The following is a 55297-nucleotide window of genomic DNA, read 5'->3' on the forward strand; positions in this document are numbered from 1 at the left end:
CGCACCACGGTCTCGCCATCCATCTCCAGCACCAGGCGCAGCACGCCGTGCGCGGCCGGATGCTGCGGGCCGAAGTTCATCGTGTAGTTGCGGATTTCCTGCATGTCAGTTGTTCCGCCAGTCGTCGGCGGCCTCGGCTTTGGCCTGGACAAGATCGGCATCGTCGCGGATCACTCGCGGCACCAGCACGCGCGGCTCGATGGTCACCGGCTGGTAGACCACGCGCTGCTGCTCGGCGTCGTAGCGCACCTCGACGTTGCCGATCAGCGGGAAGTCCTTGCGGAACGGGTGGCCGACGAAGCCGTAATCGGTGAGGATGCGACGCAGGTCCGGATGGCCATCAAAGATGATGCCGAACAGGTCGAACGCCTCGCGCTCGAACCAGTTGGCGACCGGCCAGATGCCGGTCAGCGAGGGCACCATCGGCAGCGCGTCGTCCTCGCAGAACACGCGCAGGCGCAAGCGGCGGTTGTGGGTGAGCGAAAGCAGGTGCACCACGGCTGCGAAACGGCGAGGCATGTTGGCGTCGCGCGGACGCTCGGCCCAGTTGAAGCGGCCCATCGCCTGGCCTTCGACGCCGCGCGAGAAGCCGGTGGCGGTGACCGTCTCGGTGGCCCACTCGTCCAGGCCGTAACCGAGGTAGTCGACGCCGCAGACGTCGATCAGCTGCTCGAAGTGGAACTCCGGCTCGTCGCGCAGCGCGGTGGCGACGCTCAGCAGGTCGGCAGCCGCCAGTTCGGCAGTGGTTTCGCCGCCGCGGGCGGGCAGCAGCGCGAGGGTGTCGCCGAACCGTGCCGCGAGGCGTGCGGCCAGCGAAGTGTTCTGGATATCGGTCATGGCTTGTGCCTTAGCCGCGGGCGATCGTGCTGGTGCGGCGGATCTTCTTCTGCAGCTGCAGGATGCCGTGGATGAGCGCCTCGGCCGTCGGCGGGCAGCCGGGCACGTAGATGTCCACCGGCACGATGCGATCGCAGCCGCGCACCACCGAATACGAGTAGTGGTAGTAGCCGCCGCCGTTGGCACAGCTGCCCATCGAGATCACCCACTTCGGATCGGGCATCTGGTCGTACACGCGGCGCAGCGCGGGTGCCATCTTGTTGACCAGGGTGCCGGCCACGATCATGACGTCGGACTGGCGCGGGCTCGGACGGAAGATCACGCCGTAACGGTCCAGGTCCAGGCGCGCGGCGCCGGCGTGCATCATCTCGACCGCGCAGCACGCCAGACCGAAGGTCATCGGCCACATCGAGCCGGTGCGCGCCCAGTTCATCAGCGCGTCGACCGAGGTGGTGGCGAAGCCGCGCTGCACGACGGGGTTGTCCTCGGCCGGACGCAGGATGTCGTCGACCAGGTTCAGCGGTTCCGGGTTGTGCATCACCCGGTCGATGGAAGACATCACTCCCATTCCAGTGCTCCCTTCTTCCACACGTAGGCGAACCCGACCACCAGCAGCAGCAGGAACAGCGCCATTTCGATCAACGCGACGATGCCGATGTGCTGGAACACCACCGCCCACGGGAACAGGAAGGCGATTTCCAGGTCGAAAATGATGAACAGGATCGCCAGCAGGTAATAGCGGACGTCGAAGCGCATGCGCGCGTCTTCGAAAGCCTCGAAGCCGCACTCGTAGGGCGCGAGCTTGATCGCTGCGGGACGGCGCGGGCCGGCAAGCATGCCGATGATCAGCAGCACCACGCCGAGGCCGGCGGCAACGCCGATGAACAGCAGGATGGGCCAGTATTGAGCAAGCACGATGCAACGTACCTCCGCACCCTTCGGGCGCATCAGTGACCGCCACGATGGCGATCCGGCTGGTTCGATTCGGCAGGCCGCGCACGGCAGGGGCTGTCCGGCCACGATCGCACGCGTGGGGGCCGCGAGCGCCCGATTTCCACGAAATCCCTTCGTGTAACCGCCGCATTGTATCAGCGCGTGCGGGGACTACGCCAAGTATTGCGGACGCGACAGTTATTGGTTAATGCGAGCCCGTTCTCGCAGATCGCGGGTGAGCGCGCGGCGAATGCACGGCCGGAGCGCGCGTCCCGGCGAAAGGGGCGTCACATGGTGTGGGTCGGACGCTCGGAGGCGAGCACGCCGGCGAGGATGTTCTCGATGCGCTGACGCGCCGACTCGGCATCGCCGGATTCGTTGAAGTGCACGCCGATGCCGGCGGTGCGGTTACCCTGCGCGCCGAGCGGGCTGATCCAGGCGACCTTGCCCACGACCGAAAGGCGCTCGGTTTCATCCATCAGCGTGATCAGCAGCACCACCTCGTCGCCCAGCGCATAACGTTGCGCTGTCGGCGCGAACAGACCGCCGTTCTTCAGGAACGGCATGTACGCGCTGTACAGCGACGCGGCGTCCTTGATCTTCAGCGAGATGATGCCCTGGCGGGCGGCGGTGGGGGTCATGCTGGGCTCCGGAGCGAACAGGCCGGTTTCGGCCGGCGCCCGAGCATCGTAGCGAGCGTGATGGGCCGGCGCAAAGCGGCCCATCACGTAGCGTGGGCTGCGGCCCACCAGGCCACATGGTCGCGAAAGAGCCGGTGGGCTGAAGCCCACCCTACGCACGCCGTAGCCACTACAGCTCGCACCATCCCCAGCGGTCGAAAATCCACGGCGATGGCACGTCCATGTCCAGCCGCGCGAAGCACGGCGCCGTCGGCACTTCGGCCAGGCGCCAGCGGCCCTGCCCGTCGTGCCGCAGCGGTGCGTCCGGCCAGGACCAGTGGCGTACGCCGTCGGGACTGGCGATGGTCAGACGCAGCCGCGAGCGCCAGGCCCCGGGGTGCCAGGGTAGCGCACCGGCCTCGCGGTCGGCCGGAGGCCGGGCGACACGGTCGTAGCGCTCGGGGCGATCGGTGAGCCGACGCATGCGGCCTGCGCTCAAGGCCATCTGGCTGCCATGGGCCGTCAACGCGGCGAGTTTGGCTGCGTGGCGCTCGGCGGCGGTGGGCAACGCGATGTCGGGCGCCGCCTCCTCGCGACCGTGCACCAGGTAACTGAGCAGCAGCGGCGGCTCGGCATCCCAGTCCGCCAGCGCAAGCCGCATCAGGACGTGCGCACTGCCGTGGTCCGGGTGACGATCGGACAGCGCCGGCAGGGCGACGACGTTCGGGCGGAAGCCGACCAGTTCCTCGACCAGGCGTGCGCGTGCCATTGAGGCGTCCTCGCGCACCAGCGTGGTGAGTCCCATGTCCGGCCAGCCCATCGCGTGCAGCGCCTCGAACGGCACGTCGAGCCGGCGCAGCGCCTCGGCGACCTCGCCGCGGCGACGCCTGCCCCAGCGCGCACGCTCGGCATCGCCGATGCGCAGGCGGCGTTCCAGCCAGCGTTGCGGCCAGGGATTGTCGTCGCCGTCGGTGAGCAGCAGCACGCGTACTTCGCCGCCCGCCGCACGCACGAGTTGCAGCAGTTCGCCGGTGCCGATGGTTTCGTCGTCGGGATGCGGCGCCACCACCAGCAGGCGGGTCCGCGCGTCGGGGCTGTACAGCTCCGGGCTCAACGGCATGTCGTGGCGCCTCCCGCGCCAGGGTGTGGGGAACGCCGGGCCCGGAAGCCGCTGGCGATCGTTGCGCGCAGCTTGCGGCAGCGCGCGTTCGCACTACGTGTAGCGTGAGGCAGGCGACCGGAACGACCCTCGGGCCTTCGGGTCAGTGCCAGCCGGCGAGCAACTCTAGCAGCAGCAGGTCGCCGCGCAGCGGGCCTCGCAAGGCGTCGCGCGTGCGGTTGGCAACGGCGAACCAGTCGGCCAGCGCCTCGGCATCGAGCTGGCTGCCCAGCGGCGCCGCGCCGCCGGTCGCGCGGGCACGCGCTTCGTCGACCGCGGCCTGCGCGGCGAACCACAGGCACTGCTCCGGCTCGGCATCCAGCCAGCGGCGGGCCACCTCCATCGGCTCGGCGCGGCCGGCCGCCAGCGCGGCCAGGTCCTTGCGCACCGCCTGCCTGCGCGCCAACGCGCCCTGGTCCGCCCAGGCCTGCGCCAGCCCAGGATTGCCGCCGGCCGCCTCCAGCGCTGCGGCTGAATCGGCAACACCCTCTGCGGTGAGCCAGTCCATTGCCTCGGCCGGCTGGGGCAACTGGAACTCGATCCGCTGACAGCGGCTGCGGATGGTCTGTGGCAACCGCCAGGGGGCATCGGCGACCAGCAGCAACAAGGTCTGCGGCGAGGGCTCCTCCAGCGTCTTGAGCAGGGCGTTGGCGGCGGCCGTGTTCATGGCATCGGCCGGATCGATCACCACCACCTGCCAGCCACCAAACTGGCTGGACATCGCCAGCCGTGCGGAGAGCTCGCGGATCTGCTCGACCACGATTTCCTTGCGCTGCACACCGTCCTTGCGCAGGCCGAAGCTGATGGTGACGAAATCCGGATGGGTGCCGGCGCCCAGCAACAGGCAGGCACGGCACTGGCCGCAGGCTTCGCCCTCGCGCGGGCGCTCGCACAGCAGGCCACGCACGAACCGCTGCAGGAAGGCACGCTTGCCCAGCCCCGCCGGACCGCACAGCAGCAGCGCGTGCGGCAGTGCTTCACGCGCCAGGCGCGATTGCAGTCGTTGCCAGTGCGCCTCGTGCCAGGGCGGTGCCGTCATGCCGCGTCCTCCGCGAACAGCGGCGCGAGCGCCGCGATAGCCGCCCGCAACACGGCATCGGCCGGTTGGCCGGCATCGATCACGCGGAAACGGTCCGGTTCCGCCGCGGCCCGCGCGCGATAGCTGGCACGCACGCGCTCGAAGAACGCGTCGGCCTCGGTCTCGATGCGGTCTGCCTCGCCCCGCCCTGCGGCGCGCGCACGGCCGGTCGCCACCGGCAGGTCGAGCAGCAGCGTCAGGTCCGGTGCCATGCCGGCGCAGGCCCAGCGTTCCAGTTCGGCAATGCGCTCCTGCGGCTGGCCACGCCCGCCGCCCTGGTAGGCATAGCTGGCGTCGACGTAGCGGTCGCACAACACCCACTGCCCGGCGTCCAGGGCCGGTGCAATCGTCTCGCGCACCAGTTGGGCACGCGAGGCGAACATCAGCAGCAGCTCGGTCTCGGCGGCCATGCCGCTTGCCTGGGGATCGAGCACGAGCGCGCGGACCGCCTCACCCACCGCAGTGCCGCCCGGTTCGCGGGTCTGCACCAGGTCGATGCCCTGCCCCGCGATGTAGTCGCGCAATCCGGCCAGCAAGGTGCTCTTGCCGGCGCCTTCGCCGCCTTCGAGCGAAATGAAACGTCCGCGCCGTGACTCAATCATGGCAACGCTTCAGCTGGTAGCAGGCGACGTTGCGGTTGTGCTCGGCCAGCGAGCTGGCGAACACGTGGCTGCCATCGCCCCTGGCGACGAAGTACAACGCCTTGCCCGGCGCCGGATGCAGCGCCGCCTGGATCGCCGGTCGTCCGGGCAAGGCGATCGGTGTGGGCGGCAGGCCCGCATGCAGATAGGTGTTGTAGGGCGTATCGGCCAGCAGGTCGCTGCGGCGGATGTTGCCGGCGTACGCCTCGCCCATGCCGTAGATCACCGCCGGGTCGGTCTGCAGCAGCATGTGGTTTTCCAGCCGGCGCACGAACACGCCGGCGATCTTCGAGCGCTCATCCGCGCGCCCGGTTTCCTTCTCCACGATGGACGCCAGGATCAGCGCCTCGTAAGGCGTGGCCAGCGGCAGACCCTTGTCGCGTCCGGGCCAGAGTTCGGCCAGCGTCCTGGCCATGGCCTGGTGCGCGCGCTTGAGGATGTCCAGGTCGCCGTCACCCTTCACGTAGGCGTAGGTCTCGGGCAGGAAGCGTCCTTCCGGCTTCTCGCCAGGCGCACCGATGCGGCGCATGAGTTCCGCATCGTCCAGAACCGCATCGTCGTGGCGCAAGGTGGGCACCTTCGCCAGCGCATCGCGCAACTGGCGGAAAGTCCAGCCGTCGACGATGGTGAAGTCGCGCTGCAGGACGCGCCCGGCGGCCATGGCATCGAGCAGCTGGCCGGGCGTGGTGCCCGGGTCGAGCGCGTACTCGCCCGCATGCAACCGGTCGGCGACCCGCATGCGTTCGGCCAGCACGCGCCAGTACAGCGACGGTGCATGGGTGAGGTTGCGCCCACGCAGCTGCGCCACGATGCCGCGCAGGCTGCTGCCGCGCTCCACATCGAGCGTCTGACGCTGCGGCCCGACCGTGAGCGGCGTGCGGCTGAACCGCTCGAAGTCGTACCAGCCGGCCACCAGCGCGGTCAGGATGACGAGCAGAACCAGCCATCCCAAGATCCGCCAGGCCGCCCGCCCCTTTCTTTTCTTGCGCCCCATGGCGACTCCTTCAGAAACCCAATTCGCGCCAATGCGACTGCAGCGCGCGCGTCACCGTTCCGACCGCAAAGGCGTGGCCGTCCAGTTCGCGAACAGGCAGGATGCCGCGCACGCTCGAGGATAGGAAGAGCTCGTCCGCCCGGCGGAGTTCCTCAAGCGTGATCGGGCGCACCTGCGCGCGTGGCCAGGCCGCCAGCACTTCGGCCCGTGCCACGCCTGCGATGCCGCAACGATCGACCGCCGGTGTGGCAAGCACGCCCGCGAAAACCGCAAAGAGGTTCGCCGCCGTGGCGGAGATCGCCAGCCCGTCGGCGTCGCACAGCAGGCCCTCGGTGATGGCCGGGTCGTCCCACTCGGCCCGCGCCAGCACCTGTTCGAGGCGATTGAGGTGCTTGAGGCCGGCAAGCTGCGGCTGCGCCGCCAGGCGCGTGGCGCACAGGCGCACGCGGATGCCGTCGGCGTAGGCCGCCTCATCGCGCGGCGGACCATCAAAGGCCGCGACGATACGGGTGGCCTGTGCGGGCACGGGTGGCTTGTAGCCGCGGGCGCCCGTGCCCCGCGTCAGCGTGATGCGCACGACCGGCTGGGTCAGGTCCCGCGCCACGGCCTGCACCTCGGCCAGCAGCATGGCAGGGTCCGGCATCGGCAGAGCCAGCCGGCGGCAGCCGTCCTGCAGGCGCTGGATGTGGCGCGGCCAAAGCGGCGCCTCGGCACCAGGGAAACGGATCGTCTCGAACAGGCCATCGCCGTAGGCGAGCCCGCGGTCCAGCACGGAAACCCGGTCCCCGGCCTGGCCATCCACCAGCACGCGCGCGATCAACCGGACGCTCCCAGTGCGCGCAGCAGGCCGCGGGCCTTGGCACGGGTTTCATCCAGTTCACGCTCCGCCACCGAGTCGGCCACGATGCCCGCGCCGGCACGCAACGTAACCTCGGGGCCGATCTGGGTGAGCGTGCGGATGAGAATGTTGAGGTCGAGCTCGCCGCTCAGGTCGAGATAGCCCAGCGCCCCGGTGTAGGCGCCGCGCGGCGTGTCCTCGATCGCCGCGATGATTTCCATACAGCGCACCTTCGGGCAGCCGGTGATGGTGCCGCCCGGAAACGTCGCGGCGATCACCTGCCCCGGCGTCACGTCCTTGCGCAGGCGTCCGCGCACGTTGGAAACGATGTGGTGCACGTGGGCGTAGCTCTCCACCACCATCAGCTCGTCGACCTCGACCGTGCCGGGCACGCAGACGCGGCCCAGGTCGTTGCGCTCCAGGTCGATCAGCATGACGTGTTCGGCCCGCTCCTTCGGATGCGCGGCGAGTTCACGGACGCGCGCCGCGTCGTCATCGCCCGCCACGCGCGGACGCGTGCCGGCGATGGGGCGGGTCTGCGCGATGCCGTTGCGTACCTCGACCAGCCGCTCCGGCGAGGAACTGGCGACCGCCCAGCCGGGCTGCTGCAACAGGCCCGCGAATGGCGCCGGATTGGCCGTTCGCAACGCCCCGTACAAGGCGGCCGGTACAGGTGGCTGCGCGTACTGCCCACACCAGGCGCGCGAGAGATTGACCTGGAAGATGTCGCCCGCGTGCAGGTGCTCGTGGACACGGGCAACACCGTCGAGGAACCGCGCAGGCGCATCCTCCTCGATGGCGATCGGAGGAGCGAGCGGCGGCAAGGCCAGGGACACGGCCAGATCGGCCTCCATGGCATCGAGCAGGCCGGCATGCCCTGCCTCGGCCACCAGCATCGTCCGATCGCGGGCGTGGTCGACGACCACCGCAGCCGGGCAGCGCAGCGCCAGTGCTGTCGGCAGGCCGTTGCCGGAAGGCAGGCGCAGGCGAGGCTCGATCTGGCCAGCCAGTTCATACGCCAGCAGCAGCACCCAGCCGCCGTGGAACGGCAGCCCGTCATCGCAGACAGGCTGGCGTTCGGCGTGCCAGGCAGCATCGAGCGCGTCGAGGAAACGTCCCTCGAGCTCGCGACCCTCCCTGTCCAGCAATCGCCCGTCGCCGTGCAGGGTCAGGCGATCGCCCGGAAACGCGAACAGGATGTCGTAGCGTGCCTGCGCGCTGCCGCGCACCACGCTTTCGAGCAGGCAGGGATAGCGGTCCGCAAAAGCGGCGGCCGGCGCGAGCAGGTCGCGCCGGCCGTCCAGGACCCTCAGGTGGCAGCCCACGCTTCCGCTTTAGTGGCGGCGGAAGACGAGCGTGCCGTTGGTGCCGCCGAATCCGAACGAGTTGGAGATCGCCACGTCGAGGTCGGCCTTGCGCGCCGTGTGCGGCACGAAGTCGAGGTCGCAACCTTCGCTCGGCTCGTCCAGGTTGATGGTGGGCGGCAGCACCTGGTCGCGCAGCGCCAGGATGGTGAAGATCGCCTCGACGCCGCCAGCGGCACCCAGCAGGTGGCCGGTGGTCGACTTGGTCGAGCTCATCGCCAGCTTGTAGGCGTGCTCGCCGAACACCTTCTTCGCCGCCATCACCTCGCCGAGGTCACCCAGCGGCGTCGAGGTGCCGTGCGCATTGATGTACTGGACCTCGGCCGGCTTGACGCCGGCGTCGTCCAGCGCCGCCTGCATGCAGCGCGCTGCACCTTCGCCGCCCTCGCTCGGGGCGGTAATGTGGTAGGCGTCGCCGCTCATGCCGAAGCCGACCAGCTCGGCGTAGATCTTGGCGCCGCGGGCCTTGGCATGCTCGTACTCCTCCAGCATCAGCACACCGGCGCCGTCGGACAGCACGAAGCCGTCGCGGTCCTTGTCCCACGGGCGGCTGGCCTTGGTCGGCTCGTCGTTGCGGGTGGACATGGCCTTGGCCGAGCAGAAACCCGCCATCGCCGTACCGGTGGTGGCGAACTCGGCGCCACCGGCGATCATCACATCCGCATCCCCGTACTGGATCATGCGCATGGCCAGGCCGATGTTGTGCGTGGCCGTGGTGCAGGCGGTGACGCACGCGATGTTCGGGCCCTTCAGGCCGAACATGATCGACAGGTGGCCCGACACCATGTTGATGATCGAGCTGGGCACGAAGAACGGCGACACGCGGCGCGGGCCCTTCTCGTGCAGCTCGATCGACGTGTCTTCGATGGTGTTCAGGCCACCGATGCCGGCGCCGACCGCCACGCCGATACGCGGCGCATTGGCTTCGGTGATCTCCAGCCCGGAATCGCGCAGCGCCTGGGTGCCGGCCGCGATGCCGTAGTGGATGAACGGGTCCATCTTCTTGACGTCCTTCGGCGGCATCCACTGTGCCGGGTCGAAGTCGCGCACCTGCCCGGCAATGCGCGTGGCATAGCCGGTGGCGTCGAAATGCGTCACCTGCCCGATGCCGCTGTTGCCCTTGAGGATGTTGTCCCAGGCGGTGGCGAGGTCATTGCCGACCGGCGAGATGATGCCCATGCCGGTCACTACAACACGCCGTCTACTCACGGGTCGTTCGCTCATGGATTTCAATCCTTACGTGTTCTCTTAGGCTCGCTGCCGCGCAACGGCCTCAAGTCCAGCCACCATACGGTATCGGACGTTTCAAAAGGCAGAAACGAAAACTGCGCCAAGGTGGCGCAGCTTTCAGTATCGCTACGTGAACGGGATCCGCGCCGTCATGGGCGCGAAAACCGCACACGAAACCGATCAGTCCTTGGTGTGGGCCTTGATGTAGTCCACGGCCTGCTGAACGGTGGTGATCTTCTCGGCCTCTTCGTCCGGGATCTCGGTCTCGAACTCTTCCTCGAGGGCCATCACCAGTTCCACCGTGTCCAGCGAATCGGCGCCCAGGTCGTCCACGAACGAAGCGTTCGCCGTGACTTCGTCTTCCTTCACGCCCAGCTGCTCGATGACGATCTTCTTGACGCGCTCTTCGATGGTGCTCATGTTGCCAAACCTCCCAAGGGGTGTGCTTTTTTGTCGGGCCGGCACGGGTCCGGCAAAGGACGGCGAATTGTAGTGGCTAAGCGGCCAGGCCGCCATTATTCCGCCGACAGGTTCAAACGCGCCGTCCTGCGGACCGGCGCGAAAGGTCGATTGTCGCCTAAAAACGCGTCCTTGGCGACAACCGCGCCATACGTCAGGGCATGTACATGCCCCCGTTGACGTGTAGGGTTTCGCCCGTGATGTAGGCGGCGGCGGGCGAGGCGAGGAAGCCGACGGCCTTGGCGATGTCGCTCGCTTCGCCCAGTCGGCCCAGCGCAATCTGTCCCAGCAGGGCCTGCTTCGACTCCTCCGGCAGCGCGCGCGTCATGTCGGTATCGATGAAACCGGGCGCAACCACGTTGACCGTGATGCCGCGCGAACCGATCTCGCGCGCCAGCGATTTGGAGAACGCGATGATGCCGGCCTTCGCCGCGGCGTAGTTCGCCTGCCCCGGATTGCCGGTGAGACCAATCACCGAGGCGATAGAGATGATGCGGCCCTTCTTCGCTTTCATCATGCCGCGCATGACCGCCTTGGAGGTGCGGTAGACGGATGTGAGGTTGGTATCGAGGATCGCCTGCCAGTCCTCGTCCTTCATGCGCATCAGCAGCTGGTCGCGCGTGATGCCGGCATTGTTCACCAAAATGGAGATCGCACCGAATTCTTTGGCGACCCCATCGATGAGAGCTTCGACCGCCGCGCCGTCGGTCACGTCCAGCACGCGCCCGTGGCCACCGCTCGGAGCCAGGCGCTCACCAATGGCCTTGGCGCCGTTCTCGCTGGTAGCGGTACCGATCACGGTGGCGCCCATGACCGCCAGTTCGTCGGCGATCGCCGCGCCGATGCCGCGGCTGGCGCCGGTGACCAGCGCGATTTCTCCTTCCAGGATCTTGCTCATCGTCTTGCCCTTTTGCGGGGATGTGGAGGAACGGACGCGGGGCCCGTCCCGTCAATGGTGACTTACGCCAGCGCGGTTTCGAGTTCGGCCGGCGTACCGATGGCGCGCGCATCCAGGCCCTTGTCGATGCGCTTGATGAGGCCCGAGAGCACCTTGCCCGGACCGCATTCGAGCACGCGGGTGGCGCCGTTGCCGGCGAGCGCCTGCACGCATTCGGTCCAGCGCACGGGGAGATAGAGCTGACGCTGCAGCGCGCCGCGGATGTCCTCCACGCTGCCGTAGCTGCGCGCCTCGGCGTTCTGCACCACGGGAATGCCGGGCAGCGACCACTCGATCATGGCCATGCGTTCGCCCAGGCGATCAGCAGCCTCGCGCATCAGCGCGCAGTGCGAGGGCACCGACACGGCCAGCTTGACCGCCTTCTTCACACCCAGCTCGGCGAGCTTCGCCAGCGCGCGGTCGACCGCCTCGGCATGGCCGGCGATCACCAGCTGGCCCGGCGAGTTGTAGTTGGCAGGCGAAACGACCTGGCCCTGCGCGACCTCTTCGCACACCTGCGCGATCTGCGCGTCGTCACCGCCGAGGATCGCCGCCATCGCGCCGACGCCCGCCGGTACCGCGGCCTGCATCAGACGGCCGCGCTCGGCCACCAGCGCGGCGGCATCGTGCAGCGTCAGGGCGCCGGCACAGACCAGCGCGCTGTACTCGCCGAGGCTATGGCCGGAAAGCTGTGCCGGCCGCGCGCCACCGAGCTTGTTCCACACGCGCCACACGGCCACGCTCGCGGCCAGCAGAGCCGGCTGGGTGTTTTCGGTGCGATTGAGCTGGTCCTCCGGGCCCTGCTGGCTGAGCTGCCAGAGGTCGACGCCGGCGCCCTGCGAGGCTTCCTCGAAGGTCGCCTGCACCTCCGCGTTCGCGGCGGCGAGGTCGGCCAGCATGCCGACCGATTGCGAGCCCTGGCCGGGGAAGACGAAGGCGAGCGAGGCGGCGGTGTCGGTCATCGGTGTCGATCCATCAAAGGCAAAGAGGCGATGATGCCAGCAGCGGCGCGCGTACGCAGCCGTATCGGGATTCGCGCGCATGGCCTGGCGTTTTCGCAAGGCCTCCCTTGCCCCAAAACCAACCACTAAAAACGACGATGCCGCCCGAAGGCGGCATCGAATGACGTGCGAACCGGCTCAGTAGCGCAGCAGCGCCGAAGCCCAAGTGAAACCGCCACCGAAGGCCTCCAGCAGCAGGTTCTGCCCGCGCTGCACCTTGCCCGAACGCACCGCGTAGTCCAGCGCCAGCGGCACCGAACCGGAGGAGGTGTTGGCGTGCTTGTCGACGGTCACGATGACCTGGTCCATCGACATGCTCAGGCGCTTGGCCGTCGCCTCGATGATGCGAAGGTTGGCCTGATGCGGGATCAGCCAATCCAGCTGCGAGGCCTCCATGCCGGCGGCCTTCAAGGTCTGCTCGACCAGCGAGTCGAGCGTCTTGACCGCGACCTTGAACACCTCGCGGCCAGCCATCTTGATGCGCACGCCATGATTGGGCTCGTCGCGGAAACCGACGGACACGCCGACCGGATTCCACAGCAGTTCCTTGTAGCCACCATCGGCATGCAGGCAGGTGGCATAGATGCCCGGCTCGTCGCTGGCCTCGAGCACGACGGCGCCGGCGCCGTCGCCGAACAGCACGCAGGTTTCGCGCTCCTTCCAGTCGACCATGCGGGTCAGCGTCTCGGCGCCGATCACCAGCGCTTTCTTGGTCTGGCCGCTTCGGATGAACTTGTCCGCCACGCCAAGCGCATAGACGAAACCCGAGCAGGCGGCGTTGACGTCGAACGCGGCGCAGCCGTTGGCGCCCAGGCGGTTTTGCACTAGGCACGCGGTGGAGGGAAAGATCAGGTCGGGCGTCGTGGTACCCAGGATGATCAGGTCGAGCTCGGACGCCTTGACGCCGGCCGCAGCCAGCGCGCGCTCGGCGGCGAGGAAGGCCAGGTCGCCAGTGGTCTCGCCCTCGGCGACCACATGGCGCTGGCGGATGCCGGTGCGGCTCTGGATCCACTCGTCGCTGGTCTCGACGAATTTCTCCAGATCGAAGTTGCTCAGAACGCGTTCGGGAAGCGCGCTGCCGGTGCCGATGATGCGGGCGTAGGTCGAAGCCATGGACTTTCCATCTGCATGCGGGGGCGATGGCCAGGCCACGCCGGAGCCGCAACGTTACGTTCGTGGACGCCGAAACGCAAAGCGGCGCGTCGCCGCGCCGCCCAGGTTGCGTCCGATGGAAGCCCTTACTCGGCGTCGACGGCCGCGGCGGTGTCGATCACCTTCTTGCCGCGGTAGTAGCCATCCTTGGTGACGTGGTGGCGCAGGTGCACCTCGCCGCTGGTCGGGTCGGTCGCCAGCTGCACGGTCTTGAGCTTGTCGTGCGAACGACGCATGCCGCGGGTGGACGGGGTCTTGCGGCTCTTGGCAACGGCCATGGGTGTATCTCCGGCTTCAATCGGTTTTCTTGAGTTCGCGCAAAACCGCGAACGGGTTGTCGTTGGGCTCCGACACGGATTCCTCCGGGCCGGGGCCAGTCACCTCGGGTGGCAGGCTGCTGTCCGGATTGACCGGCACCAGCGGCACTGCCAAAAGCAATTCGTCCTCGATCACGGCGGCCAGGTCCAGCTTGCCGTCGTCCTCGACCAGCAACGGTTCGCAGCCCGGCGGCAGGGCCGCCTCCTCGCGCTCGTTGCGGATCAGGCCGAGCCGGCTGTCTACCGTCAGGGGCAGCACGAACGGCTCCAGCGTGCGCTGACAGGTCAGCGTCAGCGGCGCCTCGACGTGCACCTGAAGGTAGGCCGTGCCGAAATCGTCCCGACCGAAGTCCAGTGTGTACTGCGCCGCCCCTTCGTTGCCGGCCAGCATCCCGCACAGGCGGGACATGGCGGCCACGGGAAGCGCTCCGGCGAACGAACGCCGCGCCGAGACCATGCGCCAAGCGTCCACGGACTCTGGCAGTGTCACGGACATAATCGCGAAATCTTAGGGTCGACGGGGGTTCAAGTCAACCGCGCCACTCCGGGGCTTTGCCTCCCGAAGGGACTGCGGCAGACTGCCCTTCCGATCGTAACCGGTTGTGCTCGTGCCCGCTTCCCTCGCCTTTGGCCTCGCCGCGATGTGCCTGCTGCTGGTGGGTGCTGGCGCACTCGTGCTGGCCGGACGGCGGCGTCGGTTGGAGCGGCGCCGCCACAGCATGCACCGGCTGCTGGAACTGGCCGACCAGCTGGAAGCGGATCTGAAGACCTGTCGCAAGGGCCTCAAGCAGGCCCATGCGGTGATGTCATTCAACCCCGACCAGCCGGCCGCCGGCGAGCAGGAGGCCAAACAGGCGATCGACGCCGGCCTGCGCTCGCTGCTGCAGCAGCGACTATGGATCCGCGACTGCGCTCCCGATGCGAGCCAGCAGGGCCTGGATGAGGCGGCCGCCGACATGAGCCAGACCCGCGCGCGCCTGCGCCCGCTGGTAAAGGCGCTGGAGCGGGCGCACCACGAACTGGACGACGCCATGCGCGAACACATCCGGCGCGAATCGGACGTATGACGCGACTGGTGCTCGGTTCCACCTCGCGCTACCGCGCCGAACTGCTGCGCCGGCTGGTACCGCAGTTCGAGCAGCGTCCACCGGGTACCGATGAAACCCTGGCGCCCTGCGAAACCCCGGCCGACGGAGCCCTGCGGCTGGCGATCGCCAAGGCCGAGGGGGCCGCGCGCGGACTCGGTCAGGCGCTGGTGATCGGTTCCGACCAGATCGCCGAGCTCGACGGCTGTGCGCTGGGCAAGCCCGGCAGCATCGAGGGTGCGCGAGCCCAACTGGGCGATTGCGCGGGCCGCGAAGTGCGTTTCCATACCGGACTCTGCCTCCTCGATACCCGCGGCGGACGCCGCCACACGCACTTGGATACCACCCGCGTGCGGTTCCGGCCGCTCACGTCGGAAGAGATCGCGCGTTACGTGGAACGCGAGATGCCGCTGGATTGCGCCGGCAGCTTCAAGTGCGAAGGCCTGGGGATTTCGCTGTTCGAGCGCATCGACAACAGCGACCCGACCGCGCTGGTGGGTTTGCCGCTGATCGCCCTGGCGCGGCTGCTGCGCGAGGCGGGCTTCGCCATTCCGTAAACCGTAGGGCGGGCTTCAGCCCACCATGCGCATCGGCGGGACGGGTGGCGGGCTGAAGCCCACCCTACGGTCACGGCAAGGCTTGCGCGTTGCGCCAGAACAGGCATTGCGTGGGATCGGCCAATGGCGTGGAGGCTTCCGCCGGCACGCGTCCGCGGTAGTACGCAAAGCTTTTGCGCCCGTCGAACAGCACCCGCCGCGTGACCAGCCGTGGCGCCGCGATGCTTCCGCAGATGGCGCCGAGCCGCTCCAGCCTCTCGCGCTCGCGCATCACCTCGCTCACCACCAGCAGCATCGGCGCACCCGCATGCGCGGCATGCAACCCGGCTTCGTCGCGCCTCCAGATCGCCAACTGCGGCGCACGGCCGTGCTTGACGTTGAGCGTGCTGTCCAGCGAGTACACCGGGCGGTTGCCGAGCTGGAACTCGAGCTCCGCGGCGAGCATGAAATTGTCGGCGACCAGCACGGCATCCTTTCGCTCCAGCAGCGTGCGCGCCTGCGCCGCGCTTTCGCGCCAGCCGACGAAGTTGGTCGGAAAGGCCTTGCTCGAAGCCAGCACGTCGACGCCCTGCGGGCTCGCCGCCAGCGCCAGGTATCCGAGCCCCAGCAGCGCCCCGAGCCCGCCCAGCACACCACCGGCCACTGCGGTCGTGCGCCAGCCCCTGCTCGCCCCGCGGCATAGCGCAGGCAACGCGGCCAACAGCGGCAGGTAACCCGGCAGCGGCCAATGCGCGCGAAAACGCAGGTCATCGGCGAACAGGCCAAACACGAAATACGGGACGAGAAAACCGAGTGACGTCCAGGCGAGCAGGTCCCACGGCGCACCCTGGCCGCGCCGTCGCCAGCACTGCCACAGCGCCCATAGCAGCGCGACATAGAGCACCGGCGTGCAGGCGATCGCCTGTTCCAGCGGTTGCACCAGCGCATCGGCATGGAAGCTCCACGGGTTCCGCTCGACCAGCTGGAACGCCAGCCCGGCGCCGTGCTGGCGCCAGTTCGACACGATCAACGGCACCAGTCCCAGCGCCGCCACGGCAAGCGCCAGCCACAGGCCCGGCCTGCGCCACTGCGCGCGACCGCGAGGCGTGAAGACCAGCAGCAACAGCCCGGCGAGCATCGCCATCGCGGCGCGATAGTGGGTCAGCCACGCCACCGCCAGCGCGATGCCCAGCAGCAGCCAGTCGCGCAGGCGGTCCTCGTCCATCGCGCGCAACAGCGCATACAGCGCGACCGTGATCGCCAGGGTCAGCGGCACGTCGGGCATGGCCATTACCCCAAAAGTGCCTGCCAGCGGCAGCGCAAGACACAGCAGGCCTGCCTGCCAGCCGATACGCGCATCGAAGGCACGCCGCCCGAACGCCACGATCATCCATGGCAGCGCGCTGCCCAGCAGCAGGAACGGCCAACGCATGCCGATCAGTCCGTGCCCGGCGACGCGTTCGCCCAGCCAGATCAGCCACGCGGTCAGCGGCGGCAGGTCGCTATAGCCCCAGGCCGGGTGCCGGCTCTCCAGCCAGTAGAACGCCTCGTCGCCAAACGGCGACATCGTGGCCGCCACGATGCACTTGAGAACCAGCAAGCCGACGAACGCGATGAGGAATGCGCCTCGCCAGCGCGCGAGACCGGCCGCTACACTCGACCGACCCTCCCCGCGTTCCGCCCGTGCTGACTGCCAGGAACCCATGTCCGCCACCACTCCCCTGTCCGAAGAAACGCTCCATCCGCGCCTGGAAGCGGCGATGGCCCAGGTCAACCGGGTGCTGCTCGGCAAGCCTCGCCAGGTGAAGCTCGCCTTTACCTGCCTGGTCGCCGGCGGCCACCTGCTGCTGGAAGACGTGCCCGGCGTGGGCAAGACCACGCTGGCGCATGCACTGGCCGCGAGCTTCACGCTGGACTTCCAGCGCGTGCAGTTCACCAGCGACCTGCTGCCCTCGGACATTATCGGGGTCAGCGTGTTCGAGCGCGAGACGGGCCAGTTCCGCTTCCACCCGGGCCCGATCTTCACCGGCTTGATGCTCGCCGACGAGATCAACCGCGCCACGCCCAAGACGCAGAGCGCGCTGCTCGAAGCGATGGCCGAGGGCCAGGTCACGGTGGACGGCCAGACGCACACGCTGGCGCAACCGTTCTTCGTGGTGGCCACGCAGAACCCGCTCGATCTGCACGGCACCTTCCCGCTGCCCGATTCGCAGCTGGATCGCTTCATGCTGCGCATCTCGCTCGACTATCCCGATGCCGCGGCCGAGCGCGCGCTGCTTGCCGGCAGCGACCGCCGCGACCTGCTCGCCCAGCTCACCCCGCAGCTGGACGCGCCGAGCCTGGCCGCCCTGCACCGCCAGGCGCAGGGCGTCACCGCCAGCAGTGCCTTACTCGATTACCTGCAGGCGTTGCTCGCGGCCAGCCGGCGGCACGCCGACATCCGCGTCGGCCTGTCGCCACGCGCCGGCATCGCCCTGCTCGCCGCGGCGCGCGCCTGGGCCCTGCTGAGCGGCCGCGGCCACGTACTGCCGGAAGACATCCAGGCGCTGTTCGTGCCGCTGGCCGCACACCGGCTGGTGCCTTCGCGCGGCGCCAGCGGGGATGCGCTGGCCCGCGCATTGCTGGCCGATACCGCGGTCGACTGACCATGCGCGACGCGCTGCGCCGCTTGCAGCAGCTGGCCGAGCGGCGGCTGCCCGCACTGACCCGCTTCCGCCGCCCGGAGCCGATGCCGATCGAGCTGAACCGGCGGCGCATCTACATCGTGCCGACCGGCTTCGGCATCGGTTTCACGGTGTTGCTGCTGGTCATGCTGGTCGGCTCGCTGAACTATTCCAACAACGCCGCCCTGCTGCTCACCTGCCTGCTGGGTGCGGCCGGCGCGGCGAGCATGCTGATCGCGTTCCGTGCGCTCGACGGTCTGGCCCTGGCCAGCGTTCGCGCGGGCCAGGCGGTCGCCGGCCAGCCGCTGGCACTGACGCTCGAATTCGAATCGACGCGGCCACGCAGCGCGATCCGCCTCGATCTCGGCGACGCCTGCCAGGCGTTCGCCATCGACGCTTCCGGTAAAGCCGATGTCACCCTGCCGCTGGCCACCCGCCAACGCGGCTGGCATCCCCTACCGCGCGTGCGGGTGTGGACGACGTGGCCACTGGGACTGTTCCGCGCCTGGAGCTGGATGCACCCGGAGCAGTCCGTGCTGGTCTGGCCGCGCCCGGAAAGCGGCGGCCCGCCGCCGCGGCTGCCCGCCGACGAAGGCCTGCGTCCTCGCCTGCACCACGGCGAGGACCTGGCCGCCCTGCGCGACTACCGCAGTGGCGATCCGCGCAAGCACATCGCCTGGAAGGCCAGCGCACGGCTGGGCCAGTTGCTCAGCAAGGACTTCGAGCAACCCGAGTCGCGTCCCGAATGGCGCCTGGACTGGCGCGAGCTGGAAGGCATGGACAACGAGGCACGCATCGCCCGCCTTGCCCGCTGGCTGGGCGAGGCCCATGCCCAGGGGCGGCGCCACAGCCTTTGGCTGCCGGGCCAGCCGATCGAGGCGGGAAGCGGCCCCGGCCACTACGCGCGCTGCATGAGCGCACTGGCGTCGTTGCCATGAGCGGCGCGAAGTCTCGCCCGAACGAAGCCACGCTGGACGGCCGCGCGTTCGACCTGCTCTGCCTGACCATGGCCTGCGTGCTCGGCGTGCACGCCTCACACCTGCCCTGGTGGCTGGTGGCCGGATTGGCGCTGGTGCTCGCACTGCGCTGGTGGCAGCGACGTCGGCACGGTGCGCGCCCGCCGCTGCTGCTCAAGCTGCCGCTGCTGGCCCTGCTGGCGGTGGCGGTCGTCTTCACCTACGGCACCATCTTCGGGCAGCAACCCGGTTCAGCGCTGGCCGTCGGCCTGCTGGTGCTCAAACTGCTGGAGAGCGAGGCGCCCCGCGACGCCAAGGTCGGCGTGAGCTTCGCCTGCTTCGGCTTGATGGCCGCGCTGCTGTTCGACCAGGGCCTCGTGGCCACCGTCGTGGTCGCGTTGGGCCTGTTGCCCGCCCTGGCCGCCCTGCGCGCGCTGGAACCGGCACAGGCAACGACAAACCTGCCACGCGCGCTGCTGCCAGGACTGGCCCTGCTTGCGGCCGCCGTGCCGTTGGCGCTGCTCGCCTTCGCGCTGGTGCCGCGGCTGAGTTCGCCGCTGTGGGGGGCGGCCAACAGCCCCGAGGCGCGGACCGGCCTCAGCGACCGCATGTCGCCGGGCAACTTCACCGAGCTGCTGACCGACGACCGCCCTGCCATGCGGGTCAGCTTCGACGGTCCCGCACCGGCACCCGAGCTGCGCTACTTCCGCGCGTATGTCATGTGGCTGTACGACGGGCGTACCTGGAAGCATGCCGATTTGCGCCGTGCCAACGGCCAGGCCCGGCCAGTGGAAACGCTGGAAGCGAGGACCACCAGCCGCTACGAGATCGACCTGGAGCCGACCCACCGCACCATCCTGCCCGCGCTGGACGTGCCGCTGGAGGCACCAGCGGACGCACAACTCAGCCCGGACCGCGAGGTTTTCAGCGACAAAACCGTGCGCGAGTCGCTCCATTACGCGATGCGCTCGGCGCTGTACTACCGCCTCCAGGCCAATCTGCCTGCGGGAGCCAGGCAACTCGCCTTGCGCTTGCCGCAGGGCTTCAACCCCCGCACGCACGCCCTGGCTGGGCAGTGGCGCGCACGCTACGGCAGTGACGACCAGGCCATCGTTCGGGCCGCACTGGCGTTGTTCCACGACGGCGGCTTCCGCTACACGCTGGCGCCGGCGCCGCTGGGCCGCAACGCCGTGGACGACTTCCTGTTCGGCACGCGCGAGGGCTTCTGCGAACACTACGCCTCGTCCTTCACCGTGCTGATGCGGGCTGCGGGGATTCCCGCGCGCGTGGTCACCGGTTACCAGGGCGGCTACTGGAATCCCCTGGGCAACTACCTGCTGGTGCGCCAGTCCGATGCACACGCATGGAGCGAGGTGTGGCTGGAGGGTAGCGGCTGGGTGCGCATCGATCCCACCGCCGCCGTACGCCCCGAACGCGTCAGCCTGGGCGCAGCGGCCGCCGCCGGCGACCAGCTCGGCTGGGCGGACACCAGCTGGCTGGCCTCGCTGCGCAACCGATGGGACGTGGTCAACCACTGGTGGGCCCAGGGCGTTATCGGTTTCGATGCGCTGCGCCAGCGCGGCCTGCTGACCCCGTTCGGCATCCGCGATACCGGCACGGCGATGCTGGGCATGCTGCTGGCGATCGGCACCGCGCTGTTCGTGGCGATCGGCACCGGCTGGGCGTTGTGGCGACGCGAACGGCCCGAACCGTTGCGCCAGGCGCTGCGCCGGCTGGAGGCCAGGCTCGCGCGCGCCGGCATCACGCGCCGTCGCAGCGAGGGGCCGCAGCATTACCTGCGCCGCGCCGCGCGGGCGCTGCCGGCGCAGCGCGGCGAGTTGGAGCAACTGATGAACCGCTACCTTGAACTGCGCTATGCGCACGACGAACCGCTGCCTGAACTGCTGCGGGAGTTCCAGCGGGCGGTACGGGAATTCCGGCCCCGCCGCGTGGTCAAATGACTATCCATGCGGCCGCCCGGGCGGCCGCTGTCCCAGGGAGAACCGCCATGTCCTTTCCTTACCGCCCTCTGGCCCTGGCCACCGCCTTCGGCCTGCTGACCGCCTGTGCAACGGTGCCCCAGCCGCTGCAGGGCACCTACTCCGACGTGAGCACGGCAGGCGCCCAGCAGGGCGGTGCCGGCGGCGCGAAGGTGCGCTGGGGCGGGGAAATCATCAAGACCGAGCCGGGCCCGCAGGAGACCTGCTTCTACCTGCTGTCGCGCCCGCTGGACAAGCAGGCGCGGCCGGAAACCGATACCAGCGGGGCGACCGAGGGCCGTTTCGTTGCCTGCCATGAAGGCTTCTACGACCCCGAAGTGTTCACCCGCGGCCGCGAACTAACCGTCACGGGCACGCTGCAGGGCACCGTGACCAAGAAGGTGGGCGAGTACGACTACGCCTATCCGCGCGTAGCGGCGGACGTGGTCTACCTGTGGCCCAAGCGCCCGGTGACGGTGCGCTACCCGCCGGGTTACTACGACCCGTTCTGGGGCCCGGGTTGGGGCCCCTCGTACTGGGGTCCGTGGGGCGATCCGTTCTGGAACCGCCCGCGCGTGATCATCGTGCGCCCGCCGCCGGCGCCGGCACCGAAACCGGCGCACAAATAAGCGCGCTTCGATCGCGAAAACGCCGGCCCTGGACCGGCGTTTTTGTTGCCATCAATACAGTGCTGCGCTCCTGCAAAAAAATCCGCTCAGCCCGGCGGCCAGCTCAGGCGGCGGCCGGCGAGCAGGTGCACATGCAGGTGAAACACCGTCTGCCCACCATGCTCGTTGCAGTTGATCACCGTGCGGTAGCCCTGTTCGGCAAGGCCTTCCTGCCTTGCGTACTCGGCCGCGGCGAGCTGCAGCTTGCCCAACAACTCGGCATCGCCGGGCGCGGCGTCATTGAGCGTGGGCAGCGCCTTCTTCGGGATGAACAGCACGTGCACCGGCGCCTGCGGGTTCAGGTCGCGGAAGCCGAGCACGTCGTCGTTCTCGAAGACGATGTCCGCCGGGATCTCGCGCCGGATGATCTTGCCGAAGATGGTGTCGCCCATGCCTGACTCCTCGCGTGGATTCACAGGCGAAGCAGCATACCCTGCGAGTGCGGGGCGCTCAGCCGGAAACCGAACTGCTCGTACAGCTTGGTCGCCTCGCCGTCGGCCAGCAGCGTGACGATCACGCCTCCGGGCGCGCGCCGACGGGCGTCATCCATCAACGCAGCCATGATCCGACGGCCAAGGCCGCGTCGCTGCCAGTCCGGCCGCACCGCGACGTCGACCACCTGCAGGAACAGCGCCCCGTCGCCGACCATGCGGCCCATGCCTACCAGCTCCTCGCCGTCGCGCAGGCTGACCGCGCACCAGCTGGCTGGCAAGCCGGCGACCGCCGCGACCTGGTCCATCGCGCTCAGGCCGGCGGCAAGGCGCAACGCGCAGTACTCGGCCGGCGTGGGCGCCGCGTAGGCCAGGCTTGGCCCGGTCATTCCAGCGCCTGTCGGCTGCCGAAGGCATGCGCCAGCGTGCCGCGGTCGACGTACTCCAGTTCGCCACCCAGCGGCACGCCATGGGCCAGGCGTGTCGGCTTCACGCCGCCGGCGTGCGCCAACTGCGCCAGGTAGTGCGCGGTAGCCTCGCCTTCGACGGTCGGATTGGTGGCGATGATTATCTCCTCGATTTCGCCCTCGCCCAGGCGCGCGCTCAGCTGCGCCAGGCCGAGCTCCTCCGGGCCCAGCCCGTCCAGCGGCGACAGGCGCCCGAGCAGCACGAAGTACTGCCCGCGATAGCCGGTGGCCTGTTCGATGGCGGCCAGGTCGGTGGGCGACTCGACCACGCACAGCACGTGACGGTCACGGCTGGCGCTGGCGCAAAGCGCGCACACCGGCTCTTCGCTGAAGTTGCGGCAGCGCGTGCAGTTGCCGATCCGTTCCATCGCCTCGCGCAGCACGCCGGCGAGCTTGAGACCCCGCGTGCGCTCGCGCTCGAGCAGATGGAAGGCCATCCGTTGCGCGCTCTTGCCACCCACGCCGGGCAGGCAGCGCAGCGCTTCGATGAGGTCGGCGAGAAGGGGGGAGCCTGTCATGGTCGGATGCCTGTACTGGAAGGAGCCCGCTTGCGGGCGATGCTCTTTCCCTCGAATGGGAAGCGCATCGCCCGCAAGCGGACTCCTACGACGATCGGTCGGTCAGAACGGCATCTTGAAGCCGGGCGGCAGGTTCATTCCCGCCGTGACGCCACCGAGCTTGTTGCGGCTGGCCTCGGCCACCTTGTTCACCGCGTCGTTGACGGCGGCGGCAACCAGGTCCTCGGCCATCTCCGGATCGTCGGCGAACAGCTTGCGGTCGATCTGCACCCGGCGCACTTCGTGTGCGCCGGTCATCAGCACGGTAACCAGGCCGCCGCCGGCACTGCCGGTGACTTCCATCTTGGCGATTTCCTCCTGCGCACGCTTCATGTCTTCCTGCATGCGCTGGGCCTGCTGCATCAGCTGACCGATCTGGCCTCTCATGACTGTCTGCTCCGCTCAACTTTCGATGGGTTTGATGGACTGCGGCACCACGCGGGCGCCGAATTCGCGCTTGAGCGACTGCACCAGCGGATCTTCCTCGATCGCCTGCTCGGCGGCGCTCTGCGCGCTTTCGCGGGCGGAGGCGGCGCGGGCGGCGGGCGTCTCGGACGCACCCTGGCTGTCCGCGACGAAACGCAGCTTGATGCGCTCGCCCAGCACGTCGCCGATGCGGTCGGCCATCTGACCGACCATCGGCTCGACGGCCAGGTGCATGTGCGCCGGCTGCAGCGCCAGCACCAGCGTGTTGCCGTCGCGTTCGCGCAATGCGGCGTTCTGCGCCAGCTGGCCGAGGGGGCCGCGCAGGCCGGCCTGTTCGATCAGCGCCTCCCAGCGCGGAAGGCCGCGGGCATCGGTGGCGATCGGCGTGCGCGCGGCGGGGGCCGCGGGGGCCTGGGTCATGCTGGCCGCGTGCGTGTGTTGGGCGCGCGGCGCTGCCGGCGCGGGTGCCGCGGCAGGTGCGCTGCGCGGCGGGGCGACCGCGGGCCGCGGTGCCGACGCCGGACGGACCGCGCGCTCGGCTGGTGCGGAATCGCCCGCCTCGCCAGGCTGGAACGCCAGCATGCGCAGCAGCGCCATCTCGAAGCCGGTGCGTGCATCGGGCGCCAGCGCCAGGTCGCGGCGGCCGGTCGTGGCGATCTGGTAGTAGAGCTGCACGTCTTCCGGCTGCATGCGCCCGGCCAGGCCGGCAAGGCTTTCCACATGCTCGCCATCGCCTTCAGCGTGATAACCGGGCACCAGTTGCATCAGCTGGATGCGGTGCAGTGTGGCGGCCAGGTCGTCGAGCACACCGCCGAAGTCGGGCGAGTACGAGGCGATGCGCTCGCACTCGGCCATCAGCCGCGCCCCGTCGCCGTCGGCCAGCGCATCGAGCACGCCCAGCACCTGACCGCGCGCGACGCTGCCGAGCATGGCGCGCACGTCGTCCGCCTTGAGCGCGCCGCCACCGTAGGCGATCGCCTGGTCCAGCAGCGACAGGCCGTCGCGCAGCGAGCCATCGGCGCCGCGCGCCAGCTCGCCGATGGCGGCGTCTTCGTAGGCGATCTTTTCGGCGTCCAGGATGTGGCGCATCTGGCCTGAGATCTGTTCCGGCAGCAGGCGCTTCAGGTTGAACTTCAGGCACCTCGACAACACCGTTACCGGCAGCTTCTGTGGATCGGTCGTCGCCAGCAGGAACTTCACGTGCGGCGGCGGCTCCTCGAGCGTCTTGAGCAACGCGTTGAAGGCCGGCTTGGAAAGCATGTGCACCTCGTCCACCAGGTACACCTTGAAGCGGCCGCGCGCGGGGGCGTACTGCGCGTTCTCGATCACCTCGCGCACGTCATCCACGCCGGTGTTGCTGGCCGCATCGATTTCGAGCAGGTCGACGAAGCGGCCGGCATCGACCGCCGTGCAGACGGCGCACTCGCCGCAAGGGTCGGCGGACTCGCCGCGCTCGCAATTGAGCGACTTGGCGAAGATGCGCGCGATGGTGGTCTTGCCCACGCCGCGCGTGCCGGTGAACAGGTAGGCGTGGTGCATGCGCCCGGTGTCCAGGGCATTGGTGAGCGCGCGCACCACATGCTCCTGCCCGACCAGCTCGACGAACTTGCGCGGGCGCCACTTGCGGGCGAGGACCTGATAGGACATGCGTTGGAGCCTGTTCTGCGGCTGGGCGGTGGCCCTTGAGTCAGCACTGACTTTGGGGCGGAAACCGATTGTGCCAAGTCGATGCCGGCAAGTCAGCCGGACACGTCGGGGCCCCGAAATGGCGGCGGCCCCGCCAGCCACACCCCGGCACCCGAATCATCCACTACCGTTGCTTCCTTCCGGACCTGGCGGAGTTTGCGGACTATCGTCGCGGAGGGACCGACGGGGCCACCATGGACGTGGGCCTGGAAGCCCTATTTGAAACTGGCGGAGAGGGCGGGATTCGAACCCGCGATACGGGGATAAGCCGTATACACACTTTCCAGGCGTGCTCCTTCAACCACTCGGACACCTCTCCGGATTCTCTTTGCCGGCCCTGGGGCTGGCAAAGAAGCGGAAGGATAGCGATCTCCCCCGGCCGACACAACCGGCAGAGTCAGCCGGCGTCCGGCTGCGGGGGTGATGGCGAGGGCAGATCGAGACCGCCGCCGGGTCGGGCGATCGCATAGCCCCGCGTGCGCAGCGCCTCGCCATCGGCGGCGCTGCCGTAGTGGTAGAGCACGAGCTGTCGGCGCAGCCTTTCGTCGTATTCGCGCTCCAGGTCGTCCACGCCGCTGTGCGAGGGATTGCCGACCAGCCCGCAGTCGTGCAGCACGCGCTCATCGCCTGCCGCGTACTGCGCCAGCATCTCGGGCACGGGCCGGGTATCGCCGGTGAAGACGAAGCTGCCATGCAGCGCCAGGCCGAAGGAGGTGTTCGGCCGGTGGTGCCGCGTGGGAAACACGTCGAACCACCATCCGTCCAGCCAGAAGCCACGGCTGCACGGCACCAGCCGGAACGCCTCCCAGAAGTTCACCCCGCCCTCGGCCAGCACGCCGGGGTAGTCCGCCACGCGCGTCTGCAGCCAGGGCACCAGCGCGGCGTGGACAAACACGCGCACGCCGCCACGCAGCGACTCGTCGAACCACAGCCGGGTGAACAGCCGCTCCATGCCGCCGACGTGGTCGAGGTGGGTGTGGGTGATGTAGATCGCGCGCGGCAGCTCGCCGTAGGCCGCCTGATAACGGTCCAGCGTGTCCGGACCGCAATCGATCAGCAGCATGGGCTTGCCGTCCCGCTCGAGCACCGCGGCCGAGGAACCCAGTTCCACCGCATGGGCAGCGCCGACGCCGAGAAAGCGCAACGACCAGTTCATGCGCCCAGCGTCCTTTCGTAGCCGTAGACCAGCGGCCCCCAGATGGCCGCCTGGAAGTCCGCAATGCGCTCGGTGGCGCCGAGCTTGACCAGCGAGCGACGCAACCGCGCCAGGTTCGCCAGCCGCCAGGATTCCGCCGGCGCGCGCAGGGCGCCACGGTCGAAGTCGATCAGGTACAGCGCTCCGGACGTGACCAGTACATTGTGCGCGTTGAGGTCGGCATGCCAGATCCCCTCGCGGTGGAAGCGCGCGACCAGCGCCCCGGTTTCGCGCGCCAGGTCCGCATCCAGCCGGCCGTCTTCCAGGCACTGAGCAAGCGTGCGCGCGTCGTCGATGCGTCGGGTGATCAGGTCCGCGGTGTAGAAAAAGCCGTGGCGGCAGAAGCGTGCGGCGACCGGTTCGGGCGCGGGAAGCTCCAGGCCGACGATATGCGCCAGCAGCCGGAACTCGGCGAAGCTGCGCGTGTGCGCAGCGCCGGTCCACAGGTAGCGGTCGCGGTTGAAGCGCCCGACCAGGCCGCCGCGATGGTAATGACGCAGCACGCAGGCACCGGCCGGCGTATCGATCATGGCCACGCCACCCCGCCCGCCGCCTTGCTGCTGCAGCGCGCCGCGGTTGCGCCAGAAACCCGGATCGAACCAGTCACCGTCGACGACGCCCAGCGTGGCATCGAACAGCACCTTGCCGCCGGCTTCCTCGCGGATCTGCTCCTGCATCATCATGTGCGGTTCGAAGGAGACGTTCATGCCGGTCGATTCTAGCCCAAGCCCCCTGCCCGCTCCCGCTTCGCTGTGCCTTTTGCGCACCTCGGCGATCGGTGATGTCACCCACGTCGTACCGCTGGTGCGCACGTTGCAGGAGGCTTGGCCGCAGACGGCGCTGACCTGGTTGGTGGGCAAGCTCGAGCGCAGGCTGGTGGGCGATATCGAGGGGGTCGAGTTCGTCACCTTCGACAAGGGAGCGGGCTGGGCGGGCATGCGCGCGGTATGGCATGCGCTGCGCGGGCGGCGCTTCGATGCCCTGCTGCAAATGCAGGTGGCGGCGCGTTCGAACCTGCTGAGCCTGGGCGTGCGGGCCGCACGGCGCGTGGGCTACGACCGCGCGCGCTCCAAGGACCTGCACAGCCTGGTGATCAACGAGCGCATTCCCGCGCGCACCGGCGAGCACGTGCTCGATGCCATCGGCAGCTTCTGCGAGCCGCTGGGACTGAAACAGACGCAGGTGCGCTGGGATATCCCGACACCGGAGGAGGCACGCGCCTGGGCCGGGGAACAACTACCGGGCGACACGCCCACGCTGCTGGTCAGCCCCACGTCCAGCCATGCCCTGCGCAACTGGTATCCCGAGCGCTACGCGGCGTTGGTCGATCACGCGCTGGCGCGCGGCTGGCGCGTGGCACTGGTGGGCGGTCCGTCTCCCGGCGAGCGGACCATGGCCGACGCGGTGCTGGCGAGCTGCAAGCGCCAGCCGCTGGACCTCACCGGCAAGGACACGCTCAAGCGGATGCTCGCCATGTGCGGTCGGGCGCAGCTGTTGCTCACGCCCGATTCCGGCCCGATGCACATGGCCAATGCCGTCGGGACCAAGGTGCTGGGGCTGCATGCGGCAAGCAACCCGAACCGCTCCGGGCCCTACTCGGACCGAAGCTGGTGCGTGGACAAGTACGACGAGGCGGCGCGCCGCTTCCTCGGCAAGCCGGCGAGCGAACTGGCCTGGGGTACGAAGATCGAGCGACCAGGCGTGATGGGCCTGATCGAAGTCGATGACGTGATCGAGCGGTTCGAGGCGTTTGCCTCCTCGCGTGGGCTGGTTTGACTGGCTTCCTGCGCCGGGCCGGGTGACCGCTCGGGTTTGAGGCAGGCGCTTCGACGTCGCCTGCGGGCTGCCCAGCGCGATCGGATCACTACAACCGACTGCCCCGAGCGTGGACGCGCGGCGCCGGCGTCGAACAGCTCAGGCAGACGGGCGGTAATCCTGGTAGGACTTCTCCTCCACCAGCTGCGAGCCGAGCTTGAGGTTGATCTCGCGCTTGACCGCCGCACGCACGTCGTTGCGGAAATACACCGAACGCGCCAACTCGATGAACTCCGCATCGAAGGCCTGCGCCTTCTCCTTGAGGCGGATGCGATCCTCGATGTCCCACAGGTCCTCGTTGACCGCCAGCAACCGCGCGCGCTCGTCGGCGATGTCGGTCTGCGACGCGGTGTCGTTGGCCCAGGTCACGTTGAGCAGATCCAGCTCGTTGCGCACGTTGGCCAGCTTGGCCGGATCGGTGATCTGGCGCGCCTTGATCTCCAGGATGGTGATCTTGTCGATCAGCTCGCCGTAGGAAACCGGGACTTGGATGAGGCTCATGGGAACTCCGTAAATCAGGGGTAAGCGACGACGTCGGACACCAGCCAGGGATGTGCCGCGGCGGCGAACGCGCGTTGTTGCTGCAGGTCGCAGATGGTTCGGATGTCCCCGTCCATCGCACGGTCGCGATGCATGAAGGCGATCCGCTCGCGCAGCAGGGCGTGGGCGGTCCGCACGGCGGTGCCGGCGTGGAAGTCCTCGCCCTCGGACAACGCCGCCATCAGTTGGCGCACTTCCTGTTCGAACTGGGCGTAGTGCGGATGGCCCTCGCGCGGGGCGTTGCCGATCTTGGCAGCGAGCGCACGCCAGTCGCCACGAGCGGCCAGCCGGCGCGCGGCGTCGAGCATTTCGCGGCGGTAGTCCAGCGCCTGCGCGGCGGTATAGAGCTCCAGCGCCAGCACGTGGCCGAGATCCTCCATCATCTCCAGCACGTGGCGCGCCTCGTTGGCGCCCATCGAGACGTGGTCTTCGGCGTTGGCGCTGGTCGGGATCGAATACACGCTGGCCGGGTGCGCACGGGTGGCCAGGTCGTTGACCAGCGCGGCGGCGGTGTACTGCACGATCATGAAGCCCGAGTCGGTACCGTCTTCATTGCCGGTGAGGAACGCCGGCAGACCGTCGTTGGTGGCCGGATCGACCAGCTTGTTGAGGCGGCGCTCCGAAATCGAAGCCAGCACCGGGATGGCGGCCTTGACGTAGCTCATCGCCAGCGCCAGCGGCATGCCGTGGAAGTGGCCGGCGGAGATCACCTGTTCCTCGATGAACTGCGCGCCCTCGGCATCCGGGAAGATCAGCGGGTTGTCGGTGACCGAATTGAGCTCCACGTCGATCACGCGGCAGGCCTGCGCCCAGGCATCGCGCACCGCGCCGTGCACCTGCGGCATGCAGCGCAGGCAGTAGGCATCCTGCGGCTGGTGCTTCTTGCCGCCCTTGAACGGCAGGAATCGGTCGTAGAAGGCCTCGCGACCGTGCCGCTGGTTGGCCGGCACCCAGTCCCAGCCGATATCGAAGGACAGCGCCTGATCTTGCGGCAGCGTCCACGCTTCGGCCGACCACGGCTTGAAGCGCGGCACCAGGTGGTAGGGAATGTCGACCAGCGTGGAACCGGCCAGCAGTTGGCGCACGTGCGACGCCGCCTCGACCTGGCCCGGATGCGGGCGCAGCGCATGCACTTCCGGCCGCAGCGCGCCGCTGCGGCCGGCGAAGGCATCCAGTGTCATCGACGCGGCCAGGTCTGCCACGCCGAGCAGGTATTCAAGCTCGTCCAGCGCCAGCACCGCGGTGGCGAGCATCTGCGCGGTACCGTTGTTGAGTGCCAGGCCTTCCTTGAACGACAGGCGGATCGGCTCCAGCCCGGCGCGCTTCAGGGCTTCCCCGCCTGGCAGCCGCTCACCTTCGAAGAAGGCCTCGCCGCCGCCCAGCAGCACGATCGCCAGATGCGAGAGCGGCGCCAGGTCGCCGCTGGCGCCGACCGACCCCTTCTCCGGCACCACCGGCACCACGCCGCGGTTGAGCATCGCGGTGAGCGCCTGGAGGGTCGACACGCGGATGCCCGAATGGCCGCGCATCAGCGTGTTGATGCGGATCACCAGCATCGCCCGCACCACGTCCGGCGCGAACGGCTTGCCCACGCAAACCGCGTGGGTGACGATCAGGTTGTGCTGCAGCTCCTCCATGAGGCTCGCGCCGCCCTTGGGCGCATCCTGCAGCACCAGCTCGTCGCGCATGCGGTGCCCGCCCAGCAGCTTGTCGGCATTGCTGCCGAAGCCGGTGGTGACGCCATAGGTCGGCTCGCCGCAGCTGACCTTCTCGGCCAGGAAATCGGCTGCGTGGCGCACGCGTTCGAGTTGCGCCGGATCCAGCTCCACCGCCACGCCGCGGCGCGCCGCGGCAACCAGTTGCGCGCGGGTGAGGCTGCGGCCATCGAGAATGATCTTGTCCACCGGTGCTCCGTCGTGTTCGTGGGTGAGTCCGCGACTCACTGCCCCATCGCCGCTGCCTGTTCCAGTTCCACCCGCAGCGCCTTCACCAGTTCGCCGCGCGCCACCTCGAACTGGTCGCCGCGGCGCAGGTCCTTGACCGTCACCACGCCCTTGGCCAGTTCGTCCTCGCCCAGCACCACGGCAAAGCGGATGCCGGCGCGGTCGGCGTACTTGAACTGCTTGCCGAGCTTGCCGCTCTCCAGCACCGCCTCGGTGGCGATCCCGGCCGCACGCAGCTCGTTGGCGATCGCCAGGTAGGCCGGCAGCTGCGCCGGGTCCATCTGCGTCACCAGCACGTCCACCGTGCTGCGTGCGCTGCCCAGCAAGCCGGCATCGCGCAGTTGCCAGAACAGGCGGGTCAGGCCGATGGAGATGCCCACGCCCGGCAGCTTCGACTTGGTGTACTGGCTGGCCAGGTTCTCGTAGCGGCCGCCCGAGCAGATCGAGCCGATCTGCGGATGGTCGTTGAGCGTGGTCTCGTAGACGGTGCCGGTGTAGTAGTCCAGGCCGCGGGCGATCGAGAGGTTCAGCGCGAAATGCGTCTCGGGTACCCCAAAGTCGCGGATCAGCCCGAGCACTTCCTTCAGTTCGGCCCTGCCCTCCTCCAGCGCTTCGGAGCCGCTGCCCAGCGCGTCGAGTTTGGCGAAGGCGTCGTCCAGCGAGGTCGAGCGCACCTGGACGAAGTCGAGGATCTTCGCCGCGACCTCGGCCGACAGCCCGAAGGCCTCGCCGGTCAGCGTGTCGCGCACGTAATCAGGACCTCGCTTGTCGAGCTTGTCCACCTCGCGCAGCACCAGCATCTGCTGCTCGCTGTCGGCGATGCCCAGGCTCTCGAAGTAGCCCCGCATCAGCTTGCGGTTGTTGAGCTGGATGGTGAACGCGCCGATGTCCAGCTCGCGGAAGGTGCTGTAGATCACCGCCGGCAGTTCAGCGTCGTAGCGCGTGGTCAGGCTGTCCTTGCCGATCACGTCGATGTCGCACTGGTAGAACTCGCGGAAGCGCCCTCGCTGGGCGCGCTCGCCGCGGTATACGCGCTGCATCTGGTAGCGGCGGAACGGGAAGTTGAGGTTGTGCTCGTGCTCGGCGACGTAGCGCGCCAGCGGTACCGTGAGATCGAAGCGCAGCGCCAGATCGGGCTTCTCGCCCTGCTCCTGCGCGCCCGTCGACTGCACGAAGTACACCTGCCGCTCGGTCTCGCCGCCGGTCTTGGTCAGCAGGACATCGGCAAATTCGATCACCGGCGTCTCCACCGGCAGGAAGCCGAAGCGCTCGAAATTGCGGCGGATGGTGTCGAGCATGCGCTGGAACGCGATCTGGTCCAGCGGCAGCAACTCGAGCACGCCAGGCATGGTGCGGGCCGGGGTAAGCGCCATGGAATCCTCTGCTTGCGGGGTAACGGAAGCGGCGGCCGATGGCCGCGCGACGGCAGCCGCCTAGGTTAGCAGATGGGCACGCCCGCCCCGGCGCGCGATGCGCGAAAAAAAGCGGCGGGGATGTTGCCAAGCCTGCGCCGGCTCACTAAGATACGCGGCTCCACGGGGTGTAGCTCAGCCTGGTAGAGCGCTACGTTCGGGACGTAGAAGTCGCATGTTCGAATCATGTCACCCCGACCAAGGTTCGTGGAAAGGCCACCGCTAGCGGTGGCCTTTTTCTTTGGGGGTTTCCCGTAGGAGCGCCCTTGGGCGCGACCGTGCCGCCCGGTCGCGCCCAAGGGCGCTCCTACACGTCATCCCGCCAACGCAGCCAGCTGGTCCATTTCCTCAGCGTCGAAGCCGGCGGCCAGCCGTGCAGGATGGTTGAACGGCCCGCGCAGGCTGCCACCCATGTAATCACGGAGCAGTTGCACGAACGTCTCGCGCGGCTCCAGCCCGTCGCGTTCGCAGCACCAGCGGAACCAGCGCGTGCCTGCCGCCACGTGGGCCACCTCCTCGCGCAGGATCACTTCCAGGATCGCGATGGTGCGCTGGTCGCCGACGCCGCGCAGGCGCTCGATCATGCCAGGCGTCACGTCCAGGCCGCGGGCTTCCAGCACGCGTGGCACCAGTGCCATGCGGGCGAGGTCGCTGTGGGCGGTCTTGGCGGCCATCTCCCACAGGCCGTTGTGGGCGTCGAAGTCGCCGTAGGCGTGGCCCAGTTCGGCCAGCCGCTCCTGGAGCATCCGGAAGTGGCGCGCCTCGTCGTGGGCGCAGCTGGCCCAGTCGCGGTAGTAGGCGTCCGGGAAGCCGCGGAAGCGGTAGACCGCATCCCATGCCAGGTTGATCGCGTTGAACTCGATGTGTGCGATGGCATGGACCAGCGCCGCACGCCCCTCGGGCGTACCCAGGCCGCGTTGCGGGACCTGGCGCGCTTCGACCAGGCGCGGACGGAGCGGCCGGCCTGGCACCCCGATTGGCTCGGGAAGCGAGGCCTGCGGATCGGGTCGCAACTCGCCCGCCTGCAGACCCCGCCATGCTTCGTGAGTCAGGCGGAGCTTTTCCTCCGGATCGCTGGCGTCGAGGCAGCGGCGGGCGGCTTGGTGCAGGTCGGTCATGGGCCAAGTTTACGGTGTGGCTTGCGTTGCCATCGCCACGGAGCGACTGCATAGTGGCGCTCCACACTTTCCAGGGAACGGAACATGCAGAATTTTCGTACGGTCGAGATCAAGGCCTTCGTGCCGGCACGCGACTACGATCTGTCGCGACGCTTCTACGCCGACGCGGGCTTCGAGGAGAAGTCGAACTCCGATGGCGTGGCCTACTTCGCGGCGGGTGAATGCAGCTTCCTGCTGCAACGCTTCTACCAACAGGCACATGCCGAGAACTTCATGATGCACCTGCTGGTGGAAGACGCCGATGCCTGGCACCGGCGCCTGGTCGAGCAGGACATCGTCGGCCGCTATCGCGAGCATAACGTGCGCATGACCGCGCCAGCGGATCGCCCCTGGCGCATGCGCGACTTCCAGTTGACCGACCCGTCGGGCGTGCTCTGGCGCATCGCCCACAACATCGGCTGAGCCGGCATCAGGCGCTGCGGCGGGCGGCCTTGGCGTCGTCCGAGCGAAGCATCTCGATCTGCTGCAGGTACTCGCGGTCCAGGCCGGTGACGTACTCGCCGGAGAAGCAGGACGTGTCGAACTGCTTGAGCTCCTCGTTGCCGTCCTGCACCGCCCAGACCAGGTCGGCCAGGTCCTGGTAGATCAGCCAGTCAGCGCCTAGCAACTGCTCGATTTCCTTCTCGGATTTGCCCGCGGCGACCAGCTCGCTGGCCGAAGGCATGTCGATGCCGTAGACGTTGGGATAGCGCACCGGCGGCGCGGCCGAGGCGAAGTACACCTTTTTCGCCCCCGCATCGCGGGCCATCTGGATGATCTGCTTCGACGTGGTGCCGCGCACGATCGAGTCGTCGACCAGCAGCACCGTCTTGTTGCGGAACTCCAGGTCGATCGCGTTCAGCTTGCGGCGTACCGATTTCACGCGGTCACCCTGCCCCGGCATGATGAAGGTGCGGCCGACGTAGCGGTTCTTGACGAAGCCCTCGCGGAACGGCACGCCCAGCGCGGTGGCCAGCGAACTGGCGGCGGTGCGCGCGGTATCCGGGATCGGGATCACCGCGTCGATGCCATGATCGGGACGCTCGCGCAGGATTTTCTGCGCCAGCTTTTCGCCCATGCGCAGGCGCGCCTTGTAGACCGAGACGTCCTCGATCATCGAGTCGGGCCGGGCCAGGTAGACGTACTCGAAGATGCACGGCGCGTGCATGGCGCCCTCGGCGCAGCGGCGCGCGTGCAGCTGGCCGTCCACCGTGATGTAGACCGCCTCGCCCGGTTCCACGTCGCGCACGCGCTTGAACCCAAGCACATCGAACGCGACCGATTCGGACGCCACCGCGTATTCGCGCCCTTCCGGCGTCACCCGCTCGCCCAGCACCAGCGGACGGATGCCGTGCGGGTCACGGAAGGCCAGCAGCCCGTAGCCCTGGATCAGCGCCAGGCAGGCGTAGCCGCCGCGCGCGCGGGCGTGCACGCCGGCGACGGCCTTGAAGATCTGGTCGGGCGTCAGCGCCATGCGGTCCTGGATCTGCAGCTCGTGCGCGAGCACGTTGAGCAGCACCTCGGAATCCGAATCGGTGTTGATGTGCCGGCGGTCGTCCTGAAACATCTCGCGCCGCAGCGCTTCGGTGTTCACCAGGTTGCCGTTGTGCGCGAAGGCGATGCCGTAGGGCGAGTTGACGTAGAACGGCTGCGCCTCGTCGGCATTGTCCGAGCCGGCGGTCGGGTAACGGCAATGGCCGATGCCGATGGCGCCGCGCAGGCGGCTCATCGCGGTCTGGTTGAACACGTCGCGCACCAGGCCGTTGCCCTTGTGCAGGCGCAGGTGCGCGCCATCGACGGTGACGATGCCGGCCGCGTCCTGCCCGCGGTGCTGCAGCACCGTGAGTCCGTCATAAAGCGCCGATGCCACTTCAGTGGTACCGACGATGCCGATGATTCCGCACATGGTTTGATGCCCTGCTCTCGTTGAGCGTGATGTTGTGAGGCGTGTTCAGGTAAGCGTGGCCGCTCGCACGGCCGAAAGGACAGATTGCGCCGGCGCGGGTGAACTGCCCGGAAGTGCCGGCAAGGTGCCCGGCGGCAACGCGGGAAGCTGCGCTGGCGGATGCAGGTAGCGGCGCACGCTCTGTGGCACCCGCTCGCCCAGCCAGGCGGCCGCGCCGGTGAACTGCGGCAGCAGCAGCGAGTGCTGCCAACCGGCCTCGCGGGTCAGTGCGGTGAAGCCAGCCAGGAACACCACCAGCGTCACCAGCAGCACGCCCCGCGCAAAACCGAACAACATGCCCAGCAAACGGTCCAGCCCGCCCAGCCCGATCCCGGAAAGGATCCGCCGGGCGACAAACCGCAGCAGCGCACCGACGATCAGCACCACCGCGAAGCAAAGCCCGTAGCCCAGCAGGATGCGCGCCGCCGGCAGCGAGATGCTGTGCTCGAAGTGCGCCGCGACCACCGGTCCGAACGTCCAGGCGACCCAGAACGCGGCCACCCAGGCGACCAGCGACAACACTTCCGAAACCAGCCCGCGCCACAACCCGACCAGCACCGACAAGGCCAGCACGGCGAGGATGGTGAAGTCGATCCAGTTCATGCCTGCCGCCCCGCTGTCGCGCCTTACGGCACGCTCACCACGTTGCCGGCCATCCCAAGCTTGGCCTTGATCTGGTCGCGCACGCGCTCGGCATCCGCGCGCTGGATCTGCGGGCCAGCCCGCACGCGCCACAGGGTGCGGCCACCGCTGCTGACCGAATCGGTAAACCCGTCGAAGCCGGCCGCGCGCAGCTTGTCGCGCAGCGCATTGGCATCGGCCTGGCTGCCCATCGCCGCCACCTGCACCGCGTAGCCACCGGCACGCGACGGAGCCGCTGGCGATTTCGTTGGGGCGGCAGCGACGTCACCATGTTGGTCGCTGGCACCACTTTCAAGGTGCGCCGGCGCCCCCGGAATGCTCTGGGTGATCTTCAGGCGCGCGGCCTCGGCGGCCGTGCGCGTCTGGAACGGCCCGGCAGTCACCAGCGTGAGCGCGCGGCCACGCTGCCGGATCGGTGCGCCGCTGACCGGATAGCCCAGCGCGCGCACCTTCTGGATCAGCCGCTGCGCACCCTCGTTCGAGTAGGCGCTGAGGTTGAGCGTGAAGTTGCCGCGCGCCGCGGTGCCAGCCGTATCGGCTGGCGCGCTCGCGATCGCAGGCTCGTCGGCGGGCTTCTCGGACGGCTTCGGCGCCGCAGGCTCAGGCTTGATAATTTCCGGCTGGGGAGCCTGCGCGGGCGTGGCCGCGTCCGGCTCCATTTCCACGTCATGCGGACGACGCGAGGCGATGTCGACGGTGGCCAGGCGGTCCGACGATGCCGACGCGCTCGACTGGGTCCTCGCCGGAATCACCGGCGCCGTGGTGCCGCTGCTGGCGGGCGCGTTCGGGTCCAGGCTCATCGTGCGCGTCTGCAGGTCGCGATCGGGTGCCGGCGGGATCGCCAGGCTCACCGCCTGGTCGCCCGCGGCCGTGGGCGGCGTGCTGGAGAAGAACATCGGCACGAACAGCACCAGCAACGCGAACAGGACGAAGGCACCCAGCAGGCGTGTTTTCAAGACTGAAGCTCCAAGGCGGCACGGCATGCAACACGACGATTATACCTGCCCGCGCCGCCGGCACGGTTCGCTCAGGCGGTCGGTTCAGCCAGCACCGCACTGGCGACGAAGAACGAGCCGAACGCCAGGATGCACTCGCCTGGCCGCGCCTGCGCGCGTGCCGCGGCCAGCGCATCGGTGACACTGGCATGCGCGTCGTGGCTCGCCTCCGGCAGGGTCTGGCGCAGCGCTTCGACCAGCGCGCCGATGGGCAGGCCGCGGGGTGAGTCTCTGTCCAGTCCGGCCAGGTGCCAGTGGTCGACCCGCGGCCCCAGCGCACTCAGCACGCCCGCCACGTCCTTGTCGGCCAGGACACCGTAGACCGCGTGCACGCGCGGGAACTGACGCAGTTGCAGCCAGTCCGCCAGGGCGCGGGCCGCCTGCGGGTTGTGGCCCACGTCCACCACCACCGCCGGGTCGCCGCCGAGCGTTTGCAGGCGCGCGCGCACCTGTACGGCCTTCAGGCCATCGGCGGCGGCCTGGCCCAGCGCGATCGGCGCGGCCAATCCGCCGATCGCGTCGAGCGCGTGCAGTGCGGCGATCGCGGCGGCGGCGTTGGCGTACTGCACCGGTGCGGCGAGCGCCGGATCGGGCAGTTCGAAAGCGGTGCCGTCGCGGTGCTGCCAGCGCCATCCCTGCAGGTGCCGTTCCACGCGGAAATCACGCCCCGCCCGCTGCACCTGTGCGCCGCTGGCCGCCAGCGCCTCGAGCAGGCCGGCCGGCGGCTCGAGTTCGCCCACGATGGCCGGGCGCCCGCGCCGCGCGATACCGGCCTTTTCGCGGCCGATGCTGTCGCGGTCGTTGCCCAGCCAGTCCATGTGGTCCATGTCGATGGTGGTGATGATCACCGCGTCGGCGTCAACGATATTGACGGCATCGAGCCGGCCGCCGAGACCGACCTCGAGTACGGCGACGTCGAGGTCGGCGCGGGCGAACAGGTCGAGCGCGGCGAGCGTGCCGTATTCGAAGTAGGTCAGTGGGATGGCATCCGCGCCGCTGCCGCGTGCGGCTTCGATGCGTTCGAACGCGGCGACGAGGTCCTCGTCCGTCGCGTCATGGCCATCGATGCACACGCGTTCGTTGTAACGAAGCAGGTGCGGGGAGGTGTAGCAGCCGACCCGCCTTCCGGCGGCACCCAGCACGGCTTCGAGCAGCGCAACGGTGGAGCCCTTGCCATTGGTGCCACCAACGGTGATCACGCGCCGCGCCGGAGCTTTGGCGCCCATGCATTGCCATACCTTGTTTACCCGCTCGAGGCCGAGCTCGATGCTGTGGGGATTGACGCCTTCCTGGTAGGCAAGCCATTCGGCCAGCGTGCTTGGCATGGGGGGCCTTTGTGGTGGGGCGGCGCGCAGCTTAAGGCATCGAGGGGGGCGGCGCCTTTTGCTGGTGGTTTCGTTGGCGCTGATTCGTGGATGTTCGCGACTTGGCTTGCCTGCCGCGGGCTTTCGATCGCCTGCCGGCATTGAGGCGGAAGCGTGCAAAGTTGCTTTGCTCCCTCTCCCCTCCGGGGAGAGGGCTGGGGTGAGGGGCCGGGACTCGCGCGGATGGTCCCTACGGAGGTTGCTTGGTTGTCGCCCTTGCGTAGCCTCCCCGCGACTGGGCTCGCCTGCCGCGGGCTTCCGATCGCCTGCCGGCGCTCGGGTCACTTTTCTTTGCTGGCCCAAAGAAAAGTAACCAAAAGAAATGGCCTGCTAAGCCCGGTGAGAGATAAAAGCTAGGTGCCGCCTCGCCTTGATGGGTCAGTCACTTGCTCTTAGAGGAGCTGCCGCCGCTTTACCGCGGACGCTCGTGAGTTGGGGCGAGAGTGGGTTTGCGGCTGTGTGGAGCAGCTACCGATGGAGACTTCAGAGCAGCCGGTGGTTCTGGCGCACCGGCATGACCTCTCGGCTCGAAGGCACACTGTTCGTTTCGCTTTGTCGTTGCGAGCCCTACGGGCAGTCAATGACGAATGTACGCTTCGCGAGAGGAGAGTCACCAAACGCCGATACCAGCCAACCCGCGAAGTGCCTCCCTGGCCTCGGCTCCCGAGCGCCCGCGGTATAGCGGCGGCAGCTCCTCTAAGAGCAAGCGACTGACCAAGCGAAGCGAAGGGGCACCTAGCTTTTTAGTCACCCCGTGTTTAGCAGGCCATTTCTTTGGTTACTTTCTTTGGGCCAGCAAAGAAAGTGACCCGAGCGCCGGCAGGCGATCGGAAGCCCGCGGCAGGCGAGCCCAGTCGCGGGGAGCCCACGCAGGAACGACAAGCAAAGCCCCCTTATGCAGGAGGCGCCCCCGCGAGCCCCGGCCCCTCACCCCAGCCCTCTCCCCGGAGGGGAGCGGGCGCAAAGCAACTTTGCACGCTTCCGCCTCCATGCCGGCAGGCGATCGAAAGCCGTCGAAGCCAGCCACGTCGTGGACAAACCCCGCAAGAGCGGGATCAGAGACGGGCTCTCCGCAACCGCAGGGCGTTCGTCACCACCGAGACCGACGACAAGCTCATCGCCAGCGCCGCCACCATCGGTGAAAGCACCACGCCAAAAACCGGATACAACACCCCGGCCGCCAACGGCACCCCCACCGCGTTGTAAACGAAAGCAAAAAACAGATTCTGGCGAATATTCCGCACCGTGGCCTGCGACAACGCCCGTGCCCGACCGATCGCCGACAGCTCCCCGCGCACCAGCGTCACCTGCGCACTTTCCATCGCCACGTCCGTGCCACTCCCCATGGCGATACCCACGTCCGCGGCCGCCAGGGCCGGCGCATCGTTGATGCCGTCACCGGCCATCGCCACCCGTCGCCCCTCACGTTTGAGCCGCTCGACCACCGCCGCCTTGTCCGCGGGCGAGACATCGGCATGCACCTCGTCGATGCCCAGCTGGCGCGCCACCGCCTGCGCCGTGGTGGCGTTGTCGCCAGTGAGCATCACGATGCGCAGCCCCTCGCCTCGCAGCCTGTCGAGTGCTGCGGACGTATCGGCCTTGATGCGGTCCGCCACGGCGACCAGGCCAACCAGCGCACCATCGACGGCCAGGAACATCACCGTGGCGCCCTCGCCCCGCAGGCGTTCGGCCTGCCGCGCGACAGGCTCGCCCAACGCCACCTGCAGCTCGTCGAGCAAGCGCGCATTGCCCAATGCGACTTCGCGGCCATCCACTTGGGCCCGCACGCCACGACCGGTGAGCGAACGGAAGCCAGCCGCCGCCGGGATCGCCCCGCCCTCCGCCGATGCGCCGGCCACGATCGCGCGTGCCAGCGGGTGTTCGCTCGCCTGCTCCAGCGCGGCGGCCAGCGCCAGCAATTGCGCTCGCGAAAGATCGCCGAAGGCAAGCACGTCGGTCAGGACCGGACGCCCCTCGGTGAGCGTGCCGGTCTTGTCCACCACCAGCGTGTCGACGCCCTGCAGCGCCTCGATCGCCGCCGCGTCGCGGAACAGCACGCCCGCCTGCGCACCGCGACCGCTGGCGACCATGATCGAGATCGGCGTGGCCAGGCCCAGGGCGCAGGGACAGGCGATGATCAGCACCGACACCGCGGCGATGAGCGCGTGCGCCAACCGCGGCTGCGGTCCGAGCGCGGCCCATGCGGCGAACGCCAGCACCGCGACCGTGACCACTGCCGGCACGAACCACGCCGCCACGCGATCGGCCACCCGCTGCAGCGGTGCGCGGCTGCGCTGGGCCTGTGCGACCAGTGCGACGATCTGCGCCAGCATCGTCTCGCCGCCGACTTTCTCCGCACGCAGCACCAGCGTGCCGTCCTGGTTGACCGTGCCCGCGGTCAGGCGGTCGCCGGTGGCCTTGGCCACCGGCATCGGCTCGCCGGTGAGCATCGATTCGTCGACGTGGCTCTCGCCCTCGGTGGCGACCCCGTCGACCGGCACCTTTTCGCCCGGACGCACGCGCAGCAGGTCACCCACTTGCACCGCTTCCAGCGGCACGTCGTGTTCGTGGCCGTGCTCCAGGCGGCGCGCGGTCTTCGGCGCCAGCCCGAGCAATGCCTTCAACGCTTCGCCAGTACGGCGACGGGCGCGCAGTTCCAGCAGGTCACCCAGGCTGACCAGGGTGACGATCACGGCCGCCGATTCGAAGTACACGCCCACGCGGCCGTGCATGCGCAAGCCGGCCGGGAATAGCCCTGGCACAAGTAGCGCGACCACGCTGTAGAGCCATGCCACGCCGGTGCCCAGGGCAATCAGCGTGTACATGTTCGGCGACCACGGCCGCAGCGAGCGCCAGCCGCGGCGGAAGAACGGCGCGCCGCCCCACAGCACCACGACGCTGGCAAGCAAGGCTTCGATCCAGCCCAGCACGCCCGCCCAGCGCATCGGCCAGCCACGGCCGACCAGGTGCGGGCCCATCGCCACCACCAGCACCGGCAAGGTCAGCGCGACCAGCCAGCCGAAGCGGCGCGCCAGGGCACGCACTTCGCCGCCGTCGTCGGATTCCGCGCTGGGCGCGAGCGGCTCCAGCGCCATGCCGCACTTGGGGCAATCGCCCGGCCCGACCTGGCGCACCTCCGGATGCATCGGGCAGGTGTAGATGGCGCCGTGGTCGGCGGGCGGTGCCGGTCGCTCACCCAGGAATTGCCCGGGGCTCTCCAGGAAGCGTTCGCGGCAACGCGCGCTGCAGAAGTACCAGGTCCTGCCCTCGTGTTCGGCGCGGTGCCTGGCCGTGTGCGGATCGACGTCCATCCCGCAGACCGGGTCCTTGACGAGGTGCGAGGACCGCTCTGCGGGCGCACCGGTCGCTCCATGGCAGGCGGGGGCTGCCGCCCGCGCGGGCGCGTTGCCTGCGAACGCTTCAGGGGCGGCCAGGAAGCGCTCGCGGCAGCGCGCGCCGCAGAAGTGGTAGGTGCGACCGGCGTGGTCGGCATGATGGGGCGTGCTCGCCGGATCCACCGCCATCCCGCATACCGGATCCCGCTCGCCCGCTGTCGGGAATGTATGGCAGCAATTGCTCATGGCTGCTCCTCCCCGCCCAGCGCGCGCAGGATCGGGCAGGTTTCGGGCGCGCCATGGCCTGGGCAGGCTTCGACCAACTCGGCCAGCCCGGCGCGCACGCGCTCCAGTTCGGCGATGCGCGCCTCGATATCGGCCAGCCGCTGCTCGGCGCGCTGCTTGACCGCCTTGACGCCGCGCTTGCGGTCGGCGGAGAGCGCGAGCAGGTCGCGAATCTCCTCCAGCGTGAAGCCCAGGTTCTTGGCACGGCGGATGAAGCGCAACCGCGCGACCGTGCCCTCGCCGTAGCTGCGGTAGCCGGATGGGCGCCGCGTGGGCTCGGGCAGCAGCCCTTCCCGCTCGTAATAGCGGATGGTGTCGATGGCCACGCCGGCGCGCTTGGCGACGGCACCGATGGTAAGCGGCGTCTGGAGGTTCATGGCGCAAGTCTAGACCCTTGATTAAGGTCCAGAGTCAAGCCGCTGCTCTCAGGGCGGGCTCTGCTCACCGGCCAGGGGCGACGCAAGCGGCGGGCTGAAGCCCACCCCACGGGACGCTCAGCGTTTGAGGATGGTGTGCACCCACGCCACGTAGCTGTCGACGAAGCCCTGCAGGAACTTGTGCGTGCTGTCGACGGTGATGTTGCCATCGGCGTCGACCGGGCCGTCGTCCTTGAACTGCACGAACACCTCAGGCTGTCCCAGCATGGGGACATCCAGATAGGCGAGCACGTTGCGCAGGTGCTGTTGCGCCAGCGCGCTGCCGGTCGAGCCGATCGACGCGCCGATCACCGCGCCGGGTTTGCCGGCGAACGCATTGGTGCCGTACGGGCGGGAGGCGATGTCGATGGCGTTCTTCAGCACGCCCGGCACGGAACGGTTGTACTCGGGGGTGACGAACAGCAGCGCATCCGCCGCCTGGATCTGCTGCTTCATCGTCGTCCACGACGCCGGGTAGTTGCCGTCGAGGTCCTGGTCGTACAGTGGCAGGTCGCCGATGGCTACGTGTTCGAACACCAGCTCGTCGGGCGCCAGCTTCTCCACCGCGTGGGCCAACCGGCGGTTGAACGAGTCCTTGCGCAGGCTGCCGACCAGAACGGCCACTTTGATGCTCATGGGGAATCTCCGCGAGGCGCGCCCTGCCGGGCGTCATCGTTTCGTGAAAGGCGAGCGGTGTGACTGCTCGTATGGGTCCATAGCTACCCCACAGGGTCAGACACGGCCGCGATTCGGCGAAGCATGAGGCGCGCGCCGGCAAGGGCCCGTGAGTGCAGGGGGCCATCCGCGCCTTGGCACGGAGCCTGCTAGATCAGCCCCTGGCTCGCCTGTAAAAAGCGGGCGAAGGACCGGACGGTTCGCGTAGGATCGTCTTCAACGCAGGCGCGACGGCCAGGAGGGGGTCGCCGCGCCGGGGCAACGGGTGGGGGTCGCGGACTGCAGGGACGTGCAGCCGTCGCCAAGCGGGGACAAGGGGATGCGAACGCTGTCCGCAGCAAGGATCTGGCACCGATGCAGGCTCCCGTTGATCGGAAGCGTGCTCGGCTTGCTGTGGCTGTGGTTCGGCGTGGTGCACGCGGCCATGCTGCTGGATGGCGGCTGGCGCGAGGCGCATCCCGGCGACACCCCCGCCGCCGTGCTGCAACAGTTCCACAAGGGCCAACTTGCCTCGTTCGACCCGTCGCTGCTGCACAGCTTTCCGCGCGAGAACCTGGGCACTTGGGTGGTGCTGCGTCCGCAGCCCCCGTGGGTGAACGAGGAACGGGTATTAACCATCTATCCGCCTGCGCTGGGGCGGATCACGGTCTATGACGAAAACGGCCCTGTCAGCCATCTGGCGCTGGACGACATCGGCGGCCCGCCGCTGGGGCACGGACGGCTGGCCTTCCGCTATCCGGCCAGCGTGCCCGCCTCCGCCCTCATCCTGCTGAAGCTCGAACCGGTGGACGGGCTCTCGCCGCCGCTGAGCTTCCGCCTGGAATCGCTGACCGCCTTCCTCGGCCATGACGCGCACTGGCTTACGCTGTTCAGTGCCTGCTTTGCCGTGATGCTGACGATGGCGCTGATGGCGCTGTGTTTCGCGCTCATGCTGCGCGATAACACGTTCTTCTGGTATGCCGGTTACATCTTCTGTTATGCGCTGATCCAGAGCATCCAGACCGGTTTCCTGTTCCATCCGCTGGAAGCGACGTGGCTGGCGCCTTCGGCCAGCCTGCTCGAATCGACTTCGATCGCCCTGTCGGTGGCTTTTGCGGCGCTGTTCATGGCGCGATTCTGCGAGCTGCAGCGTTTCGCCCCTCTGTTGCGCGCGCCCGTGCTGGCGCTGGCCATCGGCATGCCCATGCTGGTGCTGATGCGCAGCAGTTCGATCGGGCTGCTGGTGGATGCCGCGCAGGCGCTGGTCGATCCGCTGCTGATCCTGGGCGCATTGTTGATGCTGCTCTCCGCCATCGTGGCCGCCTCGCACGGCTCCCGCCACGCATGGTTCTTCCTGGTCGGCTGGACGCCGCTTCTGGCGCTGACCGCGCTATCGACCGCCCAGCTAAGCGGTGCCCTGCCCAACATGAGCTGGACCAGCGACGCCAGCGTGGTGGCCGGCGCGTTCGAGGCGATCGTGTTGTCGATCGGCCTGGGTGATCGCGCGCTGACCATGCGACGCGACCGCGACATGGTGCGTGCGCTGGCCGACAACGATTCGCTCACCGGGGTACTCAACCGCCGCGCGTGGAACGAGGCGGCCGAGACGATGCTGGACGAAAGCACCGGCCGGCCGGTCGCGCTGCTGTTCCTCGACCTGGACCGCTTCAAGCTGCTCAACGACCAGCAGGGCCATCGCGCCGGCGACCGCGCGCTGATCGAGGTGGCCGAAGCGCTGCGCGCCGAGCTGCGCCCTTCGGACCTGCTCGGGCGCTATGGCGGCGAAGAGTTCATCGCCATGCTCGACGGCGTCGTCGAAGAACAGGCCATGCAGGTGGCCACCCGCCTGTGCCGGCGCGTGCACCGGCTGGAAATCCCGGTCAACGGTGAACTCATGCTCAGCGTGAGCATTGGCGTGGCCATGCGCACTCTGGCCGATACGGTGGAAACGCTGATCGAACGGGCCGACCAGGCGATGTATCAGGCCAAGGTAAACGGCCGCAACCAGGCACGTCTTTACGACCGGCCGCGGGCCATCACCGAGGGCGCGTGGCCGCGCGTTAGCGAAGTCGAAGAATAGGCCGTGTGGCGGCTTGCGCCATTCGCCCTTCGGGAGCCTCGCGGGCGCGGGGAGAAAACCTGAGCCGGAACCCTGCCTGGTGCGCCTTCCCCCCGTTCACGGGGGAAGGTGCCCGAAGGGCGGATGGGGGAAGCCTTGCCTCGAACTCTCCCGACCGGGCGCTTCCTCAGCCGGCCAGCCGCCGCGCCGCCGCCACCACATCCGCCTCGCCTGGCAGCACCAGGAACGCCGCCCCCGCCAGCGGGGTGAACGTGTCGGCACCGACGACCCGCTCCAGTGGCGTGGCGCCCAGGCCCGCCTCCACGATGGCGGTGATCACGCCCTCGCCCACGCCGGCGCTCTTGCGGCCCTCGTCCAGCACGATGATGCGTTTGGCCGTCTTTGCTTCCGATGCAATGAACGCATCGTTGAGCGGCGCCAGCCAGCGCAGGTCGACCACGCGCACTTTCCACTTCAATTCCGCCTCGATGGTGCGCGCCGCACGCAGCGCCATCGGCACGCCGTTGCCGAAAGTGAATACCACCAGGTCGTCTGCATCCTCGCCATAGACCCTGCCCTCGCCCAGGGCCATCGCCTCGCCCGGCGCCGGGTAGGCGAACTGCCACTGGCCGTCGCCGGCTTCGTAGAGGTCCTTGGTCATGTACAGCGCGATCGGCTCGAGGAAAGCGCACACGCGCCCGTCCACCTTCGCCATCGCGGTCAGCGTGCGCAGCATGGTTGCCGCGTCGTCACCGCGACTGGGGCAGCCGACGACCAGGCCGGGAATGTCGCGCAGCGCGGCGATCGAGTTGTCGTTGTGGAAGTGGCCACCGAAGCCGCGCTGGTAACCCAGCGAGGCCACCCGCATCACCAGCGGGTTACGGTACTGGTCGTTGGAGAAGAACTGCAGGCTGGCCGCCTCGCCGCGGATCTGGTCGCCGGCGTTGTGGAAGTAGGCCAAATACTGAATCTCCGGGATCGGCAGCATGCCCATGTTGGCGTAGCCCTGGGCCAGGCCCAGGATCACCGTCTCGTCCAGCAGCGTATTGAACACGCGCGTGTTCTTGAACGTCTTGTGCAGGCCCTTGGTGACTGTGTAGACGCCACCCTTCTGCGCCACGTCCTCGCCGAACAGCAGCGACTCGGGGTACTTGGCCATGATGTCGTGCAGCGCCTGGCCGATCTGTATGGCCAAGTGTCGCGGCGGCTGGTTTTCCGGCAGCTTGTCCTCGCTGCCGAAGGCCTTCAGGCGGGCGTCGGCGTAGTCGGCGCGTTCGGCTTCGGTCTTCACCTTGGCGGGCGTGAACGGTGCGAGCGGCGCCATCACGTCGTCCAGGCGCTCGAGCTTGGGCCGGCGATCGGCTTCCTCGGCGGCGGCGAAGCAGCGCTTGCGGGTCGCTTCGTACAGCGCCAGCAGCTCGTCCTTCGAGTACAGGCCCGACTCCAGCGCGATCGCGGCCGAGCGCAGCAGCGGATCGGTCGCCTCTACCGCACACAACTCCTCGATGCTGCGCCACTCGATCTCGAAGTCAGTGCCGGCGTGGCCCATCACGCGGGTGGTCTTCAGGTGCAGGAAGGTCGGGCGGCGCGTGCTGCGGCAGTGCTCGACCGCGCGCTGCACCTGGGCGTAACCCCCGGCCAGGTCCAGGCCGTCGGCGAAGAAGTAGTCGAGGTTCGAACGCGAGCGGTAATTGGCCGCGACCCAGTCGGTGGGCGTCTTCACCGAAATGCCGATGCCGTTGTCCTCGCACACGAACAGGACCGGTGCGGGAAGCTTCTGGTATGCGGTCCAGCCCGCGGCGTTGAAAGCGGTCTGCGCGGTGGCATGGTTGGACGACGCGTCGCCGAACGAACAGATCGCGATCGAGTCGTCCGGTACCGGCAGGGTGTGCCCGATGCGCCGCGCATGATCGATGGCGATCGCGGTGCCGAGCGCCTTGGGCAGGTGCGAGGCGATCGTCGAGGTCTGCGGCAGCACCCAGAGCGGCTTGCTACCCCACACCTTGTGGCGGCCGCCGGAAGCCGGATCGTCCTTGCTGGCCGCGAAGGAGAGCGCCGAATCCATCACCGGGTCCATGCCCGGCAACTTACGGAAGCGCTCGGCCATGAAGCCGCCAGAGCGGTAGTGCAGGAAGGCCGGATCGGTGTGGCGGGTCAGCCGCGCCACCATCGCATTGCCCTCGTGCCCGGACGAGCCGATCGTGTAGAACACCTTGTTCTGCACGCGCAGCACGCGCGCCATCAGGTCGAGATGGCGACTGATCAACTGGGATTCGAACAGTTCGCGGAAGCCCTTCGCATCGAGCGCGCTTCCCGGCAGCACCGGCTGGTCGTCGCGCGGTGCCTGGCGCACCTCGCCGTCCCACAGCTTCACGAACTCGTTGAAGTTCTGATCGACGATCTCGGCGCGATTGAAGCCTTTGTGGCGGGCAGTAATCGGAAATGGCAGGGACATGGCGGTATCTGTCTGAAAGGGATGTCTTTGTAGAAGTCCGCTTGCGGGCGATGCTCTTGCTTCGATGGCATCCATAGCATCGCCCGCAAGCAGGCTCCTACGACGGGGATGTGCTCAACGGTGCATGGGTGTATGCCCGGGTTGCGCCCGTACGCGGGCGAGCCAGGCCAGGATGTTCGGATAGGGCGCCAGGTCGAAGCCGCCGTCGGGAGCGCAATGGGTATAGGCGTACAGCGCGATGTCGGCCAGCCCGTAGCGCTCGCCCACGAACCACTCGCGTCCGGCCAGGTGTTGCTCCATCACCGCCAGCACGCCCTTGCCGCGCTCGATCAGCGCCGGCACTTCGGCATGGCGAGGATGATCGGGCGGCAGCCAGCCGCGGATGAAGCGCGCCACCGCGATGCACGGCTCGTGGCTGTACTGCTCGAAGAACAGCCACTGCAGCGTCTGCGCGCGCAGCCAGGCGTCCTGCGGCCAGAACGCCGTGCCTTCGGCGAGGTAGCAGAGGATCGCGTCGGACTCGGCCAGTCGGCGCCCGTCTTCCAGCTCCAGCAACGGCACCTTGCCGTTGGGGTTCCGGGCGAGGAATTCGGGCGTGCGCGTGGCACCGCCCGCGCTGTCGACATCCACCCAGCGATACTCATGACCGAGCTGGTCGAGCAGCAACTGCAGCTTGTAGCAGTTGCCCGAGGCGCGCATGCCGTAGATGGTGATCACGCCCGTGCCTTTTGCCGCGCGCGCCACTGCTCGCGGGTCTGGCCCCATATTTCGGTTGGCGAGTCCTCGTAAGGGGCCGGCAGTTTACCGGGGCCGCGGCAGGTGGAACCGAGCCGCTGTGCGAGCGCCTGTGAGGGCTTGTTGTCCGGGTGGATCGAGTGGATGACCTCGTCCCAACCCAGGTTGTCGAACGCCCAGTCGATCGCGGCGGAGGCCCCTTCCACGGCGTAGCCCTTGCCCCAGGCAGGGCGGGCCAGGCCCCAGCCGACTTCGGTGCCGGGCCAGCCGTCAGGGTGCCAGGGGCCAAGCCGGCCTACCCATTGGCCGCTGGCCTTCTCGATGACCGAGAACATGGAAAAGCCCTGGATCATCCAGGCGCCGGCCGAGGACAGAAAGCCGCGCCACGCCAGCGCGCGCGGCTGCTGCCCGCCGATGAAGCGGGCGGCCTCCAGGTCGGCCATGTTCGCCGCATAGGCATCGAAGTCCTCGATGCGCGGCGGGCGCAGGATCAGGCGATCGGTTTCGATGCGGATATCCGGAACGTGCAAGGCCTGGTCTCCTCGATAACCCGTTTTCCCGGGCCGCACGAAGCCTGGCCGGGCGTCATTCCGCGAAAGCGGGAATGACGGCCTGGGTGTAGGGGCCACCCAGGCCAGAGCGTCACATCAGAACGCGTTGATGCCGGTCAGCTCGCGACCGACCACGAGCTGGTGCACCGTCTCGGTACCCTCGTAGGTGATCACGGACTCGAGGTTGAGCGCGTGGCGGATCGCCGAATGCTCGGTCGTGATGCCGGCACCGCCGAGGATGTCGCGGCACTCGCGGGCAATGTCGATCGCCATGCGGCAGTTGTTCCACTTGGCCAGCGAGACCTGGGTCGGCTGCATGGTGCCGGCGTCCTTCAGGCGGCCGAGCTGCAGGGACAGGAGCTGGGCGGTGGTGATGCGCCGGGCCATGTCCGCCATCTTCAGTTGCACGGCCTGGTTGGAGGCCAGCGGACGGCCGAACAGGATGCGCTCGGCGGTGTAGTCGAGCACTTCCTTCAGGCACGCCTGCGCGGCACCGATCGGCCCCCAGGTAATGCCGTAGCGGGCCTGCGTGAGGCAACCCAGCGGACCCTTGAGGCCCTTCACATTGGGCAGGCGGTTGGCTTCGGGCACACGGACATTGTCGAAGAACAGCGCGCTGGTGACCGAGGCGCGCAGGCTCATCTTCTTGTGCACTTCCTGCGCGGTGAAGCCCTTGGTGTCGGTCGGCACGATGAAGCCCTGGATGCCGTCTTCGGTCTGCGCCCAGACGATCGCGATGTGCGCCAGGTTGCCGTTGGTGATCCACATCTTGGCGCCGTTGATGACCCAGTCGCCGCCGTCCTTTTTGGCATGGGTCTTCATGTTGGCCGGATCGGACCCGCCGTGCGGTTCGGTCAGGCCGAAGCAGCCGATGATCTCGCCTGCCGCCATCTTCGGCAGGTAGTGCATCTTCTGCTCTTCGGTGCCGTAGGCGTAGATCGGGTACATGCACAGCGAGCTCTGCACCGAGGCAAAGCTGCGCAGGCCCGAGTCGCCGCGCTCGAGCTCCTGGCAGATCAGGCCGTAACTCACGCCGTTCATACCGGCGCAACCGTACTTTTCCGGGATCGTCGCGCCGAGCAGGCCCAGGTTGGCGATCTCGGGAATCAGCTCCTTCGGGAAGCGGCCCTGGTCGAAGCAGTCGCCGATGATCGGCAGCACCTTCTCGTCGACGAAGCGGCCGACGGTGTCCTGGACCATGCGCTCCTCGTCGGACAGCAGCGAGCGGACGTCGTACAGGTCGAGCGGGTCGAGGCGGGCGGCCATGCGTGGGTTCCGTTGGAGGGACAAGCCCGGCATTCTACCGCCCGCGATGGCGGGAGGTCATGCCGGGGCGCCTGCCCACCTGCCGCCCTGCTCCCACCCTGACCGGACCATCCATGTTCAAGGGCGTACTACTCGGTTTTGCCTGCTACGCGGCTTATGCGATCAGCGACGCCTTCGTCAAATCGCTACGCGGCACGCTGCCGGCGTTCGAGGCGGTGTTCTTCGGGGCGGTGCTCGGACTCGTGGCGATTCCGTTCATCCGCAAACCGGGCGACCGCTGGCACGAGGTGTTCGTCGCCAACCGCCCGTCGCTGTGGTGGATACGCGCGGTGACCGGCGCGATTACCAATGTGTCGGCGGTCGTGGCGTTCACCCATCTGCCGATGGCGGAGACGTTCGCGCTGATCTTCCTGATGCCGATCTTCGTCACCCTGCTGTCGGTAGTGTTTCTCAAGGAGCACGTGGGCTGGCGGCGCTGGTCGGCCGTATTCGCCGGTTTCGTGGGCGTGCTGGTGGTACTGCGGCCGGGCTTTCGCCAACTCGGCGTGGGCCACCTGGCGGCGGCCACCTGCGGCATGGCCGGTGCCGTGTCGGTGGTGGCGCTGCGCATGGCCGGCGCGCACGAGAAGCGCATCAGCCTGTACGGCGCAGGCGTGATCGGACCGCTGGTGGTCGGCGGCGTGCTGATGCTGCCCTCGTTCGCCTGGCCGACCCTGCACCAGGGCGGGTTGTTGGCCGGCTACGGCCTGCTGGCCGGGCTGGCCGGCGTGCTGCTGATGCTCGCCACCCAGCTCATTCCCGCCAACCGCGTGGCCCCCACCCAGTACAGCCAGATGCTATGGGCGATCGGCTTCGGCTACTGGCTGTTTGGCGACACGCTGGACTGGCCGATGCTGATCGGCATCGCGCTGATCCTCGCCGCGGGGCTGTTCACGCTGGTGCGCGAGGACCAGGTCACCGGGTGGTGGCGGCGTACCCGGATGCTATGAGCCGACGACGCTAGCCCCGAACCAACCGACCGACTGCAGCAGAAGCATCACGCCAACCGCCACCAGCCCGCCGTGCACGCAAACCATGAAAACCGGCGCGCTGAGACGCCGGTTCGCCAGGCGCCCCAGGGGAATGGCCAGAAGCACTGCGGGGAGCGCCACCAGGTACTGGTGCGTGACGGCGGGCGTCCAGAGGCCGGTCATCCCGTAGCCCGCCATGGCCAGCACGCTCGCCGGCAGGAAGTAACCCTGCAGGGTGGCCCGAAAGTGCACGGGCGACCAACCGCGCAACGCGCCGTACATCACCAGCGGCGGGCCATTCATGCCATACGCGCCGCCGAGCACGCCGGCGCCAAGCCCGAACGTCCAGGCGTGCCGGTCGTCGGGCAGCAGCATCGGCCGCCGGCGCACCAGCGAGAAGATCGCGAACCCGGCCACGACCAGGCCCAGCCCCAGCTTGACCAGCCGGCCATCGAGCGCGTGAAGGCCCCACAGGCCGATCGGCGTTCCGATCGCGGTGGCGACGAAGAGCCTGCCCACGCTGTGGAAATGGATGTGTCGCCAGTCCCGCGCGACCGCGACGACCGCCACCGTGATCGAAACCAGCACGGCGACCGGGGCGGCCGTTTCCACCGGCATGACGAAGGCCAGCAGCGGAACGGCCACCAACGCCTCGCCGAAGCCGAGGGCCGAGCGGATGAAAGTGGCGAGGAAAAGAATCGCCAGTACCGAGGGCAGCACCCGATCTCCCGGTGATCGTTGGCGGTCGATTGTAGCGGCCACAATCCACGGCGGCCGCAGTCGAACCTCAGCGGTTGCTCACGCCGTGCGGCACGTGTCCGGTGGCGACGTGTTTACGGGCCGATTCCACGTTGGCGGGCGAATCGTCGAAGAAGATGTCGGCGCCGAAGGCGTCAAGGAACGGCCCCTTGTCGCGCCCGCCGAGGAACAGCGCCTCATCGATGCGCACGCCCCAGCGGCGCAGGGTGAGGATCACGCGCTTGTGCGCCGGCGCCGAGCGGGCGGTAACCAGGGCGGTGCGGATCGGCGAGTCCTCCGCGGGGAAGGCCGTCTGCAGTCGGTGCAGCGCGGTGAGGAATCCGCGGAACGGGCCGACCGAGAGCGGCTCGCCCGCCTGTTCGGTCTCGCGGCGATGGAAAGCTTCCAGGCCCTCCTCACGCGAGACGCGCTCGCCTTCGTCGCCGAAGATCACCGCGTCGCCGTCGAAAGCGATGCGCAACTGCTCGCTGGCGCGCGGCGGGGCGGTGCTGGGCAGGATGGTGGCGGCGGCCACGCCGGCGGCCAGTGCGCGGCCGACATCCTCGGCGTTGGCCGAGAGGAACAGATCGGCCTTGAACGGGGCGATGTAGTCGGAGGTGGGCGCACCGCTGGTGAAGGCCGCGCGGCTTATTTCAAGGCCGTAGTGCTGGATCGCGTTGAAGATGCGCAGGCCGGTGTCGCCGGAATTGCGCGAGAGCAGGATGACCTCCACCGGCGGCTTGTCGCCCGCCAGCTTGTTCAGGCCCAGCAGCTTCTGCACCAGCGGGAAGGCCACGCCGGGCTTGAGGAGCTGGTCCTCGTGCTCGATCTGGAAGCGGCGGTAGGCGTCCAGGCCATCGCGCTCGAACAGCGCATGGCTGTCGCCCAGGTCGAACAGCGCGCGCGAGGAGATGGCGACGACCAGGCGGTTGTCGGTGCTGGCGCCGGGGTCATGGGCACCGGGGTCGTGGGCACCGGGGGCGTGGGCGTCGGGGGTGGTCATGGGGGCAATCTAGCAAAGGCGGTGGGTGGGTGTGCGGCAAGGCCCCCCCATCCGCCTTCGGCACCTTCCCCCGCAAGCGGGGGAAGGCTCGCATTGTGGGATCCGGCGGGTTCTTGCCCTCACGAGGGCTCGCATCGTGAACTGACGCACTTCTCCATCCATGGGGGGAAGGTCCGGATCGGCAGATCCACCAGACCCTTCCTCCGCCTGCGGGGGAAGGTGCCCGAAGGGCGGATGGGGGAAGCCTTGCGGGGAACCGCCCTACTCCGCGGCGAACTGCTCGTCCAGGATCCGCTGCTCCAGGTTGTGCTCGGGATCGAACAGCAGCTTCACCCCGCACTCCTCCGCCTGGCAGATCTTCACCGTGCGCACGTTGCGCACCTCCAGGAAGTCGGCCGTCGCGCTGACCGGGCGCTTGCCCGGCTCGAGCACGCGCAGGGTCACCAGCGTGCGGTGCGGGAGGATGGCGCCGCGCCAGCGGCGCGGACGGAACGGGCTGATCGGGGTGAGCGCCAACACGTTCGCGTCCAGCGGCAGGATCGGGCCGTGAGCGGAAAGGTTGTAGGCGGTCGAGCCCGCTGGCGTGGCGACCATGATGCCGTCGCAGACCAGCGCGGGAAGCTTGACCTCGTCGTTGAGCTTGACCTCCAGGTGCGCGGCCTGGTTGGTCTGGCGCAGCAGCGAGACCTCGTTGAAGGCCAGCGCGAACTGCTCGTTGCCGTCGGCGTCGGTGGTGCGCATTTGCAGCGGATACAGCACGGCGGCGTGTGCCCGCTCGATCCGCCCGGGCAGGTCGTCGATCTGGTGCTTGTTCATCAGGAAGCCGACCCGGCCGAGCTTCATGCCGTAGACCGGCAGGTCGAGCGCGCGGTGCGCATGCAGGGTACGCAGCATGAAGCCGTCGCCGCCCAGCGCGATGATCACCTCGGCCTCCAGCGGCGGCAGGTCGCCGTAGCGTTCGGCCAGCTTGCGGCGGGCCTGCTGGGCGACGGCGGTGTCGCTGGCGACGAAGGCGAAGCGCATGGGCGTCCGGCGTGACGAGGGAGGCCTGGAGCTTAGCGCAGCGGCGGGCGAATGTAGGAGCGCCCTCGGGCGCGACTGCCATCTCCCATTGACGCGGAACATGGCGGTCGCGCCCAAGGGCGCTCCTACAGAGAAGGCCCGGCGTACCGGGCTCCGTGCATCAACCCACCGGCACCTGCGCCAGCTGTGCCAAACGACGGACGGCGACCGAGGCGATCGGGTAGTCCGCGTTCTGGGTCAGGATCTCGGCGAGCATGCTGCGGGTGTAGTTGAGCGTGGCATCGTCACGCTGCAGCCACGCCTGCACCGGCGAGGCGTCCTTGCGGTCACCGGCCAGCGCCAGCACCTGCTGGGCCAGTGCGCGATGCTGGTGGTTGAGCTCGTCCAGCAGCGAACCGCGCGCCTGCGCGTGCCAGTGACCTTCCACCGGCAGTGCCTCGATCTGGCCACGCAGCCATTCCAGGTCCAGCGCTTCGCCCAGTTCGTAGAACACGCGGGCGACGGTGGTGATCGGCTGGCCGCTCTGCTGGGCGACTTCGCACATGTCCAGCACCGCGCGCAGCACCGGCATGCGGGCCAGCCGCACGGCCAGCGCCTTCGGCACGCCCAAGCCTTCCCACTTCTCGCAGCTGAGCTCGAAGTCGGCCTTGCCGGTCTCGGTCAGCACATCGGGCAGGCCCTGGCGCAGCGCGGTGACGCCGGCCTGGTAGCGCTCGACGTTGGCAGCGATGTCCAGGCTGGCGCCCGGGCGGTTGAGCAGCCAGCGGGTCATGTGGCGCAGCTGCGACCATATCTGCATGATCGCGTCGATCTGGGTGTCCTCGGCGACCTTGCCGTCGAGCGCCTCGATCTCGGCCCACAGTTCGCGGGCGTCGAGGATCTCGCGCGCGGCGGTGTACGCCTTGGCGATCGCCGCCGGACCCTGCCCGGTGTCCTCCTGCATGCGCAGCATGAAGGTGGCGCCCATGCGGTTGATCGTCGAGTTGGTCACCGCGGTGGCGATGATCTCGCGCTTCAGGCGATGGCGCTGCATGTTGTCCGCGTACTTCTCGTGCAGCGGCTCGGGGAAGTAGCGCACCAGCTCCTTGGACAGGTACGGATCTTCCGGCACGTCCGACTCGAGCAACTGCTGGAACAGCTTGATCTTGTCGTAGGACAGCAGCACCGAAAGTTCCGGCCGGGTCAGGCCCTGGTGACGCGCCTTGCGCTCGGACAGCTCCGCGTCGGAGGGCAGGTTCTCGACCTGGCGGTCGAGCAGGCCCTGGGCCTCCAGCTCGCGGATGAAGTGCGCCATCGAACCCAGCCGCTTGACCGACTGGTGTTCCATCAGGGTGATCGCCTGGTTCTGGCGGTAGTTGTCCCACAGCACCAGTTGGCCGACCTCGTCGGTCATCGCGGCCAGCTGCTTGTTGCGGCCTTCCTCGGTCAGCTCGCCGCGGCGCACCGCGTCGTTGAGCAGGATCTTGATGTTGACCTCGTGGTCGGAGGTGTCTACGCCGGCTGAGTTGTCGATGAAGTCGGTATTGAGCAGCACGCCGTGCTGGGCCGCCTCGATGCGGCCCTTCTGGGTGAAGCCCAGGTTGCCGCCCTCGCCCACGACCTTGCAGCGCAGGTCGGCGCCATTGATGCGCAGCGCGTTGTTGGCGCGGTCACCGACGTCGGCGTTGGTTTCCTGCGAGGACTTCACGTAGGTGCCGATGCCGCCGTTCCACAGCAGGTCGACCGGCGCCTTGAGGATCGCGCTC

At 68.7% G+C, this 55297-nt stretch carries 55 protein-coding genes, 2 tRNA genes and 1 other RNA gene (2 of these 58 only partly in view); 11 read left to right on the top strand and 47 right to left on the bottom strand.

Translation table 11 applies throughout. The features are described 5' to 3' along the window. The 18 genes from ACFWZ3_RS11760 to ACFWZ3_RS11845 form a co-directional block, all read right to left on the bottom strand. Positions 1–104: the beginning of an NADH-quinone oxidoreductase subunit D gene (locus tag ACFWZ3_RS11760; RefSeq protein ID WP_439707918.1), read on the bottom strand. Its footprint begins 1150 nt before the window's first position; the window shows 104 of its 1254 coding nt (coding positions 1–104); it begins with the start codon at positions 102–104; the stop codon falls past the left edge of the window. Position 105: 1 nt separating this feature from the next. After that, positions 106–837: an NADH-quinone oxidoreductase subunit C gene (locus ACFWZ3_RS11765; protein ID WP_439707919.1), complete on the bottom strand. Its 732-nt coding sequence runs from the start codon at positions 835–837 to the stop codon at positions 106–108. A 10-nt stretch (positions 838–847) separates the two neighbouring features. Beyond that, the gene (locus ACFWZ3_RS11770; RefSeq protein ID WP_231349022.1) at positions 848–1405 is read right to left on the bottom strand and encodes a NuoB/complex I 20 kDa subunit family protein; all 558 of its coding nucleotides are present in this window, start codon (positions 1403–1405) and stop codon (positions 848–850) included. After that, complete coding sequence (locus ACFWZ3_RS11775) at positions 1396–1752, bottom strand: NADH-quinone oxidoreductase subunit A (RefSeq protein ID WP_439701847.1); 357 nt, start codon at positions 1750–1752, stop codon at positions 1396–1398. The genes ACFWZ3_RS11770 and ACFWZ3_RS11775 overlap by 10 nt, the downstream gene beginning before the upstream one ends. Positions 1753–2057: 305 nt before the next feature. Then, positions 2058–2411, bottom strand: a complete 354-nt coding sequence (locus ACFWZ3_RS11780) for a PilZ domain-containing protein (RefSeq protein WP_439707920.1) — start codon at positions 2409–2411, stop codon at positions 2058–2060. A gap of 169 nt (positions 2412–2580) precedes the next feature. Beyond that, positions 2581–3510 (bottom strand): PIG-L deacetylase family protein, encoded by a 930-nt coding sequence (locus ACFWZ3_RS11785; RefSeq protein ID WP_439707921.1) that lies wholly within the window; start codon positions 3508–3510, stop codon positions 2581–2583. Positions 3511–3652: 142 nt separating this feature from the next. Beyond that, a complete protein-coding gene (holB, locus tag ACFWZ3_RS11790) occupies positions 3653–4588 on the bottom strand; it encodes a DNA polymerase III subunit delta' (RefSeq protein WP_439707922.1) in 936 nt (311 codons plus the stop codon). Beyond that, on the bottom strand, positions 4585–5229 hold the full coding sequence (gene tmk / locus ACFWZ3_RS11795) for a dTMP kinase (protein WP_439707923.1): 645 nt from the start codon (positions 5227–5229) through the stop codon (positions 4585–4587). The genes holB and tmk overlap by 4 nt, the downstream gene beginning before the upstream one ends. Then, positions 5222–6262 (bottom strand): endolytic transglycosylase MltG, encoded by a 1041-nt coding sequence (gene mltG, locus ACFWZ3_RS11800; RefSeq protein ID WP_439707924.1) that lies wholly within the window; start codon positions 6260–6262, stop codon positions 5222–5224. Before mltG ends, tmk begins: the two co-directional genes overlap by 8 nt. A 10-nt stretch (positions 6263–6272) precedes the next feature. Then, positions 6273–7082, bottom strand: coding sequence for an aminodeoxychorismate lyase (pabC, locus tag ACFWZ3_RS11805; protein WP_439707925.1), 810 nt, complete (start codon positions 7080–7082; stop codon positions 6273–6275). Then, the gene (locus ACFWZ3_RS11810; protein WP_439707926.1) at positions 7079–8425 is read right to left on the bottom strand and encodes an aminodeoxychorismate synthase component I; all 1347 of its coding nucleotides are present in this window, start codon (positions 8423–8425) and stop codon (positions 7079–7081) included. Before ACFWZ3_RS11810 ends, pabC begins: the two co-directional genes overlap by 4 nt. A gap of 9 nt (positions 8426–8434) precedes the next feature. Beyond that, the gene (gene fabF, locus ACFWZ3_RS11815) at positions 8435–9673 is read right to left on the bottom strand and encodes a beta-ketoacyl-ACP synthase II (protein WP_439707995.1); all 1239 of its coding nucleotides are present in this window, start codon (positions 9671–9673) and stop codon (positions 8435–8437) included. Positions 9674–9874: 201 nt separating this feature from the next. Then, positions 9875–10114 (bottom strand): acyl carrier protein, encoded by a 240-nt coding sequence (gene acpP / locus ACFWZ3_RS11820; protein WP_091336635.1) that lies wholly within the window; start codon positions 10112–10114, stop codon positions 9875–9877. 193 nt (positions 10115–10307) lie between these two features. Further along, positions 10308–11051, bottom strand: a complete 744-nt coding sequence (gene fabG / locus ACFWZ3_RS11825) for a 3-oxoacyl-ACP reductase FabG (RefSeq protein WP_439707927.1) — start codon at positions 11049–11051, stop codon at positions 10308–10310. A 62-nt stretch (positions 11052–11113) separates the two neighbouring features. Further along, positions 11114–12052 (bottom strand): ACP S-malonyltransferase, encoded by a 939-nt coding sequence (gene fabD, locus ACFWZ3_RS11830; RefSeq protein WP_439707928.1) that lies wholly within the window; start codon positions 12050–12052, stop codon positions 11114–11116. 177 nt (positions 12053–12229) lie between these two features. Beyond that, positions 12230–13204, bottom strand: a complete 975-nt coding sequence (locus ACFWZ3_RS11835; RefSeq protein WP_439707929.1) for a beta-ketoacyl-ACP synthase III — start codon at positions 13202–13204, stop codon at positions 12230–12232. A 125-nt stretch (positions 13205–13329) separates the two neighbouring features. Beyond that, a complete protein-coding gene (rpmF, locus tag ACFWZ3_RS11840; RefSeq protein ID WP_091336642.1) occupies positions 13330–13521 on the bottom strand; it encodes a 50S ribosomal protein L32 in 192 nt (63 codons plus the stop codon). Between the two features lie 16 nt (positions 13522–13537). Next, complete coding sequence (locus ACFWZ3_RS11845; protein WP_439707930.1) at positions 13538–14056, bottom strand: YceD family protein; 519 nt, start codon at positions 14054–14056, stop codon at positions 13538–13540. 112 nt (positions 14057–14168) lie between these two features. On the opposite strand from ACFWZ3_RS11845, the gene ACFWZ3_RS11850 reads away from it, so the two are divergent. Together ACFWZ3_RS11850 and ACFWZ3_RS11855 are read left to right on the top strand one after the other, a co-directional pair. Further along, positions 14169–14627 (top strand): hypothetical protein, encoded by a 459-nt coding sequence (locus ACFWZ3_RS11850; protein WP_209614712.1) that lies wholly within the window; start codon positions 14169–14171, stop codon positions 14625–14627. Then, on the top strand, positions 14624–15202 hold the full coding sequence (locus ACFWZ3_RS11855; protein ID WP_439707931.1) for a Maf family protein: 579 nt from the start codon (positions 14624–14626) through the stop codon (positions 15200–15202). The genes ACFWZ3_RS11850 and ACFWZ3_RS11855 overlap by 4 nt, the downstream gene beginning before the upstream one ends. A 70-nt stretch (positions 15203–15272) precedes the next feature. Here ACFWZ3_RS11855 and ACFWZ3_RS11860 read toward each other — a convergent pair whose 3' ends face one another. Continuing rightward, entirely contained in the window at positions 15273–16781 is a 1509-nt protein-coding gene (locus ACFWZ3_RS11860; protein WP_439707932.1) for an ArnT family glycosyltransferase, read from the bottom strand. 103 nt (positions 16782–16884) lie between these two features. Here ACFWZ3_RS11860 and ACFWZ3_RS11865 point away from each other — a divergent pair, with 103 nt between their 5' ends. Genes ACFWZ3_RS11865 through ACFWZ3_RS11880 form a run of 4 tightly spaced genes read left to right on the top strand, consistent with a single transcriptional unit; the run spans position 16885 to position 21408 of the window. Beyond that, a complete protein-coding gene (locus ACFWZ3_RS11865) occupies positions 16885–17826 on the top strand; it encodes an AAA family ATPase (RefSeq protein ID WP_209614706.1) in 942 nt (313 codons plus the stop codon). Between the two features lie 2 nt (positions 17827–17828). Beyond that, positions 17829–18782: a DUF58 domain-containing protein gene (locus ACFWZ3_RS11870; protein ID WP_439707933.1), complete on the top strand. Its 954-nt coding sequence runs from the start codon at positions 17829–17831 to the stop codon at positions 18780–18782. Next, entirely contained in the window at positions 18779–20761 is a 1983-nt protein-coding gene (locus ACFWZ3_RS11875) for a transglutaminase TgpA family protein (RefSeq protein WP_439707934.1), read from the top strand. The genes ACFWZ3_RS11870 and ACFWZ3_RS11875 overlap by 4 nt, the downstream gene beginning before the upstream one ends. Positions 20762–20808: 47 nt before the next feature. Next, a complete protein-coding gene (locus ACFWZ3_RS11880; RefSeq protein ID WP_439707935.1) occupies positions 20809–21408 on the top strand; it encodes a Slp family lipoprotein in 600 nt (199 codons plus the stop codon). An 86-nt stretch (positions 21409–21494) separates the two neighbouring features. Here ACFWZ3_RS11880 and ACFWZ3_RS11885 read toward each other — a convergent pair whose 3' ends face one another. From ACFWZ3_RS11885 to ACFWZ3_RS11925, 9 genes are all read right to left on the bottom strand, one after another. Beyond that, positions 21495–21839, bottom strand: coding sequence for a histidine triad nucleotide-binding protein (locus tag ACFWZ3_RS11885; protein ID WP_439707936.1), 345 nt, complete (start codon positions 21837–21839; stop codon positions 21495–21497). A gap of 20 nt (positions 21840–21859) precedes the next feature. After that, positions 21860–22267, bottom strand: coding sequence for a GNAT family N-acetyltransferase (locus tag ACFWZ3_RS11890; protein WP_439707937.1), 408 nt, complete (start codon positions 22265–22267; stop codon positions 21860–21862). Then, complete coding sequence (gene recR, locus ACFWZ3_RS11895) at positions 22264–22863, bottom strand: recombination mediator RecR (RefSeq protein ID WP_439707938.1); 600 nt, start codon at positions 22861–22863, stop codon at positions 22264–22266. Before recR ends, ACFWZ3_RS11890 begins: the two co-directional genes overlap by 4 nt. A gap of 102 nt (positions 22864–22965) precedes the next feature. Further along, positions 22966–23289, bottom strand: a complete 324-nt coding sequence (locus ACFWZ3_RS11900; RefSeq protein WP_439707939.1) for a YbaB/EbfC family nucleoid-associated protein — start codon at positions 23287–23289, stop codon at positions 22966–22968. Between the two features lie 15 nt (positions 23290–23304). Further along, complete coding sequence (gene dnaX / locus ACFWZ3_RS11905) at positions 23305–24975, bottom strand: DNA polymerase III subunit gamma/tau (protein ID WP_439707940.1); 1671 nt, start codon at positions 24973–24975, stop codon at positions 23305–23307. 128 nt (positions 24976–25103) lie between these two features. Then, an RNA gene (gene ffs / locus ACFWZ3_RS11910) (signal recognition particle sRNA small type) lies at positions 25104–25200 on the bottom strand. Positions 25201–25240: 40 nt separating this feature from the next. Further along, positions 25241–25333: transfer RNA gene (locus ACFWZ3_RS11915), tRNA-Ser, on the bottom strand. A 78-nt stretch (positions 25334–25411) separates the two neighbouring features. Beyond that, positions 25412–26170, bottom strand: a complete 759-nt coding sequence (locus tag ACFWZ3_RS11920) for an MBL fold metallo-hydrolase (protein ID WP_439707941.1) — start codon at positions 26168–26170, stop codon at positions 25412–25414. Further along, positions 26167–26892 carry a 3-deoxy-D-manno-octulosonic acid kinase gene (locus ACFWZ3_RS11925; RefSeq protein ID WP_439707996.1) on the bottom strand — a complete coding sequence of 242 codons (726 nt, stop codon included), beginning with the start codon at positions 26890–26892 and terminating at the stop codon, positions 26167–26169. Before ACFWZ3_RS11925 ends, ACFWZ3_RS11920 begins: the two co-directional genes overlap by 4 nt. 22 nt (positions 26893–26914) lie before the next feature. Here ACFWZ3_RS11925 and ACFWZ3_RS11930 point away from each other — a divergent pair, with 22 nt between their 5' ends. Continuing rightward, positions 26915–27985, top strand: a complete 1071-nt coding sequence (locus ACFWZ3_RS11930) for a glycosyltransferase family 9 protein (RefSeq protein ID WP_439707942.1) — start codon at positions 26915–26917, stop codon at positions 27983–27985. Between the two features lie 138 nt (positions 27986–28123). On the opposite strand, the gene ACFWZ3_RS11935 is transcribed toward ACFWZ3_RS11930, so the two are convergent. Genes ACFWZ3_RS11935 through hisS form a run of 3 tightly spaced genes read right to left on the bottom strand, consistent with a single transcriptional unit; the run spans position 28124 to position 31880 of the window. After that, positions 28124–28525 (bottom strand): DUF6165 family protein, encoded by a 402-nt coding sequence (locus ACFWZ3_RS11935; RefSeq protein ID WP_439707943.1) that lies wholly within the window; start codon positions 28523–28525, stop codon positions 28124–28126. Positions 28526–28539: 14 nt separating this feature from the next. Then, entirely contained in the window at positions 28540–30468 is a 1929-nt protein-coding gene (locus ACFWZ3_RS11940) for an HAL/PAL/TAL family ammonia-lyase (RefSeq protein ID WP_439707944.1), read from the bottom strand. Between the two features lie 35 nt (positions 30469–30503). After that, positions 30504–31880 carry a histidine--tRNA ligase gene (hisS, locus tag ACFWZ3_RS11945; protein ID WP_439707945.1) on the bottom strand — a complete coding sequence of 459 codons (1377 nt, stop codon included), beginning with the start codon at positions 31878–31880 and terminating at the stop codon, positions 30504–30506. Between the two features lie 163 nt (positions 31881–32043). On the opposite strand from hisS, the gene ACFWZ3_RS11950 reads away from it, so the two are divergent. Next, positions 32044–32120: transfer RNA gene (locus ACFWZ3_RS11950), tRNA-Pro, on the top strand. Positions 32121–32233: 113 nt separating this feature from the next. Here ACFWZ3_RS11950 and ACFWZ3_RS11955 read toward each other — a convergent pair. After that, a complete protein-coding gene (locus ACFWZ3_RS11955) occupies positions 32234–33037 on the bottom strand; it encodes a ferritin-like domain-containing protein (RefSeq protein WP_439707946.1) in 804 nt (267 codons plus the stop codon). An 84-nt stretch (positions 33038–33121) separates the two neighbouring features. Here ACFWZ3_RS11955 and ACFWZ3_RS11960 point away from each other — a divergent pair, with 84 nt between their 5' ends. Continuing rightward, positions 33122–33499 (top strand): VOC family protein, encoded by a 378-nt coding sequence (locus tag ACFWZ3_RS11960; protein ID WP_439707947.1) that lies wholly within the window; start codon positions 33122–33124, stop codon positions 33497–33499. A gap of 7 nt (positions 33500–33506) precedes the next feature. Here the strand turns inward: ACFWZ3_RS11960 and purF are convergent, their stop codons facing one another. The 7 genes from purF to ACFWZ3_RS11995 form a co-directional block, all read right to left on the bottom strand. Next, positions 33507–34982, bottom strand: coding sequence for an amidophosphoribosyltransferase (gene purF / locus ACFWZ3_RS11965; protein ID WP_439707948.1), 1476 nt, complete (start codon positions 34980–34982; stop codon positions 33507–33509). 45 nt (positions 34983–35027) lie between these two features. Then, a complete protein-coding gene (locus ACFWZ3_RS11970) occupies positions 35028–35624 on the bottom strand; it encodes a CvpA family protein (protein ID WP_439707949.1) in 597 nt (198 codons plus the stop codon). A gap of 23 nt (positions 35625–35647) precedes the next feature. After that, positions 35648–36619: an SPOR domain-containing protein gene (locus ACFWZ3_RS11975; protein ID WP_439707950.1), complete on the bottom strand. Its 972-nt coding sequence runs from the start codon at positions 36617–36619 to the stop codon at positions 35648–35650. A 71-nt stretch (positions 36620–36690) separates the two neighbouring features. Beyond that, on the bottom strand, positions 36691–37983 hold the full coding sequence (folC, locus tag ACFWZ3_RS11980; RefSeq protein WP_439707951.1) for a bifunctional tetrahydrofolate synthase/dihydrofolate synthase: 1293 nt from the start codon (positions 37981–37983) through the stop codon (positions 36691–36693). A gap of 1094 nt (positions 37984–39077) precedes the next feature. Continuing rightward, positions 39078–41603: a heavy metal translocating P-type ATPase gene (locus ACFWZ3_RS11985; protein ID WP_439707952.1), complete on the bottom strand. Its 2526-nt coding sequence runs from the start codon at positions 41601–41603 to the stop codon at positions 39078–39080. Next, positions 41600–42019: a heavy metal-responsive transcriptional regulator gene (locus tag ACFWZ3_RS11990; RefSeq protein WP_439707953.1), complete on the bottom strand. Its 420-nt coding sequence runs from the start codon at positions 42017–42019 to the stop codon at positions 41600–41602. The genes ACFWZ3_RS11985 and ACFWZ3_RS11990 overlap by 4 nt, the downstream gene beginning before the upstream one ends. A 117-nt stretch (positions 42020–42136) precedes the next feature. Further along, positions 42137–42694, bottom strand: a complete 558-nt coding sequence (locus tag ACFWZ3_RS11995) for an NADPH-dependent FMN reductase (RefSeq protein WP_439707954.1) — start codon at positions 42692–42694, stop codon at positions 42137–42139. Between the two features lie 418 nt (positions 42695–43112). Between ACFWZ3_RS11995 and ACFWZ3_RS12000 the strand changes: the two genes are divergently transcribed. Further along, complete coding sequence (locus ACFWZ3_RS12000; protein WP_439707955.1) at positions 43113–44792, top strand: diguanylate cyclase domain-containing protein; 1680 nt, start codon at positions 43113–43115, stop codon at positions 44790–44792. A gap of 166 nt (positions 44793–44958) precedes the next feature. Here ACFWZ3_RS12000 and ACFWZ3_RS12005 read toward each other — a convergent pair whose 3' ends face one another. The 4 genes from ACFWZ3_RS12005 to ACFWZ3_RS12020 all read right to left on the bottom strand — a co-directional run bounded on the left by ACFWZ3_RS12005 (position 44959) and on the right by ACFWZ3_RS12020 (position 49778). Further along, positions 44959–47226 (bottom strand): thiamine pyrophosphate-dependent enzyme, encoded by a 2268-nt coding sequence (locus ACFWZ3_RS12005; protein ID WP_439707956.1) that lies wholly within the window; start codon positions 47224–47226, stop codon positions 44959–44961. A gap of 114 nt (positions 47227–47340) precedes the next feature. Beyond that, on the bottom strand, positions 47341–47925 hold the full coding sequence (locus tag ACFWZ3_RS12010; protein ID WP_439707997.1) for a glutathione S-transferase family protein: 585 nt from the start codon (positions 47923–47925) through the stop codon (positions 47341–47343). A 14-nt stretch (positions 47926–47939) separates the two neighbouring features. After that, complete coding sequence (locus ACFWZ3_RS12015; protein WP_439707957.1) at positions 47940–48491, bottom strand: GNAT family N-acetyltransferase; 552 nt, start codon at positions 48489–48491, stop codon at positions 47940–47942. A gap of 117 nt (positions 48492–48608) precedes the next feature. Next, on the bottom strand, positions 48609–49778 hold the full coding sequence (locus ACFWZ3_RS12020; RefSeq protein ID WP_439707958.1) for an acyl-CoA dehydrogenase family protein: 1170 nt from the start codon (positions 49776–49778) through the stop codon (positions 48609–48611). Positions 49779–49891: 113 nt separating this feature from the next. Between ACFWZ3_RS12020 and ACFWZ3_RS12025 the strand changes: the two genes are divergently transcribed. Continuing rightward, positions 49892–50767, top strand: coding sequence for a DMT family transporter (locus ACFWZ3_RS12025; RefSeq protein WP_439707959.1), 876 nt, complete (start codon positions 49892–49894; stop codon positions 50765–50767). Here the strand turns inward: ACFWZ3_RS12025 and ACFWZ3_RS12030 are convergent. The 4 genes from ACFWZ3_RS12030 to ACFWZ3_RS12045 form a co-directional block, all read right to left on the bottom strand. Continuing rightward, the gene (locus ACFWZ3_RS12030) at positions 50762–51508 is read right to left on the bottom strand and encodes a sulfite exporter TauE/SafE family protein (protein ID WP_439707960.1); all 747 of its coding nucleotides are present in this window, start codon (positions 51506–51508) and stop codon (positions 50762–50764) included. The genes ACFWZ3_RS12025 and ACFWZ3_RS12030 overlap by 6 nt on opposite strands. Before the next feature lie 67 nt (positions 51509–51575). After that, positions 51576–52529, bottom strand: a complete 954-nt coding sequence (locus tag ACFWZ3_RS12035; protein ID WP_439707961.1) for a 5'-nucleotidase — start codon at positions 52527–52529, stop codon at positions 51576–51578. Between the two features lie 261 nt (positions 52530–52790). Then, positions 52791–53552 carry an NAD kinase gene (locus ACFWZ3_RS12040; RefSeq protein ID WP_439707962.1) on the bottom strand — a complete coding sequence of 254 codons (762 nt, stop codon included), beginning with the start codon at positions 53550–53552 and terminating at the stop codon, positions 52791–52793. A 160-nt stretch (positions 53553–53712) separates the two neighbouring features. Continuing rightward, a protein-coding gene (locus ACFWZ3_RS12045; RefSeq protein WP_439707963.1) for an NAD-glutamate dehydrogenase crosses the window boundary here: on the bottom strand, positions 53713–55297 show its final stretch. 3347 nt of this gene lie beyond the right edge of the window; only the last 1585 of its 4932 coding nucleotides appear in the window; its start codon lies beyond the right edge, outside the window; its stop codon occupies positions 53713–53715.

Origin of the sequence: Frateuria sp. GZRR35 (genome assembly GCF_051900415.1) — a bacterium.
Taxonomy (GTDB): Bacteria; Pseudomonadota; Gammaproteobacteria; order Xanthomonadales; family Rhodanobacteraceae; genus Frateuria_A.

What these genes read in the sequence shown, in the direction of transcription:
- ACFWZ3_RS11880 (WP_439707935.1), top strand. Translation starts at nt 20,809, where the DNA reads ATGTCCTTTCCTTACCGCCCTCTGGCCCTGGCCACCGCCTTCGGCCTG.
- ACFWZ3_RS12025 (WP_439707959.1), top strand. Translation starts at nt 49,892, where the DNA reads ATGTTCAAGGGCGTACTACTCGGTTTTGCCTGCTACGCGGCTTATGCG.
- ACFWZ3_RS12010 (WP_439707997.1), bottom strand. Translation starts at nt 47,925, where the DNA reads ATGCGCGCCTCGGGCAACTGCTACAAGCTGCAGTTGCTGCTCGACCAG.
- ACFWZ3_RS12005 (WP_439707956.1), bottom strand. Translation starts at nt 47,226, where the DNA reads ATGTCCCTGCCATTTCCGATTACTGCCCGCCACAAAGGCTTCAATCGC.
- ACFWZ3_RS11920 (WP_439707941.1), bottom strand. Translation starts at nt 26,170, where the DNA reads ATGAACTGGTCGTTGCGCTTTCTCGGCGTCGGCGCTGCCCATGCGGTG.
- ACFWZ3_RS12040 (WP_439707962.1), bottom strand. Translation starts at nt 53,552, where the DNA reads ATGCGCTTCGCCTTCGTCGCCAGCGACACCGCCGTCGCCCAGCAGGCC.
- acpP (WP_091336635.1), bottom strand. Translation starts at nt 10,114, where the DNA reads ATGAGCACCATCGAAGAGCGCGTCAAGAAGATCGTCATCGAGCAGCTG.
- ACFWZ3_RS11855 (WP_439707931.1), top strand. Translation starts at nt 14,624, where the DNA reads ATGACGCGACTGGTGCTCGGTTCCACCTCGCGCTACCGCGCCGAACTG.
- ACFWZ3_RS11870 (WP_439707933.1), top strand. Translation starts at nt 17,829, where the DNA reads ATGCGCGACGCGCTGCGCCGCTTGCAGCAGCTGGCCGAGCGGCGGCTG.
- ACFWZ3_RS11835 (WP_439707929.1), bottom strand. Translation starts at nt 13,204, where the DNA reads ATGGCTTCGACCTACGCCCGCATCATCGGCACCGGCAGCGCGCTTCCC.
- ACFWZ3_RS11785 (WP_439707921.1), bottom strand. Translation starts at nt 3,510, where the DNA reads ATGCCGTTGAGCCCGGAGCTGTACAGCCCCGACGCGCGGACCCGCCTG.
- ACFWZ3_RS11780 (WP_439707920.1), bottom strand. Translation starts at nt 2,411, where the DNA reads ATGACCCCCACCGCCGCCCGCCAGGGCATCATCTCGCTGAAGATCAAG.
- ACFWZ3_RS11985 (WP_439707952.1), bottom strand. Translation starts at nt 41,603, where the DNA reads ATGAGCAATTGCTGCCATACATTCCCGACAGCGGGCGAGCGGGATCCG.
- folC (WP_439707951.1), bottom strand. Translation starts at nt 37,983, where the DNA reads ATGCCAAGCACGCTGGCCGAATGGCTTGCCTACCAGGAAGGCGTCAAT.
- ACFWZ3_RS11925 (WP_439707996.1), bottom strand. Translation starts at nt 26,892, where the DNA reads ATGATGATGCAGGAGCAGATCCGCGAGGAAGCCGGCGGCAAGGTGCTG.
- tmk (WP_439707923.1), bottom strand. Translation starts at nt 5,229, where the DNA reads ATGATTGAGTCACGGCGCGGACGTTTCATTTCGCTCGAAGGCGGCGAA.
- dnaX (WP_439707940.1), bottom strand. Translation starts at nt 24,975, where the DNA reads ATGTCCTATCAGGTCCTCGCCCGCAAGTGGCGCCCGCGCAAGTTCGTC.
- ACFWZ3_RS11770 (WP_231349022.1), bottom strand. Translation starts at nt 1,405, where the DNA reads ATGGGAGTGATGTCTTCCATCGACCGGGTGATGCACAACCCGGAACCG.
- holB (WP_439707922.1), bottom strand. Translation starts at nt 4,588, where the DNA reads ATGACGGCACCGCCCTGGCACGAGGCGCACTGGCAACGACTGCAATCG.
- ACFWZ3_RS11960 (WP_439707947.1), top strand. Translation starts at nt 33,122, where the DNA reads ATGCAGAATTTTCGTACGGTCGAGATCAAGGCCTTCGTGCCGGCACGC.
- rpmF (WP_091336642.1), bottom strand. Translation starts at nt 13,521, where the DNA reads ATGGCCGTTGCCAAGAGCCGCAAGACCCCGTCCACCCGCGGCATGCGT.
- ACFWZ3_RS11885 (WP_439707936.1), bottom strand. Translation starts at nt 21,839, where the DNA reads ATGGGCGACACCATCTTCGGCAAGATCATCCGGCGCGAGATCCCGGCG.
- ACFWZ3_RS12020 (WP_439707958.1), bottom strand. Translation starts at nt 49,778, where the DNA reads ATGGCCGCCCGCCTCGACCCGCTCGACCTGTACGACGTCCGCTCGCTG.
- ACFWZ3_RS11955 (WP_439707946.1), bottom strand. Translation starts at nt 33,037, where the DNA reads ATGACCGACCTGCACCAAGCCGCCCGCCGCTGCCTCGACGCCAGCGAT.
- recR (WP_439707938.1), bottom strand. Translation starts at nt 22,863, where the DNA reads ATGACAGGCTCCCCCCTTCTCGCCGACCTCATCGAAGCGCTGCGCTGC.
- ACFWZ3_RS11765 (WP_439707919.1), bottom strand. Translation starts at nt 837, where the DNA reads ATGACCGATATCCAGAACACTTCGCTGGCCGCACGCCTCGCGGCACGG.
- ACFWZ3_RS11990 (WP_439707953.1), bottom strand. Translation starts at nt 42,019, where the DNA reads ATGAACCTCCAGACGCCGCTTACCATCGGTGCCGTCGCCAAGCGCGCC.
- ACFWZ3_RS11930 (WP_439707942.1), top strand. Translation starts at nt 26,915, where the DNA reads ATGCCGGTCGATTCTAGCCCAAGCCCCCTGCCCGCTCCCGCTTCGCTG.
- fabG (WP_439707927.1), bottom strand. Translation starts at nt 11,051, where the DNA reads ATGAGCAAGATCCTGGAAGGAGAAATCGCGCTGGTCACCGGCGCCAGC.
- ACFWZ3_RS11865 (WP_209614706.1), top strand. Translation starts at nt 16,885, where the DNA reads ATGTCCGCCACCACTCCCCTGTCCGAAGAAACGCTCCATCCGCGCCTG.
- ACFWZ3_RS11900 (WP_439707939.1), bottom strand. Translation starts at nt 23,289, where the DNA reads ATGAGAGGCCAGATCGGTCAGCTGATGCAGCAGGCCCAGCGCATGCAG.
- fabD (WP_439707928.1), bottom strand. Translation starts at nt 12,052, where the DNA reads ATGACCGACACCGCCGCCTCGCTCGCCTTCGTCTTCCCCGGCCAGGGC.
- mltG (WP_439707924.1), bottom strand. Translation starts at nt 6,262, where the DNA reads ATGGGGCGCAAGAAAAGAAAGGGGCGGGCGGCCTGGCGGATCTTGGGA.
- ACFWZ3_RS11970 (WP_439707949.1), bottom strand. Translation starts at nt 35,624, where the DNA reads ATGAACTGGATCGACTTCACCATCCTCGCCGTGCTGGCCTTGTCGGTG.
- purF (WP_439707948.1), bottom strand. Translation starts at nt 34,982, where the DNA reads ATGTGCGGAATCATCGGCATCGTCGGTACCACTGAAGTGGCATCGGCG.
- ACFWZ3_RS11845 (WP_439707930.1), bottom strand. Translation starts at nt 14,056, where the DNA reads ATGTCCGTGACACTGCCAGAGTCCGTGGACGCTTGGCGCATGGTCTCG.
- hisS (WP_439707945.1), bottom strand. Translation starts at nt 31,880, where the DNA reads ATGGCGCTTACCCCGGCCCGCACCATGCCTGGCGTGCTCGAGTTGCTG.
- ACFWZ3_RS11875 (WP_439707934.1), top strand. Translation starts at nt 18,779, where the DNA reads ATGAGCGGCGCGAAGTCTCGCCCGAACGAAGCCACGCTGGACGGCCGC.
- ACFWZ3_RS11995 (WP_439707954.1), bottom strand. Translation starts at nt 42,694, where the DNA reads ATGAGCATCAAAGTGGCCGTTCTGGTCGGCAGCCTGCGCAAGGACTCG.
- ACFWZ3_RS11935 (WP_439707943.1), bottom strand. Translation starts at nt 28,525, where the DNA reads ATGAGCCTCATCCAAGTCCCGGTTTCCTACGGCGAGCTGATCGACAAG.
- ACFWZ3_RS11890 (WP_439707937.1), bottom strand. Translation starts at nt 22,267, where the DNA reads ATGACCGGGCCAAGCCTGGCCTACGCGGCGCCCACGCCGGCCGAGTAC.
- ACFWZ3_RS12035 (WP_439707961.1), bottom strand. Translation starts at nt 52,529, where the DNA reads ATGACCACCCCCGACGCCCACGCCCCCGGTGCCCACGACCCCGGTGCC.